The sequence below is a fragment of the Acinetobacter sp. 22512 genome, assembly GCF_052044755.1.
GTDB classification, from domain to species: Bacteria; Pseudomonadota; Gammaproteobacteria; order Pseudomonadales; family Moraxellaceae; genus Acinetobacter; species Acinetobacter pittii.
Window position 1 is genome coordinate 1 of sequence record NZ_JBQENP010000011.1, and the last position, 57671, is coordinate 57671.

At 40.4% G+C, this 57671-nt stretch carries 45 protein-coding genes (1 of these 45 running past the window's edge); 16 read left to right on the forward strand and 29 right to left on the reverse strand.

Annotated features, from left to right (window positions below):
- Together ACTJJG_RS12465 and ACTJJG_RS12470 are read left to right on the forward strand one after the other, a co-directional pair.
- A partial coding sequence (locus tag ACTJJG_RS12465) for a DUF637 domain-containing protein (protein WP_440608951.1) occupies positions 1-3570 on the forward strand: 3570 nt, incomplete at its 5' end.
- Between the two features lie 14 nt (positions 3571-3584).
- The gene (locus ACTJJG_RS12470; RefSeq protein ID WP_005077084.1) at positions 3585-4475 is read left to right on the forward strand and encodes a DUF6882 domain-containing protein; all 891 of its coding nucleotides are present in this window, start codon (positions 3585-3587) and stop codon (positions 4473-4475) included.
- A gap of 264 nt (positions 4476-4739) precedes the next feature.
- Here ACTJJG_RS12470 and ACTJJG_RS12475 read toward each other — a convergent pair whose 3' ends face one another.
- On the reverse strand, positions 4740-6200 hold the full coding sequence (locus ACTJJG_RS12475; RefSeq protein ID WP_372552819.1) for a coniferyl aldehyde dehydrogenase: 1461 nt from the start codon (positions 6198-6200) through the stop codon (positions 4740-4742).
- A 129-nt stretch (positions 6201-6329) separates the two neighbouring features.
- Between ACTJJG_RS12475 and ACTJJG_RS12480 the strand changes: the two genes are divergently transcribed.
- On the forward strand, positions 6330-7400 hold the full coding sequence (locus tag ACTJJG_RS12480) for an AraC family transcriptional regulator (protein ID WP_372552820.1): 1071 nt from the start codon (positions 6330-6332) through the stop codon (positions 7398-7400).
- A 15-nt stretch (positions 7401-7415) separates the two neighbouring features.
- Here the strand turns inward: ACTJJG_RS12480 and ACTJJG_RS12485 are convergent, their stop codons facing one another.
- From ACTJJG_RS12485 to ACTJJG_RS12495, 3 genes are all read right to left on the reverse strand, one after another.
- Positions 7416-8312, reverse strand: a complete 897-nt coding sequence (locus ACTJJG_RS12485) for a DMT family transporter (RefSeq protein WP_372552821.1) — start codon at positions 8310-8312, stop codon at positions 7416-7418.
- A gap of 125 nt (positions 8313-8437) precedes the next feature.
- The gene (garD, locus tag ACTJJG_RS12490) at positions 8438-9985 is read right to left on the reverse strand and encodes a galactarate dehydratase (RefSeq protein WP_032056780.1); all 1548 of its coding nucleotides are present in this window, start codon (positions 9983-9985) and stop codon (positions 8438-8440) included.
- Positions 9986-10055: 70 nt separating this feature from the next.
- Positions 10056-11414 carry an MFS transporter gene (locus tag ACTJJG_RS12495; RefSeq protein WP_000369460.1) on the reverse strand — a complete coding sequence of 453 codons (1359 nt, stop codon included), beginning with the start codon at positions 11412-11414 and terminating at the stop codon, positions 10056-10058.
- Positions 11415-11699: 285 nt separating this feature from the next.
- Here ACTJJG_RS12495 and gudD point away from each other — a divergent pair, with 285 nt between their 5' ends.
- The 4 genes from gudD to ACTJJG_RS12515 all read left to right on the forward strand — a co-directional run bounded on the left by gudD (position 11700) and on the right by ACTJJG_RS12515 (position 16784).
- On the forward strand, positions 11700-13034 hold the full coding sequence (gene gudD / locus ACTJJG_RS12500; protein WP_045126603.1) for a glucarate dehydratase: 1335 nt from the start codon (positions 11700-11702) through the stop codon (positions 13032-13034).
- Between the two features lie 266 nt (positions 13035-13300).
- Complete coding sequence (kdgD, locus tag ACTJJG_RS12505; protein WP_009387806.1) at positions 13301-14212, forward strand: 5-dehydro-4-deoxyglucarate dehydratase; 912 nt, start codon at positions 13301-13303, stop codon at positions 14210-14212.
- Between the two features lie 30 nt (positions 14213-14242).
- Positions 14243-15829, forward strand: a complete 1587-nt coding sequence (locus tag ACTJJG_RS12510; protein WP_440608952.1) for an aldehyde dehydrogenase (NADP(+)) — start codon at positions 14243-14245, stop codon at positions 15827-15829.
- A gap of 241 nt (positions 15830-16070) precedes the next feature.
- Entirely contained in the window at positions 16071-16784 is a 714-nt protein-coding gene (locus ACTJJG_RS12515; RefSeq protein WP_000092887.1) for a FadR/GntR family transcriptional regulator, read from the forward strand.
- 71 nt (positions 16785-16855) lie between these two features.
- Here the strand turns inward: ACTJJG_RS12515 and ACTJJG_RS12520 are convergent, their stop codons facing one another.
- The 8 genes from ACTJJG_RS12520 to ACTJJG_RS12555 form a co-directional block, all read right to left on the reverse strand.
- Positions 16856-18607, reverse strand: a complete 1752-nt coding sequence (locus tag ACTJJG_RS12520) for a tannase/feruloyl esterase family alpha/beta hydrolase (protein WP_032056776.1) — start codon at positions 18605-18607, stop codon at positions 16856-16858.
- A gap of 33 nt (positions 18608-18640) precedes the next feature.
- The gene (locus ACTJJG_RS12525) at positions 18641-19030 is read right to left on the reverse strand and encodes a PaaI family thioesterase (protein WP_032056775.1); all 390 of its coding nucleotides are present in this window, start codon (positions 19028-19030) and stop codon (positions 18641-18643) included.
- A 40-nt stretch (positions 19031-19070) separates the two neighbouring features.
- Complete coding sequence (locus ACTJJG_RS12530) at positions 19071-19607, reverse strand: DUF3237 domain-containing protein (RefSeq protein WP_032056774.1); 537 nt, start codon at positions 19605-19607, stop codon at positions 19071-19073.
- Positions 19608-19664: 57 nt separating this feature from the next.
- The gene (locus ACTJJG_RS12535; protein ID WP_069119530.1) at positions 19665-20915 is read right to left on the reverse strand and encodes an OprD family porin; all 1251 of its coding nucleotides are present in this window, start codon (positions 20913-20915) and stop codon (positions 19665-19667) included.
- A gap of 79 nt (positions 20916-20994) precedes the next feature.
- Positions 20995-22134 (reverse strand): acyl-CoA dehydrogenase family protein, encoded by a 1140-nt coding sequence (locus tag ACTJJG_RS12540; protein WP_069119531.1) that lies wholly within the window; start codon positions 22132-22134, stop codon positions 20995-20997.
- A 75-nt stretch (positions 22135-22209) separates the two neighbouring features.
- On the reverse strand, positions 22210-24096 hold the full coding sequence (locus tag ACTJJG_RS12545) for a feruloyl-CoA synthase (protein ID WP_171072108.1): 1887 nt from the start codon (positions 24094-24096) through the stop codon (positions 22210-22212).
- Positions 24097-24178: 82 nt separating this feature from the next.
- The gene (locus tag ACTJJG_RS12550) at positions 24179-25630 is read right to left on the reverse strand and encodes an aldehyde dehydrogenase (RefSeq protein WP_032056770.1); all 1452 of its coding nucleotides are present in this window, start codon (positions 25628-25630) and stop codon (positions 24179-24181) included.
- A 37-nt stretch (positions 25631-25667) separates the two neighbouring features.
- A complete protein-coding gene (locus ACTJJG_RS12555) occupies positions 25668-26507 on the reverse strand; it encodes a p-hydroxycinnamoyl CoA hydratase/lyase (protein WP_169538806.1) in 840 nt (279 codons plus the stop codon).
- A gap of 248 nt (positions 26508-26755) precedes the next feature.
- Between ACTJJG_RS12555 and mhpT the strand changes: the two genes are divergently transcribed.
- The 3 genes from mhpT to ACTJJG_RS12570 all read left to right on the forward strand — a co-directional run bounded on the left by mhpT (position 26756) and on the right by ACTJJG_RS12570 (position 29330).
- Complete coding sequence (mhpT, locus tag ACTJJG_RS12560; RefSeq protein WP_069119535.1) at positions 26756-27988, forward strand: 3-(3-hydroxy-phenyl)propionate transporter MhpT; 1233 nt, start codon at positions 26756-26758, stop codon at positions 27986-27988.
- 70 nt (positions 27989-28058) lie between these two features.
- The gene (locus tag ACTJJG_RS12565; protein ID WP_017386391.1) at positions 28059-28514 is read left to right on the forward strand and encodes a MarR family winged helix-turn-helix transcriptional regulator; all 456 of its coding nucleotides are present in this window, start codon (positions 28059-28061) and stop codon (positions 28512-28514) included.
- 123 nt (positions 28515-28637) lie between these two features.
- Complete coding sequence (locus ACTJJG_RS12570) at positions 28638-29330, forward strand: GntR family transcriptional regulator (protein WP_005802836.1); 693 nt, start codon at positions 28638-28640, stop codon at positions 29328-29330.
- Positions 29331-29373: 43 nt separating this feature from the next.
- On the opposite strand, the gene ACTJJG_RS12575 is transcribed toward ACTJJG_RS12570, so the two are convergent.
- From ACTJJG_RS12575 to ACTJJG_RS12595, 5 genes are all read right to left on the reverse strand, one after another.
- Positions 29374-30318 carry a PDR/VanB family oxidoreductase gene (locus tag ACTJJG_RS12575; RefSeq protein WP_032056769.1) on the reverse strand — a complete coding sequence of 315 codons (945 nt, stop codon included), beginning with the start codon at positions 30316-30318 and terminating at the stop codon, positions 29374-29376.
- A gap of 12 nt (positions 30319-30330) precedes the next feature.
- Entirely contained in the window at positions 30331-31407 is a 1077-nt protein-coding gene (locus ACTJJG_RS12580) for an aromatic ring-hydroxylating dioxygenase subunit alpha (protein ID WP_032056768.1), read from the reverse strand.
- A 234-nt stretch (positions 31408-31641) separates the two neighbouring features.
- Positions 31642-32829, reverse strand: coding sequence for an OprD family outer membrane porin (locus tag ACTJJG_RS12585; RefSeq protein WP_032056767.1), 1188 nt, complete (start codon positions 32827-32829; stop codon positions 31642-31644).
- 12 nt (positions 32830-32841) lie between these two features.
- Positions 32842-33795: a formylglycine-generating enzyme family protein gene (locus ACTJJG_RS12590; RefSeq protein WP_372552823.1), complete on the reverse strand. Its 954-nt coding sequence runs from the start codon at positions 33793-33795 to the stop codon at positions 32842-32844.
- 25 nt (positions 33796-33820) lie between these two features.
- Entirely contained in the window at positions 33821-35506 is a 1686-nt protein-coding gene (locus tag ACTJJG_RS12595) for an arylsulfatase (RefSeq protein WP_440608953.1), read from the reverse strand.
- A 375-nt stretch (positions 35507-35881) separates the two neighbouring features.
- On the opposite strand from ACTJJG_RS12595, the gene ACTJJG_RS12600 reads away from it, so the two are divergent.
- The 3 genes from ACTJJG_RS12600 to ACTJJG_RS12610 all read left to right on the forward strand — a co-directional run bounded on the left by ACTJJG_RS12600 (position 35882) and on the right by ACTJJG_RS12610 (position 40991).
- Positions 35882-37228, forward strand: coding sequence for an MFS transporter (locus ACTJJG_RS12600; RefSeq protein ID WP_032063668.1), 1347 nt, complete (start codon positions 35882-35884; stop codon positions 37226-37228).
- A 31-nt stretch (positions 37229-37259) separates the two neighbouring features.
- Positions 37260-38540 (forward strand): OprD family outer membrane porin, encoded by a 1281-nt coding sequence (locus ACTJJG_RS12605; RefSeq protein ID WP_032063666.1) that lies wholly within the window; start codon positions 37260-37262, stop codon positions 38538-38540.
- Positions 38541-38792: 252 nt separating this feature from the next.
- Positions 38793-40991, forward strand: coding sequence for an OsmC domain/YcaO domain-containing protein (locus tag ACTJJG_RS12610; RefSeq protein ID WP_032056762.1), 2199 nt, complete (start codon positions 38793-38795; stop codon positions 40989-40991).
- 64 nt (positions 40992-41055) lie between these two features.
- On the opposite strand, the gene ACTJJG_RS12615 is transcribed toward ACTJJG_RS12610, so the two are convergent.
- The 4 genes from ACTJJG_RS12615 to ACTJJG_RS12630 form a co-directional block, all read right to left on the reverse strand.
- Entirely contained in the window at positions 41056-42726 is a 1671-nt protein-coding gene (locus tag ACTJJG_RS12615; RefSeq protein WP_069119537.1) for a GMC family oxidoreductase, read from the reverse strand.
- Between the two features lie 27 nt (positions 42727-42753).
- On the reverse strand, positions 42754-43647 hold the full coding sequence (locus ACTJJG_RS12620; RefSeq protein WP_032056761.1) for an alpha/beta hydrolase: 894 nt from the start codon (positions 43645-43647) through the stop codon (positions 42754-42756).
- A 72-nt stretch (positions 43648-43719) separates the two neighbouring features.
- A complete protein-coding gene (locus tag ACTJJG_RS12625) occupies positions 43720-44574 on the reverse strand; it encodes an SDR family NAD(P)-dependent oxidoreductase (protein WP_068551130.1) in 855 nt (284 codons plus the stop codon).
- Between the two features lie 44 nt (positions 44575-44618).
- Complete coding sequence (locus tag ACTJJG_RS12630) at positions 44619-46106, reverse strand: flavin-containing monooxygenase (RefSeq protein ID WP_069119539.1); 1488 nt, start codon at positions 46104-46106, stop codon at positions 44619-44621.
- 135 nt (positions 46107-46241) lie between these two features.
- Between ACTJJG_RS12630 and ACTJJG_RS12635 the strand changes: the two genes are divergently transcribed.
- A complete protein-coding gene (locus tag ACTJJG_RS12635; RefSeq protein WP_081318519.1) occupies positions 46242-47255 on the forward strand; it encodes an AraC family transcriptional regulator in 1014 nt (337 codons plus the stop codon).
- 42 nt (positions 47256-47297) lie between these two features.
- On the opposite strand, the gene ttdB is transcribed toward ACTJJG_RS12635, so the two are convergent.
- Genes ttdB through ACTJJG_RS12650 form a run of 3 tightly spaced genes read right to left on the reverse strand, consistent with a single transcriptional unit; the run spans position 47298 to position 50150 of the window.
- On the reverse strand, positions 47298-47906 hold the full coding sequence (gene ttdB, locus ACTJJG_RS12640) for a L(+)-tartrate dehydratase subunit beta (protein WP_000722967.1): 609 nt from the start codon (positions 47904-47906) through the stop codon (positions 47298-47300).
- On the reverse strand, positions 47903-48802 hold the full coding sequence (gene ttdA / locus ACTJJG_RS12645) for a L(+)-tartrate dehydratase subunit alpha (protein WP_002163154.1): 900 nt from the start codon (positions 48800-48802) through the stop codon (positions 47903-47905). Before ttdA ends, ttdB begins: the two co-directional genes overlap by 4 nt.
- 49 nt (positions 48803-48851) lie before the next feature.
- Positions 48852-50150, reverse strand: a complete 1299-nt coding sequence (locus tag ACTJJG_RS12650) for an MFS transporter (RefSeq protein ID WP_069119543.1) — start codon at positions 50148-50150, stop codon at positions 48852-48854.
- A 238-nt stretch (positions 50151-50388) separates the two neighbouring features.
- On the opposite strand from ACTJJG_RS12650, the gene ACTJJG_RS12655 reads away from it, so the two are divergent.
- A complete protein-coding gene (locus ACTJJG_RS12655) occupies positions 50389-51309 on the forward strand; it encodes a LysR family transcriptional regulator (RefSeq protein ID WP_069119545.1) in 921 nt (306 codons plus the stop codon).
- A 59-nt stretch (positions 51310-51368) separates the two neighbouring features.
- On the opposite strand, the gene ACTJJG_RS12660 is transcribed toward ACTJJG_RS12655, so the two are convergent.
- The 4 genes from ACTJJG_RS12660 to ACTJJG_RS12675 all read right to left on the reverse strand — a co-directional run bounded on the left by ACTJJG_RS12660 (position 51369) and on the right by ACTJJG_RS12675 (position 55765).
- The gene (locus tag ACTJJG_RS12660) at positions 51369-52247 is read right to left on the reverse strand and encodes a class I SAM-dependent methyltransferase (protein ID WP_069119546.1); all 879 of its coding nucleotides are present in this window, start codon (positions 52245-52247) and stop codon (positions 51369-51371) included.
- Between the two features lie 113 nt (positions 52248-52360).
- A complete protein-coding gene (locus ACTJJG_RS12665; RefSeq protein WP_069119548.1) occupies positions 52361-53884 on the reverse strand; it encodes a flavin-containing monooxygenase in 1524 nt (507 codons plus the stop codon).
- A 22-nt stretch (positions 53885-53906) separates the two neighbouring features.
- Positions 53907-54740 carry an SDR family NAD(P)-dependent oxidoreductase gene (locus ACTJJG_RS12670; RefSeq protein WP_069119550.1) on the reverse strand — a complete coding sequence of 278 codons (834 nt, stop codon included), beginning with the start codon at positions 54738-54740 and terminating at the stop codon, positions 53907-53909.
- A gap of 65 nt (positions 54741-54805) precedes the next feature.
- Entirely contained in the window at positions 54806-55765 is a 960-nt protein-coding gene (locus ACTJJG_RS12675) for a metal-dependent hydrolase (protein WP_069119552.1), read from the reverse strand.
- A gap of 524 nt (positions 55766-56289) precedes the next feature.
- On the opposite strand from ACTJJG_RS12675, the gene ACTJJG_RS12680 reads away from it, so the two are divergent.
- Positions 56290-56910 (forward strand): TetR/AcrR family transcriptional regulator, encoded by a 621-nt coding sequence (locus tag ACTJJG_RS12680; RefSeq protein WP_002163161.1) that lies wholly within the window; start codon positions 56290-56292, stop codon positions 56908-56910.
- 76 nt (positions 56911-56986) lie between these two features.
- Here the strand turns inward: ACTJJG_RS12680 and ACTJJG_RS12685 are convergent, their stop codons facing one another.
- Positions 56987-57671, reverse strand: partial view of a pirin family protein gene (locus ACTJJG_RS12685; protein ID WP_069119554.1) — the 3' portion only. It continues 38 nt past the right edge of the window; 685 of the gene's 723 nt are visible here — the last part of the coding sequence; its start codon lies off the right edge, out of view; the stop codon is at positions 56987-56989.

Below are 57671 nucleotides of genomic sequence, written 5' to 3' on the forward strand. Positions count from 1 at the left end.
AATGGTGGTATCAATTTAGAGGGTGCTAAAGTTGATATTCAAGGTTCACAGTTAATAGCACAAAAAGATATTAAGATCGTTTCAAGTAAAGATGATGCGCTAATTGATGGAGTTAAAAATAATTTTTCTAGTTTACAAAAATTAAATTTAGCAAAAGATTATACTTTAAAAATAGAAGAAATGAATAAGGAACGTTTAAAGCTACAGTCACAAGATTATTTTAATGATTACTCTAATTTGGTGAAAAAATATCGCAATTATAATGATATGTTTCTTAAATATTGGGATTATGAACTTTTAGATCAAACCAAAAATAAAAATTCAGAAATATGGGTTAATGCATATAAAGAATATGAAAGAGATTTTAATGTATTTAAAGATAAGTATCCAATAAAAATAAATTATCCAGTTCCTGGGCAGCTTCCGTTCTTGCTTGGTGGAAATAATACTCCACTTGCTGTAGATTATGTTTTTGGTTTTAAATATGATAATGATTATATTAATGATGTCGAAAAAAATGAACTATTCTATAAGGAGAGTCTAAACGGATCTGAGCATGCTGAAACTAAGTTAACTTCAAAATCAGGAAATATAAATATTACTTCTGCTAAAGGTTTATCTATAAGTGGAGGAAATATTTCTGCTCAATTAGGACAAGTTAATTTAGAAGCAAGTGGTGTTTTAGCCGAACAGTATAAATCTTCAATTAGTAGTGGGGTTAATCAACCACCAAAATCATTAAATGCAAGTATTATTGTTGATGGTCATACAGATTTTTATGAGAAAGGTACTGAAAGTGAAGGGAATTATAGCTTCAGAACACTAGTCAGCCCTACCATTATTAATGGTGATAAAGGGGTTAACATAAGAACGGTGGGTAAAACCAAAGATGATAACTTGGTTTTACAAGCTACTGGTATTACTTCAAAAAATGGTGACGTAAAAATAGAATCAAATAAAAGTATTTTATTTGATGCAGCTATTGAGCAAAGCTATGATCTGACTACGACTACTGAAAAGAAAAAATCATGGGGTGGTTTAAAGAAAAAGTACATTACGACTGTTTCTGAAAATAATGACACAAATGCAGCTTCAGTTGATATTTCTGCAAAGAATATTTCTATTGAGACAAAGAAATTAGATCCATCTGTAGATGCTAAGACACCAGATAATAATATTGATATTTACTCTGGGCGCTTTACTGCCGAGGGCGGAACAATTTCGATTAAATCTGGCGGGAATCTTAACTTTTACACTGTGGAAGAATCTTCTAGCAGTACAGTAGATGTTACAAAGAAAACCTCATATTCTAAACTTATCTCACTTTTGGGCTCATCAAAAACTACTACTAATACAACACGAACACAGATTAGCGAATTACCTGCAAATTTAAAAGCAGATTATATTAATACGCAAGCGGTTGATAAGACGAAGCTTGTTGGAACAGAGTTTGAATATTTAAAAGGTGCAACGATTGAAACTGGAGGAACACTTGAATTAATAGCCGCTAAGACATCTATTACAGAGCTCTTAAAAAAAGAAAAAAGCTCATTAGCTTGGCAAGCGATGCAGGATAAAGGCTCAATTACTGAAACTGCTCAATTACCGAGTTTTAATGGACCAGTTTTACCTACCTTTAAAGCTGCAGGTGGTTTGAGTGTACAAGTTCCAATAAGTGAAAAAGACGTTAATAAGGTGGAGCTACGTGATGCGATTCTTGATTTATCTAAAAAACCAGGAAATGAATATTTAAAAGAATTAGTGAATCGAAAAGATGTAGATTGGCAAAAAGTTTTACTAACTCAAAAAGACTGGGACTATAAACAGCAAGGTCTTACAGCTGCTGGCGCTGCAATTATTGTGATTATTATAACGATTGTAACCATGGGTACAGGAACTGCTGCAGCGGCAGGAGCGGCTGGAGGAACAGCAGCAAGTGGGACTACAGTTGGTTTGGGCGCAAGTATGATTGGTTCAGCAGGCGTTACAACAGCAACAGTGGGAGGTGTAACCACAATTACAGGTGTTTCAACACTTGGTGCTATGGCAAATGCTGCTATTACAAGTTTAGCAACTCAAGCAGGTGTTAGCTTAATTAATAATGGCGGAGATATCGGTAAGACGCTTAAAGATTTAGGAAGTAAAGATTCAATTAAGAGTTTAGCAACATCTGTTGTTACAGCAGGAGTTTTAAGTAAAATTGCTTCAATTGATCAGATGAAAGCTTTGCAGGAAACTACTAAGTCTGGAGAATTCTTTACAAATTTATCAGGTAGAGTGGGACAAGCTTTAGTTAATTCTACTGTTAGTGCTAGTGTTGATACGGCAGTTAATGGAGGTAGTCTAAGTGAAAAATTAAGTGCAAGTCTTGTGGCAGGATTGAGTGTAGCATTACAAGGTTCTTTAGCTGGAGAAATTGGTGAAAATCTTGATCTTGGTAGTAAAGAACTTTCTGACCAAATTTTGCATAAACTAGCTCATGCTGCAGCTGGTTGTATTGCTAGTTCATTACAAGAAAAATGCGAAGCTGGAGCGATTGGGGCGGTAGTTGGGGAAATGGTTGCTGGATCGTTTGATATGGAACCTGAAAATGACGGAGATTATAGTCAAGCTCAGCTAAATAAAGTTAGAAATGTTGGCCAATTGATTTCGGGTGTAGTTGCTGCTTCAGCAGGATATGATGTAACTGTTGCTTCGCAATCCGCATCAACTGCTATAGAAAACAATTGGGGTAAAGTACTTTCATCTACTGGTAAAGCTGCCTATAAGATTTTTAAAAAAGCTACTGAATTACAAAAAGCTGGCAAGAACTTAAATGATACCAATGTTTGGAAGGATATTTTAAAAGATACTGCTACAGGTGAATATCAAGATATGTTGAATTCTTTTAAAACAGCATTTAGTGCTGGTTCAACTCCTCTTGAAAGAACTTGGGCATTAATTGATCTTGCAACTGGAATTGATAAAAAAGATGTCAAGATTGTTCAGGATCTTCTTAAAGATAGGAATACTATTGCGAAGCGTTTACCAAATATTAAAAACGGTCAATTTTTTGATGATAAAAAAATAGAGGAACTTGTAAATCGGGGGGATGTTAAAAAAATTCATCAAATAGATGTGGGAGCAAAAGGTGGCTGGGCTAAGCAAGCCAATGGGAAGCTTGAAGCAAATTCAGCTTATTTGTTACCTAATGGTGCTGCATACGTTACCGATAATAGCGGGAATGTTAAAGAGGTTACTGCCAATTTAAGAAATATTTTAATGGATCGAAATAATTATCAACAAAGTATTGCTGGTAAAAGTGGTATTTCAGGAGATCAAGGAGGGCATTTAATAGCTGCATCTCTTGGTGGTTCAGGGGATCGTATTAATTTAGTTCCTATGGCCAAAACATTAAATAACGGTAGTTGGAAAGCTATGGAAAGTGAGTTAGCAAATGCGGTTAAACTAGGCAAGGATGTAAATATGAAAGTTGCAGTAGGTTATCCCACTGGCAGTAGTAGACCTAATAAATTTATAGTAACTGCTACTATTAATGGAAAATCCACTAATTATCAATTTTCACAGTAATAGGGATTAAATGAATGTACAAATTATTAAGTTCCGATATAGAATTATTTAAAAAGCAATCTTTAATTTTTGTTAAAAATAGGCCATGGGATTCAATTGTTACAAAAATTGGCATGTTTATTCACTCTTCTAAGTTTGAGCAATTTATTGTTTTTGATGGAAATATAGATGAAACAGGGGATATATATGCAGATGGAGAAGATCCCTTTAATAGTATTTCTAGTAGTTTGTGTGATAGGGCTATTGAAATTCAGAAAGAGAATTATATAAGAACAAAAGAAATAATTTGGGGTATTACTTTTACTTTGCATTTTGATGGAGAAATAAAAGTTGAGTATAATCCAAGAATACCTGAATGGTATGAGGGTAATCCTACGATTGACCTTGAAGAAGAAATTAAAAAAGAAACCTTAACAGATAGTAATACTCAGTCGAATACATATCAAGATGGTGTCAAAAGCTTAAATATTCAATCTATTTATCTAGCATGTCGTAAAGAGTTAGAGCTAAAGACTTTAAAAGCATCAAATGATTGGGGTATGAATATTGTAGATGAGTGGGATATTGATCTTGTTATAGGGGGCATAACATTTAATATTGGTGATCGACAAGAGTTTTTTGAAATTAATGTGATAGGAACTTATGATGAGAGAAACCAAACATTTATGTGGGCATGGGAACATCCTTCTATTCCACAGGATCTGCAAGAAGTGGCTTTAATTGTTAAAAAGTACGGAGAACAATATGAAATTGCTGAGTTACAACAACAATTAGTTTATTGTAGTGAAGAAGAAGCATGGAACTTTACTGCTTTAGCAGCACATTTGGCAAAAGCTGATGGAGCATATCGAGGTAAAGTGAATGGTAATTGGATTTATATTGTTTTTAAAAATGACAGTCAATAAACTTTGATGATTAGTTGTAGACAATTATTTATTTAAATATAGATATTTTATTAGTATTAAAAAAAGCTTGGTAATCCAAGCTTTTTTTAATTATGTACCATTTTATTGACTACTGTAATAGGAACAGTATAGCTATTACTCATACTAGGTTTTGGTACTAAAAATTCTGAATTGGTCTATAAGTAATTGGGATATAACTCTATTGCATTAATCAATTCTATAATTAACCAAAAAGCCTCATTACGAGGCTTTCTTTTATATTCTTTATTTAATACTTGGATCGCCTTTTTTCAAGAAAAAGCGAATCGCTAATTTTTGTAGGAATGTTCCATAAGGAGGGTGGAAAAGCTGAGTTGGGAAGAACCGATGGCGAATAAAAACAGTTTTTGCATGTGAAAGTTCGCGGAAACCTTCTTCGCCATGATATGACCCCATACCTGAGTTGCCGATACCCCCGAAAGGAGCATCATGGTTAACTACATGCCAACCCCAGTCATTGATGGTTACACCGCCCGAATGAGTTTCACGTAAAATACGATCACGTTCTACTGAGCTATGTGTAAAGCAATAAAGGGCTAAAGGTCGTTCGTCCGATTTCACGTAGGTAATTGCATCATCTAAAGAATCATAAGCCACCACAGGTAAAATAGGGCCAAAGAGTTCTTCTTTCATAATGCGCATATCTGGCGTGCAATTCAGCACAATCTGTACAGGCATCCTACGACCTTGTTGATCAAAGCTATAAGTATCACAAGGAATAACGCGTGCACCTTTTGCTTGTGCATCGGTCAAAATATCTTGAATACGTTTTAAATGGCGGTCATTTACAATCGATGTGTAATTTTCATTGTCCGTGATGTTTTGACCAAACATTTTTATAAAGCTGGATTTCGCAGCTTCAACAAATTCATCAATACTTTCTTTTGGAACCAACGCATAGTCAGGCGCTACACAAATTTGACCGCTATTGGTTGCTTTACCATGCGTAATACGTTTTGCAGCATCGGCAAGCGGGTAGTTGCGGCTTACAATTGCAGGTGATTTACCGCCTAATTCGAGTGTCACAGGCGTTAGATTTTCAGCCGCCGCTCGCATGACGACCTTGCCAATGGCAGGAGAGCCAGTGAAGACAATATGGTTAAATGGCAAAGTGGTGAATCTTGCTGGGTCTGTAATTTCTTCACCAAATACGGCCACTTCATCTTCATTAAAGACTTCAGCCAGCATGCGTCGAAGCATTGCATTGGTATTCGGTGTAATTTCAGGCAGTTTAATCATGACTCGATTGCCCGCAGCTAATGCGGCAATGAGTGGGCCAAGAGCCAAATAAACTGGGAAATTCCAAGGTACAATGACACCAACCACGCCTTTAGGTTGGTATTGCACACTTAAACGGTTTGATAAAAATAAAAGCTCGGTACGGCGTTTGCTTGGGCGCATCCAGCGGCGTAAATGATGAATCGCATGATCAGCTTCCAACACAGAACCAAGCAAATCTAATAGCTTAGATTCATCAAGTGATCTTGAACTAAAATCAGAATTAATCGCAGCAGCTAAAGCATCTTGATAACGGATAATTTGTTTTTTAAGTTGATGCAGTTTTGTGCGACGTGCTTCAAGACTTGGATAGGGATCTGCCTCAAAATTGGCACGTTGTTTGGAAAAAATAAGTTCCATATGTTCAGTGGCAGAGCCACTATATTCTTTTAAGGTGGACTGTTCCATTATTATTCCTTCCATACTTTTGCTTATCATACTTTATGCTTGAAGCGTCGTATGGTCGATGTTAAATTGAGACAACAAGAGGTAGTTTAGTGCCATTATGCACGTCACTCTAGGGATGGTGTGAGTTAAATGCCTAAAAATCTTTATAAAAATGCAAATAGTGTTATTGAAGGAAATTATGATAATACATCCTTAGGTGCCAATACATATTTGCTGGGTTTGACCAGTTTATTTGATGAAATGGGTTTGCAAGGCCATTCAATATCAGATGTTTTATCTGGCACAAATATTTCGCCAGATGCGATGAATCAATCCTCTTTATATATTTCCCAAGTCCAAAAAATTCAGCTATTTCAAAATATTCAAAAGCTATCACATGATCCACTCATTGGTCTGCGCGCAGGGCAAAAGCAGCGATTGTCAGATTTTGGAGTGTATGGCTATGCGTTATATTCCTCACGTAATTTTAGACAAGCGGTAGAGCTTGGCATTCGACACATTAAGCTTGCAGGGCCTATTTTAAAGAAGTCTTTTTATATTCGAGATGATGTTGCCGTTTTTGAAGGGCAGGACATTATTGCACTTGGTAAGCTTCTGCCTTTGGTATGCGAGTTTTGGTTTAGCTCCATGCAAACCTTAATTGAACGAGTACTTGAAGGACCATTTCAAGCGAAGAAGCTTTTATTACCATACCCAGCGCCTGACTATGCAGAAGAATATGAAAAAGTGTTTCATTGTCCCGTTCAGTTTAATGCTGGGGTGATGCAATGGCATTTTGATTTAAAGTGGCTCGACGTACCTTGCCCAAATGCCAACCCGATTACTGCGGACATGTGTAAGTCGTTTTGTGAGCGGATGCTAGGCGCTGCTGAACTTGAAGAGCCTGAGTTGGTGAAAACGATTCGTTTAATACTATTGGATGGAACAGGGCTTTTTCCATCAGCTCAAGAAATGGCTGAACGCTTACATATATCAAAGCGGACTTTACATCGGCGTTTGGTAGGTTTTGATTTAACCTATCAAGAATTGTTAGATGAAACTCGGCGCCGTCTTGCCGATGAATATTTACGAGAGACAACTTTAACCATAGATGAAATTGCTGAGAGAATTGGCTTTTCAGATACTTCTAACTTTCGAAAAGCCTACCGTCACTGGACAGGCATTTCACCAAATGAGTATCGAATACAGTACCTAAATTAGATTAAGGTTTGTTTGTTATTTAAATCGAGAGAGTAATTTTTTCTGCAAAAATGGATTACAGAGCAAAATCGCAAATAAAATAATAAATATGCCGATAATGCTGAATAGATCAGGTAATTCATGCCAAAAAACAAATCCCCAAATTCCTGCAAAAATAATGGCAATGTAGTTCATTGGGCCAATTTGGCCAGCTGGGGCTAGGCTATAAGCATAAGACATAAAAAGTTGGCTTATATTTGCTAAAAGTCCTGCGGCAATGAGTAATGCTAGTTCATGCCAAGTGAAAATACGCCAATGCCAAAACATTGGAATAGAGGAAATTAAACTACCGAAAACACAGAAGTAAAAAACGATACGCTCAGGCGGCTCTGTATTGGTTAAAGCTCTTACGGTGACAAAGGCCATTGCTGATAAAAAGCATGCACCCAAGCCAATAAAAGATAATGCGTTAAATAGACCTTGATCGGGTTTAGCGACAAATAAAACTCCAATGAGCCCAATCACAGCGGCAAAAATCATCGATTTGGTAATTTTTTCTTTTAAGAAAAGCCATGCAATCAGTGGAATAAAGATAGGAGATGAATAACTAAAAACCATGGCATTTGAGAGTTTTAAGTTCGCAATGGCATAGAAAAAACCATACATGGCGGCTAGCCCGACAATACTTCGCCAAGTATGCATCCAGAGTTTATCGGTTTTAATAAAGTCTAAACCTTGTTTAAAGAGCATCGGAATGAAAATAAATAAACCTACTGCATTTCTAAAAAACACGACGGTCGCATTGTCTACCGTTTCTGAAGCAAAACGAATGCATACTCCCATAATGGAAAATAATAATGCCGATGTCATAAGACAAAGCAGCGCTTTTCCAAGTTGAGTTGAGGGGAGATTTGAAGCAGTCTGATTTTGCATAGAGAAATAGAGTTCTTAATTTTCGATGTTATTTTAGCAGCGATGTTAAGTTTTAGTGAAATGTGTCGTAATTAAGATGGGAAATGTGAAAAGATGAGGTGATATGCCTCATCTTTTAAACCTTATTAGGTCACGGGTGCAGGGTTAAATACAGCGAGTGAGTTATGAATACCCCAACGGTCCGACCACGTTTGTTTTTCGCCACTAGCCACTTGTAAAATCAGTTCAAAAAGTTCCCAGCCCACTTCTTCAATAGTTTTCTTTCCAATCGCAATATCGCCAGCACTGATATCAATCAGGTCATACCAACGGTTTGCAATATTGTTTCGGCTTGCCATTTTAATGACAGGTACGGCTGCCAGCCCGTAGGGTGTACCACGACCTGTGGTAAAGACTTGAACAGTAATACCAGATGCCATTTGCTGCGTACCACAGATAAAGTCACTCGAAGGGGTGGCCGCAAAAATTAACCCCTTTTTTGTCGGTCTTTGGCCCGGTGCGAGAACTTCTACAATCGGTGAGCGGCCTGATTTTGCAATTGATCCCATCGCTTTTTCTACAATGTTATTCAGTCCACCTTTTTTATTACCCGGTGTGGTATTGGCACTTCGGTCTACTTGGCCTGCTGCTAAATAGTCATCGTACCATTTCATTTCCCGAATTAGATCTTTGGCAACTTGTTCATTTGCTGCACGTGGAGTAAGTAGGTGAATACCATCGCGGACTTCCGTAACTTCAGAGAACATGACTGTACCGCCACATTGCACAATCAAGTCAGCTGCGAAACCAACGGCAGGGTTAGAGGTAACTCCCGAAAATGCATCACTCCCACCACATTGCATGCCTACAACTAAATTAGAAACTGGAACTTCTTCTCGAGTACGTTGATTAAGCTTTTCAAGGTGTTGTTCTGCCACGGTTAAAATATGATTCACCATACTTTCAAAACCGTTGTGGCGTTCATCTTGTAACTGAATAATATCTTCGTTTGCTAGGGGAATATATTTGTTTTCTTTAGGAATATTTAAAAGTCGTTCGGGTTGCATTTTTTCGCAGCCCAGACTCACCACCATAATTTCTCCACCAAAATTAGGGTTGAGTGCAAGGTTATGTATGGTACGAATAGGAACAATTGCAGCGGGTGCATCAATTGCCACACCACAGCCATATAAGTGATTTAATCCAACTACTCCATCTACATTTGAATATTTAGGAAGTAAATCACGTTCAATAATCTTAACGACATAATCGACAATACCCTCTACACAGTTAACACTGGTCGTGATACCTAAAATATTTTTTGTGCCGACGCTGCCATCCTTATTTTTATAACCTTTAAATGTATATCCGGTCAGTGGAGGAAGCTTGGGGGCGGGGCGAGTTGCTAACTCAAGATCATCTAGCTCAGGCGCCTCTGGCATTTGGGTAACAGCTTCATTCACCCAAGAACCTGCGGGTAAATCTTTGTTGGCATAGCCAATGATTTCGCCATAACGAACAATTGCTTCACCTTGCTTTAACGGCTCCAATAAAACCTTATGTCCTTGTGGTACTTCATCAACCAAGATGAGTTGGTATTCTTCAATATATGTCGAGGATGGTAAGCCACCGTCATTGACCACAATGGCTACATTATCGAGAGGACTGATTCTTATTAGGAGAGGCTTCAGCATGATCGTTCCTTGTATACATTTGAAGAGAGGCCATAACGCTTAATGTGTTTAAGCGTTATGGTGTAAAGGTTTAAGAAGTAGGTTTTAATTCGAAGCGCTGAATTTTACCGACAATAACGGTATAGCAAATGACAGCTGCGATGGCATGTATACCGACATAAGTTAATGCAAGGTTGAAAGAGCCTGTACTTGCCAAGATATAGCCGATCACAATTGGGGTCACGATTCCTGCCGTATTACCAAATGCATTCATCATTCCACCTGATAAACCAACCATTTCTTTTGGGGCAACGTCAGACATCACTGCCCAGCCTAAAGAGCCGATTCCTTTACCGAAGAATGATAAGGACATAAAGAATACAATTGCTGCTTGAGAATCTACGTAATTACATAAAATAATTGAAGTTGAAACCAAGAAGCCGACTACGATAGGGAGCTTTCTCGAAAAGCTTAAGCTGTAATTCATTCGAATTAATTTATCTGAAATTAAGCCACCTAAAATTCCGCCTACAAAGCCACAGAGTGCTGGTGCAACCGCCGCAAAACCCGCTTCTAAAATGCTGAGATGTCTTTCTTTGACAAGGTAAACAGGGAACCAAGTCAAGAAAAAATAGGTCAGTGTATTTACACAATATTGGCCAATAAAAATACCGAGCATCATACGTGAAGCAAGAAGTTGTTTAACTTTACTCCAAGTAATTTTCTCTTTTTTAGCGTTTTGGCTGTTTTCGCCCATATCGAGTAAAGCACCTTCTGAAGCAATGTATTTTACTTCTTCAGGATTGACTGTTGGATGATTGGTCGGGCTATAAATGACCTTGAGCCAGATAAAGGAAAGAATGATTCCTAAACCACCCATGACCCAGAAAATAGACTGCCAGTGGACGGTTGCAACAAGCCAGCCCATGAGGGGAGCGAAAAGTACGGTCGAGAAATAAGAGGATGAGTTAAAAATGGCAGCGGCAGTTCCACGTTCTTTGGTTGGAAACCATGCAGCAGCAATTTTACTGTTACCCGGAAAAGCAGGTGACTCAGACAGACCGACTAAAAATCTGAGTATAAAGAGTGAAGTAATGATGGTCGCAGTATCACCTAAAATGTCGGTAAAACCGATTAAAACAGTGAACAAAGACCATAAAAACAGGCTCCAGAAATATACACGGCGAGCACCAAACTTATCGAGTAGCCAGCCGCCTGGAATTTGACCAATCACATAGGCCCATGCAAAGGCCGAGAAAATATATCCCATAGTGACTGAGTCAATTCCCAGTTCATGAGACATTGGCGTTGCTGCCATTGAGAGAGTTGCACGATCACCGTAATTAAAAGCCGTGACCAAAAAAATCATCGCAAGAATGTAGTAGCGAGTTTTTGTATGTTTGGCTCTTTGCTGAGTCACTACAGCAATATTTGTTTGCAGATTATCCATATACAAACTCTTTTTAATAATCGACCTATTTGCATATCCGTGAAATAGGTGACGTCATGTCAAATTCATCGATAGAATAGATGATAAAACGGAATTTTGTATCTACTCTATAGTCCTAGTTCTAAAACCGCGTCTTTAGATGTATGACATCATATGATTAAAAATATTATTTTGGCAAGTAGGGTCAAAAAATAATTTTTATGCGGGTTTATATTGACAAGTTGTCTGATGTCTTATAAGTTTTGGTAATGAAAAAATAGTATCAGAATGCCAAGGAGTATTTTAATGGCGACCTCTACACCTATCGTTAAATCAATTCGAGCAATTCCTGTTGCTGGACATGACAGCATGCTGCTCAATTTGAGTGGTGCTCATGGACCTTATTTCACTCGTAATATACTTATTATCGAAGATAATTCTGGAAATATTGGTGTAGGTGAAATTCCGGGTGGAGAAAAAATTTTAGCGACGTTAAATGATGCTAAAGCCTTGGTAGAAGGGCAACCGATTGGCGAATATAAAAATCTACTTAAAAAAATTCAGCAAACTTTTGCTGATCGTGATAGTGGTGGCCGAGGCAATCAAACCTTTGATTTACGCATCACAATTCATGTTGTAACGGCTTATGAGTCAGCATTACTTGATTTGCTTGGCAAGCATTTAAATGTGAATGTCGCAAGCTTACTAGGTGAAGGCCAGCAACGTAGTGAAGTTGAAGTTTTAGGATATTTATTCTTTATCGGTGACCGAAAACAGACTTCATTAGACTATGCGACTACACCTCAGCATAACCATGACTGGTATAAAGTCCGTCATGAAAAAGCGTTAACACCCGAGGCAGTACAGCGTTTAGCAGAAGCATCTTATGACCGTTATGGTTTTAAAGACTTTAAATTAAAAGGTGGTGTATTACAGGGCGAGCAAGAAGCCGAAGCTGTTACAGCTATCGCGCGCCGTTTTCCAGAAGCGCGTGTAACGCTTGATCCAAACGGAGCATGGTTTTTAGATGAAGCAATTGCTTTGGGTAAACATTTAAAAGGTGTGCTGGCCTATGCGGAAGACCCGTGTGGTGCAGAACAAGGTTATTCAAGCCGTGAAATTATGGCCGAGTTTAAACGTGCAACAGGTTTACCCACTGCGACCAATATGATTGCTACGGACTGGCGTGAAATGTCGCATAGTATCCAATTGCAAGCTGTTGATATTCCTTTGGCTGATCCACATTTTTGGACATTGGAAGGTTCGGTTCGAGTTTCACAGCTCTGCAATATGTATAACTTAACGTGGGGTTCGCATTCTAATAATCACTTTGATATTTCACTTGCCATGTTTACCCATGTTGCTGCCGCTGCGGTAGGTAAGGTAACGGCAATTGATACGCACTGGATTTGGCAAGAAGGTACAGATCAGCTCACTAAAGCACCGCTTGAAATTAAAGACGGTAAAATTCAGGTGCCAACAGCACCGGGACTTGGGGTTGAGCTGGACTGGGATAGAATTAATCAAGCCCATGAACTGTATAAATTAAAAGGTTTAGGGGCTCGTAATGATGCCGATGCGATGCAATTTTTAATACCAAATTGGTCATTTAATAATAAAAAGCCGTGTTTGGTTCGTTAATGTTTTACCGATATCTTTGAAAAATTCGCTTTTTGAGTTTTCTTAATGCTTTGCTGTCCATATGGGCAGCTTTTTTTATGTCTAACGATTAGTCCTAATATTGAGAGTTTTTAAAGATGTTTTATAAAACAATAGGTTAAATTATTTTAGATAATGAACTTTGATCTTTTTAAAAAATTTAATTTTTCAGAGGAAAAATATATTGATTAAAATAAAATTTATGATGTAAGATGTCTGACAACATAAACATGTATGGATATTTTCTAATGGATGCTCTTGAGTTAAAAAACATTGTTTCTGATGGCCTTCTTTCTTTTCCGGTTACTGACTTTGACCAAAATGGGGACTTTAACAAATCTTCTTATGCAAAACGTCTTGAATGGTTAGCGCCTTATGGTGCAAGTGCATTATTTGCTGCGGGTGGTACAGGCGAGTTTTTCTCGTTAACTGGAAGTGAATACTCTGACGTGATTAAAACAGCTGTCGATACTTGTAAAGGTAGTGTACCGATTATTGCTGGGGCAGGTGGTCCGACACGTCAGGCGATTGAACAGGCAAAAGAAGCAGAGCGCTTAGGTGCACACGGTATTTTGTTAATGCCGCATTACCTAACTGAAGCAAGCCAAGAAGGTTTGATCGAACACGTTAAGCAAGTATGTAACTCAGTAGACTTTGGTGTAATTTTTTATAACCGTAGCGTTTCAAGATTAAATCTCGATTCAATCCAAAAGTTAGCCGAGATGTGCCCGAACTTAATCGGCTTTAAAGACAGCTCTGGTCAAATCGATATGATGACGGCAGTGACTCAGACTATGGGTGACCGTTTGTCGTATTTAGGTGGTTTACCAACAGCAGAAGTTTTTGCAGCGCCATATAAAGCCTTAGGTTGCCCAGTTTATTCATCAGCTGTATTTAACTTTATTCCAAAGACTGCAATGGAGTTTTATAACGCGCTTCGCAGTGATGACTTTGAAACAACCAATCGTTTGATTAAAGATTTCTTCTTGCCACTGATTAAAATTCGCGACCGTAAATCAGGTTATGCAGTAAGCATGATTAAAGCAGGTGCCAAAATTGTTGGGCATGATGCAGGTCCAGTGCGTCCGCCATTAAGTGATTTAACTCAAGCAGACTATGAAGATTTGGCTGCGCTCATTGCGACACTTGGTCCGCAATAATTCTAACTGTTTAGGTATTGGAGCTTTAAAATGAGTAAAAATAACGGTCGGCAGTTTATTAATGGTCAACGTGTTGCTGCAAATGCGCCAGCCCTAGAAAGTATAGCTGCAAAAGACTATCAGCCAACAGGTTATGTATTTAGTCAGGCGACCCTTGAAGAAGTGGATCAAGCTGCTCAAGCTGCACATAACGCTTTTTTAGTTTATAGCCAAACTTCTCAAGAGCAACGAGCCTCTTTTCTTGAAGAAATTGCTCGCCAAATTGAAGCATTAGGTGCGAACCTGCAAGAAGTCGCTTCACTTGAAACAGGCTTACCACTTGCTCGTCTTCAAGGAGAAACAGGCCGTGTTACTGGTCAGCTTCGACTGTTTGCTGAACTTTTACGCCGTGGCGATTTTTATGGTGCTCGTATTGATGTGGCATTACCAGAACGTAAGCCCTTGCCGCGTGTCGATTTGCGTCAATATAAAGTTGGGGTAGGACCGGTTGCTGTGTTTGGCGCGAGTAATTTCCCACTTGCATTTTCAACAGCTGGCGGTGATACCGTAGCTGCTTTAGCAGCAGGGTGTCCGGTTGTCTTTAAAGCACACTCTGGTCATATGGCAACTGCTGAGCTTGTTGCAGAAGCCATTGAACAAGCAATCGAAGTTTGCGATATGCCTAAAGGCACATTCAATATGATTTTTGGTGGCCGTATTGGCGCAAACTTGGTAGAACATCCACTGATTCAGGCAGCTGGTTTTACGGGTTCTCTTGAAGGCGGAATGGCACTTTATAACCTTGCGCAGAGCCGTACTCAGCCAATTCCATTCTTTGCTGAAATGTCGAGTGTGAACCCTGTAGTGGTTTTATCTCAAGCGCTGAATTCTCGTGGTGAACAAATCGCACAAGATACGGTTGCCTCATTTAATATGGGATGTGGCCAGTTCTGTACAAAACCAGGGTTAATTTTAGGCGTACAAGGTCCTGAATTTGACAGTTTCGTAGCAGCTTTAGCTGAAAGCACGCAAAAAGCTGTGCCTCAGGTCATGTTGAATGAAGGAACTTTAAAAAGCTACCGTCAAGGTATTGATGCTCTAAACAGCGAAGCTGGTTTTGAAGTTATTGCGACAGGACAAGAGGCCGAGCTAGTTTCTCAAGCAAAAGCACATCTGTTTAAAGCGGATCAATCTGTTTTATTGTCAGGCAACCCAAAACTACAACATGAAGTTTTCGGGCCAATGTCGATTGTGATTGGCGTAGAGGATGAAGCGACTTTGTTAAAAGGGATCGGGGCTTTAGGTGGACAGCTTACGGCAACGATTATTGGTGATGAAAATGAGTTGTCCAAAGCAGGCGAACTTCTTCATTTGCTAACCGGTAAAGCTGGCCGTGTATTGTTTAACGGTTTCCCGACAGGAGTTGAAGTGTCTGATGCAATGGTGCATGGTGGTCCTTTCCCTGCAACGAGTGATGCACGCGGAACTTCGGTGGGTACGGGAGCGATTGAGCGTTTCTTGCGTCCGGTATGTTTCCAAAATACACCACAAGTTTTATTACCCGATGCATTAAAAGATAGTAATCCACTACAGATTACTCGTCTGGTCAATGGGCAATTAACTCAGGCTCAAATTTAAAAGTTGTGCAGCTCAATCAACGCTATTGAGCTGCATATTTTTTAACTTATTCAACGCATTATTAAATATCAACAGAAGCATAAGTTGCTTACTTTTTAAATATGTGTGAGGGTTTGATAACAGAGATAAAATATTTTGATTTTAATAACTTAGAGGTATAAAAACCGAATATGACTATCGTCTAAGTTTATAGTAAAATGAATTTTCTAATTTTTTCAACATTTCATGAGTTCTTCAGATTATGTCTAGCGCAATTAAACCTAGATCAACAAAAAAACTAAGCCAGATTATTGTGGAACAACTGATCGAAAAAATTCAGTCTGGAGACTTCCAAGTCGGAGAGAAAATTCCGACCGAACTTGAATTAATTGAAACTTTTGAAGTAAGCCGTTCTGTTATTCGTGAAGCCATCACTGAGTTGCGTTCTTTAGGGTTTGTCGAGACTCGTCACGGGATTGGTACTTTTGTAAAAGAGCAGACGGTTGAACAGAATTTTTTGCTGTCTAATGCCAGTTTAGAAACCATTAACGATATTGTTTCTTTACTTGAGCTCCGAATTAGCCTTGAGTCAGAAGCTGTTTTTTTAGCCTCTGAGCGCCGTAAGCAAATCCACATCGATAAAATGAAAGCTGCGCTTGAAGACTTTGAACGTCATATTTCATCAGATGCAAATGATGGCACAGTAAAAGCTGATTATGATTTCCATATTGCCATTGCTGAAGCTTCTGAAAACCAATATTTCGTTGATTTTTTGAAGTATCTGGGTGAAAAAATTATTCCACGTGCACGTGTTAAATCTATTGAGCAAAGTCCTGAAAATCGCGAAGAATATTTAAAAGCGGTTCACCATGATCATGTCAATATTTATAACGCAATTGTCGATCAGGATGGTTTGTTGGCTAGACAAATGATGCGAGCTCATTTGTCTAAAAGTATTAAAAAGTTTAAGCAGTAAAGCTTGAGCTAAGATTAAGAAAAAAATAAAAAAGAGAGCCTGTTTAGCTCTCTTTTTTATTTTATAGGGTGTTATTTACAGCTAAAGTTTTCAGCTTTCTCACTATCACCTTGACCATTGTAACGGGCGATCAGTGGGTAAGGGCAAAGTGGACGGGTGCGGTCTGGTGCCCAGTCTTGTGGAAGCTCAGTATTTACTTGACCACTTGGGTTACCTGCGCCGCGTGCGGTCGCAATGATTTTGTCAGGTGCTTGTCCATATTCCACCCAGTTGACTAAAGCAGTCAGCGCATCAAATTGGTCGGTCGCAATACCATCACGGGTATGGTTCATACCCGGAACTCTAAAGAAACGTGCGAAGTCAGGTGCTGTACCTTTTGCATCATTTTTATAGTGTTGCAGCAGTTGATCGTACCAATTTTGAGTGTCATCTACAGAGAAAACGCCGTCTGCTGTGCCTTGTACCACAATCATTTTTCCACCGTGATTACGGAGTTTATCTAGATTGAGTTCATCAGGTGGCATCATGAATGACATCGAACTTTCTGTGTACACATCATTGGTTGCTGAGAGTTTTGGATAGTCGGTATCGAAGTTAAAATTAAAGGCAAATTGTCTAGAATTTTGAGTCACAGTTGGGTCTGGTGGAACCTGAAAAAGAATGCCGACTGCAACGGGGTCACGTGTTGTTCCCACCGAAGATTCGAATTTCCAGCTTGCCCAGTTACTGCCGACTAAACCGGGGTCGAAAGGCTGGGTTGCATAGAGCGCTTGTCCAGCCGAATTTATAGGACCACGGTAAATGTTGGCTAATACATCAATTTGTTCGGTACTTAAACAAGTACCATCTCTTGTGCTTGAGCAAACAGGTACATCTTTGTGAATATCAAAAGCCGTACGGCAAGCCTCAACATCTTGGACCAAGCCATCTGCAACACCGTCTAAAGCATCGCATCGATCTAAAATCGCTTTTGCTAAAACTTTACGCTCTGAAAGAGTTAGAGCAGTACTTAGATCATTTTCATCTGTTGCGACACGACGAAGCTGCTGTGCCGTGTAGAGTTGAGCTGCGGCTGCACGAGGTAGGTGAAAACCTGGTGTGCTTGCTAAAATTCCATCATATTGGTCGCCCAAACGGGTTGCGGCAATCATGGCATGACGCCCGCCGTTCGATGTACCGCCTGCATAGGAGCGGTCTGGTAATTTACCATAGGCGGCTTTAATTAGGTTTTTTGCCATAGGCGTGAGTTTGGTAATTGCACCATATCCATAGTTAATTCTGGCTTGAGGGTCTAAACCGAACATTGGATTTTGTGAGGCATTATGTCCGGCATCGGAAGAAATAACAGCAAAACCATCATGTAGAGCATTGGTGAGTGGTCCACCGCTACCAACCTGACCCGTTGCAGGAACTAAATTACCATCGGTTCCACCATTGCCTTGATAGAGAAAACGACCATTCCAGTCTATTGGTAAGCGCATTTCAAAACCAATTTGATAGGTTTGTCCATCGACTGGGCTTACCCGTTGATCCATATAACCTTTGACTAAACAATGAGCGCCAATCGGTTTGTTGGCTACAGTCAATGTGCCTGCTTCTTGAAGGGTAGCTGAGCTAATGACCGTATTGTTGTATTGAAATCCAAGTAAGTTCGTACAGCTTCCTGTCATTTTTACGCCCACAGCAGGAGACAGCTGCGGTGGTTTGGTTGTTGAGGGAACCGTTGTGTCATCATTATCACTTCCACAGCCTGTCAAAGCACCAAGCATGGCAAGTACTAAAGCGGAGTGGGTCAAAATTCGTTTATTGTTGGTGTAATTCATTTATTCATATCCTTATTGAATGAATGGTTGTAATTAATCTAAAACCAAAAAATTAGCTGTGCTTCGTGCGAGCATTTTGTTGTTTTGCCAAGCTTCACTTTCGAGATTCAGTACAGTTTTACCTTGTTTAATGAATCGGCATTTTGTAATGACTTCACCCACAGCACAGGGCCTTAAAAAATCCATCGTTAAGTTAATGGTGGTGGCTGGTTTATGGTCATTGGCGAGATATGCAAAAAGGCCCATTACATCATCAAGCATCGCGCAGATCATGCCGCCTTCAACAGTGCCGCGTGGATTGGTAAAGCTTTCTAGCGCTGTGTAGTGGATGGTGAGTTCAGTGTTTTTGTCATTCCAATGAATATTGTGTCCACCCAAATGATGATGGATAGGCGGTAAGTGTTCTAAAGTTTTTTGATCCATAATGAAGGGTCCATCCTTTTTGTAGGTGTTATAAAAATTATTATTTCAGCGTATAGGCATCATAAATAACCGCTTTGCCCAAACGCATTGCACTACCTACCGCAACGGTCTGGTTAAGCCATGAGTATTTAGGTGAGCTGGTTTCAAACTGCATGGTAATTTTGAAATAGTAATTTTTCGGGTCGACATCTTTGCCTTGAGCAAGCTGTTTTAGTGTTTCTGCCGAGCCATGTCGGTAACCTTTGGTTTGAAGATAAATGAGAGCACCGTCATCGGTTTCTAACAAATATCGCGTATCAATAATGGCCAGCCCTTTACTGTCGACAATTTGCCAATCTGCACCATTATTTAAAATGCGGCCCTTAAGTGATTTCCCTTCAAATATCCCACCTGTAATGGGAATAATTCGGCGTTTACCTGCGTCACTGGTTGTGCCTAATTCCCAAACAGGCGCATTTAAATCAACACTGAATTTTGCTAAAGGCTCAAGCTGAATGGATGGTGGGCTATATTGAGTTTCGGCATGAGACAGGGCAATCAGAATCATTCCACAGAGTAGTGTTACAACTTTCTTCATGATGAATTTCCCGAAATAAAAAGAGGTTCTATGTGCGACAGAACCTCTCGTTTTGAATTATTTAAATTTCCATGTGTAGTCGATGTTGAGACGGGTTTCGTTTACAGGTTTGATATTGGCTGTAGAGAGCATGTTGTTGTCATAAATGGCGTAGCGTGCGCGTAACCCTAGATTTTTTAACCAGCCACTTTGAACGGTGTAGCCTAAATCAAAGTCTGTTTCGCGTTCTTTTAGATTGGTTCCACCTAAGTTGGATGCATAAATATTGTGACCTGTGGTGTAACGAGTCATAAAACGTAAACCCGGTACATAATCTTTAAAGTCATATTCATAACGGAAGCTATAGGCTTTTTCTTTTGGGTTTAAAAACTCGCCCGGCCATGTATCAATAAGAAGTCCAGTTTCACCGCCAGTCAAATATGGAAAGGCGGTGTCACCATGATGTTGGAAGGTTCCAAAAATAAATTTATGGTTTTGATGTTTGAGTTCGAAATGCGCATGATAGAGGTCATTATCTACTAAGCCTGCTTTTGCTTGTCCATCATCGCGGCTGCGGTAGTAACGTAATTGAGAGCTAAAATTAGTGGTGTCATTAATTTTGTGTTGGTGTAAAGCACCGACCATGGTTTGGTTATAAAGATCATCAACATCCATGTAGAAAGCGGTGAGTTTGAGTGCAGGATTAAACTGATAGTTTCCACCTAAATAATAAAGCCCATCAGTTTCGGCACTTTTAAATCGTCCATTCACCCCAGAAATTTTAATTTTTTCATAGTTGGTCGAATCCCGATGATTCACTTTGTCGAGATAGGCTGCCTGTAAATCAAAATCTTTAATATCTTTGCTGGTTAGTGAAATTCCTCGATAAGTTTGAGGAAGTAGACGCGCGGGTGAAGCTACTAAAACAGGATTCATTGGCATGAGCGTACCGATGCGTAGCTCGGTCTGGCTCATTTTCGCTTTTGCTGTGATCCCAATCTCGCCATAAGAGTCAGCAGGTTCATTGGTACGCGTGTCTCTAGGTAAGTTTCCTGTACCTCCGTGTTTGGCATCGGCATCGAGTTTAAAACCTGCCGTTGCAAGCACATCCAGCCCGAAACCGACAGTCCCTTCGGTATAACCTGAATTGGCTTTAAGAATAAACCCTTGTGTCCAGTCCTTGGCAGCAGGGTAAGCGGATTGCTCTTGGTAGTCGCGGTCAAAATAGAAATTTCGTGTGGTGAGTTCTACTGAACTATTATCAATAAAACTGCCAGCCCACACTGAACCAGAGAGCATAAGGGTAGAGTACATCCATAATTTCGACATAGCATTTCTTCCTGAAATATCATTTTTTGTTTTCAACAAGGCATAGTTGTTGTGTGCCTTATTCGGTTTTTAAATCGAATTATTTTCCGAGCAGTTCTCGGGCCACGATTTCTTTCATAATTTCATTGGTTCCCCCATAAATTTTTTGTACTCGTGCATCCACAAAAAAACGTGAAATCGGATATTCCTGCATGTAACCGTAGCCACCAAAAAGCTGAAGTAATTGATCAATCACTTCACATTGAACATCGGTAATAAAGCATTTCAATGCGGCAACTTGAGTGACGCTTAACTGGTGTTGTTGATACAGCGCTGCACATTGATCTACAAAAGCTTGAGCGGCTTTTGCTTTGATTTGAGCGTTTGCCAGCACAAAGCGTGTGTTTTGCATTTGGCTTAAAGGTTGTCCGAAAGCTTTACGCTCCAGCACATAGTCTTTAGTAATTTCAATGGCGCCTAAAATTGACCCCAACGCCATCATGGAAATACTCAAACGTTCACGCGGTAACTCTTGCATTAAATAAGCAAAGCCTTGTCCTTCTTCACCTAAACGCTGAGTTGCAGGCACACAGACATCATCAAAAAATAGTTCGGCTGTATCTTGAGCATGTAGCCCGATTTTTTGTAATGAACGACCTTTTTTAACGCCGTCTAACGCAGCGTCGACTAAAAAAATCGAAATGCCTTTTGCTTTGGCTTGCGGATCGGTTTTTGCTACCAGAATGATCAGATCGGCATGCAAACCATTTGAGATAAACGTTTTTGAACCATTCACACGATAATGATCATTTTCTAAAATGGCTTGAGTGCGTATGGCCTGTAAGTCTGAACCAGCATTCGCTTCGGTCATGGCAATTGCAGTGACGACTTCACCTGTCACCATTTTCGGTAACCAATAACGTTTTTGCGCTTCAGTTCCAATATTTTGCAGGTAAGGAGAGACCAACTCATTTTGCCCACCAATGGCAACCGCCAAAGATGCAAAACCAGCTTGAGCAGTTTCTTGAACCAGCATGAGTGAGTAATGAACAGGAGCACCATAGCCGCCATATTCCTCGGGCACATCAACACACAAAAAGCCATTTTCCCCAAGACGAAGCCATAGATCACGTGGGATAAGGCCATCGTGTTCCCACTGTTCGTAATACGGGGCAACCTGTTCTTTTAAGAACCTGCGATAGCTGTCCCGGAATAGTTCAAATTCTGTATCGTGTGGCATGTTGAACCTTTTTTTAGGCAAAAGTGAGGCCAAGGCCCAAACCGAAGTTTGAGCTTCCTTTTTTATTTCAATTGCTTATTGCTTTAAGGTGGGTACCCGAATAATCAGTGGGTTTTCGGCCTGTTTTTGATAAAGCTCATCAATTAAAGCGGCACGACGTTTCGTAATACTGCTTTGATTGAGATTGCCTTTATCGGTTACTTCACCGGCATCTAACTGAGGTGGTTCGGTCATTAAATAAAGCATTGAGACTGTATTTGAACTGCCAGTCGCATCTTTATTAAAGGTCGTTAAAAATTGGCGGAACCATTGCTGGACTTTAGGATGCTGTAATATCTCTGTTGCAGAATGATCACCAAGCTTAAGACCTGCATATTGAGCACAAGCTTCTAATTTTGGAAAAATCAGAAAACCAACAGCATTCAGGTTTGAACCAGTAATACAAACATCTTGAATCAGTAAATTACCTTGAATGAGCACTTTGTTGCGTAATGTGCCGACATTCACAAAAGTACCTGTGTTGAGTTTAAAGTCTTCGGCAATTCGTCCGTCGTACATCAGACCTTTAGTTGGATCATTGATGTCGACTAAACGCACAGCATCACCCGTATGGAAAAAGCCTTCATCGTCAAAAACAGTGCTTTGCTGGTCTGCCTTTAGACGCCAATAGCCTTTCATGACGTGTTTGCCACGAACGCAAAACTCAAGTTTGTCACCACATGGAACTAGCTTAATTTCGCATCCCGGAGCAGGGTAACCAATAAAACCAGCCATCACGCGTGGACCAGTGGTAAAAGCACAAGAGGGAGCAGTTTCGGTCATGCCCAATCCGCTCATGATGCGGATTTTTTCTCCGCAATGTTGCTGAGCAATTTTATCGAGTCTGTTCCAGCCCGCTTCTGAGAGCGCAGCACCTGCAAAGAATAAAATTTTAACTTTGGCAAAAAAGCGGTCTCTTAATTCTTCATCTTTTTCTAAAGCTTCGGTGAGTTCTTCCCAACCTTTTGGCACATTTAAATAAACGGTTGGAGAAATTTCTTTGAGATTACGAATGGTTTCATCAAATTTTCCTGCAATGGGTTTGCCATCATCAATGTAAATGGTACCGCCGTTATAGAGTGCGATGCCGACATTGTGACTGCCGCCAAATGTGTGGTGCCAAGACAGCCAGTCGAGTAGGACAGGCGGCGTTTCTTCAAACTCAGGGAAAGTCTGCAATAACATTTGCTGATTAACACACAACATTAAATGTGTGGTCGGTACAGCTTTAGGTAATTTGGTTGAACCTGACGTAAATAAGAACTTGGCAATTTGGTTTTCATCAAGGGTTTGATAAAACTCTTGGACATTTGAAACAGGCGTATCTAAAAGCGATTGAAAAGATGTGCAGATCTGATCGCCCACAATGCCTTTATTGGTCACCACTTCAATATCAGGCGTAATACATGCCTGAATCGCTTTGGCAAAAGCTTGTCCATCGCTGGCATAGACCATACCAGGTGTAAGCACTTCAAACACATGTTTGAGTTTGCCAAAGTCTTGAGAAATCAGAGAGTAGGCAGGGGAAATAGCTGAGAAAGGTACACCCGCCAACATGGCAGCCATAGACAGTGTTAAATGTTCGAGATCATTACCACTTAAAATGACCAGAGGTCTTTCTTGGCTTAAATTACGATCATGCAAAGCTTGAGCAATGTGCCATGCACGTTGTAAAACTTCTGCATAACTCAGTTTGACCCATTCACCTTGAGCATTGCGTTTTGCTGCAAAAATATGGTCTGGTTTAGTTTGTGCAAAATGAATTAAACGATCTGTCAGTTTTTGTGGATACGGTTTTAATTGCTCTTTTGGGCTGATATAGAGCGTGTCATCTTTATGGTGATAATGAATATCATGTTGCCCTAATTTTACGAACCGTTCGCGGTCTTGTGATTGAGTGGCATTCATTTGCATTTCTTTCACTCCATGGAAAGCGCATCACTGCGCTTTATTTTTTTGCATCATGCAATTTTTATTTAATATGTCGGTATTCGCATTAGCCTGACTAAATCGGGTAATGACGTGATTGGGTTTGAATGGTAATCCAGCGTAGTTCGGTAAATTCGGCAACAGAGACTTTACTACCAAAACGTCCGTAACCACTCGATTTTGTTCCGCCAAATGGCATTTGAGCTTCGTCATGTACGGTTGCGCCGTTAATATGACAAATACCCGAATCAATCTGTTTAGCGACTTCTAATGCCTGCGAAATATTCTGGCTAAACACTGCCGAAGACAGACCAAACTCGCTGTCATTTGCCAGTGCTACGCCTTCTTCAATGCTTGAAAAACGTTGAACTGTGCATACAGGTCCAAATGATTCTTCGCGGTAAAGCAGCATGTCAGGTTTAATATTGAGCACCAGTGTCGGTTGCATGGTGGTATCTTCAATATGAATACCTAAAGGTAAGTCAGCACCTTTGTTTTGGGCATCTTCCAGCAAATGCTGAATACGGTTTGCAGCACGGCGACTTTCTAAAACACCGAGTACATTATCTTTTGAGGTTGGATTACCTGCCTGAATAGAGCGAGTTTTCTCAATCAGCTTTTCAATAAACTGGTCGGCAATTTTGTCTTGAACCAAAACACGTTCGGTCGACATACATATTTGCCCTTGATTAAAGAATGCTCCAAAAGCAACTGCATTTACGGCTTCATTAATGTCAGCTTCATTTAAAACCACAACAGGGGCTTTACCACCGAGTTCGAGTAAAACAGGTTTTAAATATTTGGCAGCAGTCTCGGCAATAATTTTTCCGACTTTGGTTGAACCCGTAAAATTAATACGCTTCACGGCTGGGTGAGACACTAAACGCTCCACGATTTGTGGTGCATCTTCAGCGGCATGCGTAATTACATTCACCACACCTTCGCCAAGACCTGCTTCATGTAACACTTCACCAATTAAACGATGTGTTGCTGGGCAGGCTTCCGATGCTTTTAATACAACGGTGTTGCCACAAGCCAAAGGCATAGCAAGCGCACGTGTTGCCAAAATGACAGGGGCGTTCCAAGGTGCAATGCCTACAATCACACCACAAGGAACCCGCACACCCATTGCAAGATTGCCCGGCACATCTGACGGAATCAGACTTCCGTCAATTTGTGTGGTCATGGCTGCGGCTTCACGTAACATGTTGGCAGCAAGATGAACGTTAAACCCATACCATGTTGCAGTTGAACCTGTTTCTTGCATTCCAGTTTCAATGAATTGCTCGGTTTTTTGGTCCATTAAATCGGCTGCTTTTAATAAGCGTAAGCGACGTTCGGTAGGCGAGAGTTTCGACCATACTTTAAAAGCTTGTTGTGCCGATTCGATTGCACGGTCAACATCTTCCAGTGTTGCGGCAGCAGCTTTACTGGCCACTGATCCATCAATTGGGCTAATACGCTCAAAAGTTGCCTGATTTGATGCATCAACAGATCGACCGTGAATAAGTAACTGTACATTTTGCATGGGTTGTGTCCTTACATTGCCATTAAAGTATCAAAAGTTAACCAGTGCGTTTATAACTCTGTAAACCCGGTTTAATTGATTTTTCATCTAAAAATTGTTTCAAACCTTCTTGGCGGCCATTTTCTGTATCGCGGTGGATACATTGATCAAGTTTGGCATATAAGTAGTCTTCGTTTTGGTCCCATGTCAGTTCACGGCAACGCTTAAAGCCATTTTTAGCGGTACGAAGAACTACAGGGTTTTTCTCAAGTAGGCAATTTGCAAGTTCAGTCACTTCTGCTTTTAATTGGGCAAGCGGTACGCTTTTATTCACAAGGCCCATGGTTTCAGCTTCTTTACCACTAAAGGTTTTACCCGTCATGATGTAATACAAAGATGCACGGTGACCTACGGTATCTGCCATTGCTTTGCTTACAAGGTTGCCCGGTGGGATGCCCCAGTTAATCTCAGATAAACCGAAAGTTGCTTCATCTGCTGCAATTGCTAGGTCACAAGCCACTAAAGGTGAGAAACCGCCTCCAAAGCACCAGCCGTTGACCATAGCAATGGTTGGTTTTGAATACATACGAAGAAGTTGCCACTGCCAGCGACAAGAGTCACGGCGAATACGTTCTTGGAAAATTTCAGGCTGAGTGTCGACTTCACGGAAATATTCCTTCAAATCCATGCCTGCTGTCCAAGAGTCACCAGCACCCGTCAAAACTAAAACACGCGCATCTTGATCAAGCTCAAGAGTTTCGAGCACATCAATCATTTCACGATTGAGTGTTGGGCTCATGGCATTTTTCTTTTCTGGGCGGTTTAGTGTTACCCATGCAATTCCATCTTCAACTTTGACATCTACTGTTTCCCAGCGGTTTTCATAACTCATCTTCATACTCCTTGAATGATTTTTAGCTGTTCTGGGATTTAATCTAATATCAGTTAAACTTACATTCAAGTCTTTTTTATAAAATTTCATAAATATTTTTTAATTAATTGTATTTTAAATACTAATTATTTTTTAAATTAATTTAATATAAAAATATGTTGATTTTTTAGTAAGTTTAACTGATATTTTTGGTGTGTTTAAACAACAATACACAAAGGGCTAAATGGAACGACTAGTCAATAAAGGACAACACAATGGAAAAAATATCAGGACAGCCTTCAAAGGCAAAAATCACGTTGCTACTGTGCTTTGCCATAGCAATTTTTGAAGGGTTTGATCTTCAATCAATGGGGGTAGCCGCTCCACGAATGCGGGCTGAGTTTATGTTGGACAATGCCCAGATGGCGTGGGCGTTTAGTGCTGCAATTTTAGGGACGTTACCAGGTGCAATATTAGGCGGTCGGTTTGCTGATATTGTCGGGCGTAAGAAAATTCTGATTTTTAGTATTTTACTTTTTGGAATTATGTCTTTGCTAACGGCTTATGCTGCTAACTTTAGTTTGCTATTGCTCATTCGTTTTTGTACAGGTTTAGGAATGGGTGGGGCATTACCAATGATGATTACACTTGCCTCTGAAGCTGTACCTGACCAGCACAAAGGCACCGCAGTGAGCATTATGTATAGCGGCATTCCTTTTGGCGGATTACTCACTTCTGTGGTTGCTATGTCGTTGGCAGGCGATGCAGAGTGGCGTCATATTTTCTATATTGGTGGGATTGCACCTATTTTACTCATTCCACTGATTATGCGCTTTTTACCAGAGTCAAATGACTACCTGCAACGAAAAGTTCAAGCGCAAAAAACGACACCATTCTTGGAAGTTTTATTTGCGAAAGAGCGTCGTATGTCAACCATTCAGCTTTGGATAAGCTTTTTCTGTACGCTCGTTGTACTTTATTTCTTGTTGAACTGGTTACCGTTGCTGATGGGTGCGCAAGGCCTATCAAAACTACAGGCAAACTATGTACAGATGGGCTACAACGTTGGCGGAATTTTAGGTTCAATCTTAATGGGTGTATTGCTTGATAAATTACGCATGAGCTTTGTGATTAAATTAATTTATCTCGGCATTTTATTCTCACTGTGCTGTTTAGCAATTTCTCCGACAGTGGCTTTACTTGCACTTTCGGCAGTGGGTTGTGGCCTATTCATTGTGGGAGGACAATCGGCGCTGTATGGTCTGGCTGCTATGTATTATCCAACTGAAATGCGTGGAACAGGTGTAGGTTCAGCAGTTGCAATTGGCCGTATTGGTTCGTTTGCAGGGCCTTTAATGGCAGGGTTTTTACTCTCGCTTGGACAAAGCTCGACTATCGTGATTGGTTCAAGCATTCCAGTGATTTTAATTGCAGCGATCTCTGCATTACTTCTTGTCAAAAAACCTAAACAGCCTGTACATTTAGTACAAAGCTCAGGTGCTCGCTAAGTTTTAACGAAAGTATGGGGTTAGGACCTCATACTTTCACTACAGATTTTCTTATGATGAATGAAAGGTTATGGTACGTTCGAATTTAGTTCCAAAAAAAGTAGAAGATGAGCCTAAGTTAAGTTACATGATTGCTCGTGTTGACCGAATTATTAGTAAACATTTAACAGAACATTTAAAAGAGCTTGAAATTACCTTACCGCAATTTACTGCACTTTCTGTTTTAGCTTCAAAAAGTAATTTATCCAATGCCAAGCTTGCTGAGCGCTCTTTCATAAAGCCGCAATCTGCCAACAAAATTTTGCAAGATTTACTGGTGAATGGCTGGATTGAGAAAAAACCTGACCCAACACATGGCCGCCGTATTTTAATTACACTGACAGACAGTGGTATTGATAAGCTAAATAAATGTAATGAAGTGGTTTTGAAAGTTGAAGAAAAAATGCTTGAAGGCATTGATATAAACTTGGCTTATTTAATCCGTAATAACCTCGATATTATGGTCAATAATCTTAAAAATCTTTAATTGAATGTGGTTTGTAAATTAATTTTTTAAAATCTACAGAAATGCTTAAGCACTGATTCACACAGAAAATTTATTTCATTTTGCAAATGAACTTGCTAGCATCGAAGTGACGTTTTTGGTGATGTGTGGCAGCGAATGTCTTCAGGACAACAAGTTTTACTTAAACTAAGAAAAATGATTATTTCAGGGGAACTTGAGGGCGGTGCCAGAATTGCCGAAATTCCGACTGCCGAGTTACTTGGCGTTTCAAGGCAGCCTGTTCGTATTGCCTTTAGGTTGCTCGAGCAAGAAGGCCTCCTCATTAAAAACCCAACTCGTGGTTACACGGTTCGTGAAATTTCAGAACAACTGGTTCATGATGCGCTTGAAGTACGCGGTGTGCTAGAAGGCTTGGCTGCGAAAACTTTGGCAGAACAAGGCTTAAGCGAAGAGCAGAAAAAGACGCTGCAACATTGTATTCAAGAAACTGAAAAACTTTTTAATGAAACAGACGAGTTTGGCGATGCTGAACTGGAACGTTATCACCATTTTAATGTCATTTTTCATGACACGATTATTGAGGGTGCACAAAACGTCGCTCTCATCCAAGCCTTAGCAAAAAATAATCAATTGCCGATGGCTTCTGCTCAAGCTATTACCTATGACCAGAATCAAGCGTTGTCGGAATATCGCCGTTTGCACTATGCACATTTGCAGCATTGTTCGATTTTCGATGCGTTGGTACATCGTCAGGCAGGGCGCGCTGAAACCTTAATGCGTGAACACAGTAGTGTGGTGATTTTGGGTGAAACGCTAAGAAATGTTCTCAGCGCTTAAGGTGAAAGAAGTTCCTTTATTTCTGAATAAAGGAACTTGGGTATTAAAGCTCAATCACAAGATGTTTAGTTTTTGCACGAGAACAGCAGGGCGTAAACTGGTCATTCAATGCATGTTCCTCATCGGTCATAAACATATCTCGATGATCTGGAGTGCCTTCTACTACACGGGTAATGCACGTACCACAAATACCTTGTTCACACGAAACAGGAATATCAAAACCATTTGCAATTAATGCTTCTGTTGCTGTCTGCTCTGGTAATACTTCAATTCGGCGGCCCGTACCTTTCACTTCAATGGTAAAAGCTTCATCGTTGGACGTATCTATCTTTTGAGCAACAAAATGCTCTTGATGTAACTGTTCGCTATGCCAATCTGCTTGTTCGGCCGAGCTCATGACAAACTGCATAAACCCTGTAGGTCCACATACATATAAGTGTTTATCAGGTGAAGATTGGCCCAAAGCCTCTGCCATATTACATTCGGTGTCTGGTTGGTCTTGAATGTGAAAATGAACTTGCTCACCAAAGTGCTCGGTTAAATTGCCATAGAAGGCAATCATTTCATGACTACGAACAAAGTAGTGTAATTCAAAAGGAATATTGGCCGACTTAAGCCGATATGCCATCGACAAAATAGGGGTAATACCGATACCACCCGCAAATAAAACCGCTTGTTTGGTTTGAGGATGAATTTCAAATAAATTACGCGGCTCACCAATTTTTAAATGATCGCCTTCACGATATTCGGTGTGGATGCAACGTGAGCCACCGCGTGAATTGGCATCATGTAAAACGCCAATCACATAACGATGCTTTTCAGTGCAGCAGTTTGAAAGTGAATATTGACGGGTGAGGCCGTTTTTTAGGTGCACATCAATATGCGCACCTGCTTCAAAACTCGGTAGCTCTGTACCATTTGCTGCAACCAATTCAAACGCACGAATGGTCGGGGTAAGCTGGTGAATTTTTTGAATGATAACGTCCATGTTCATGCTCCTTTAAATAATCCGAATGTTTGGAAACTTCTGTGCGGACGTTTCAGGAGGTGTTTTATTTTCTTCGGCAAGTAGTCGGTCAATGACCTTACGGGACTGGACACCGCCTGCGTCGATGTTGAGCATTAGTAACTTGCGATGTGGGTTGTTTAAAATATTTTGTTGTTGTTGCTCCAGCATTTCTAAATCTTCAGTAAAGATTTTGCCTTGACCTTCACGAATTTGATCGGTGAGTTCAGCATTGTCTGGCTGGAAGTTACGTGCCATTCCCCAGAAATACCAGTGAGAGGTTTCAGTTTCTGGTGTAATAAAATCAACCACAATTGAGGAAACTTTTTTGTCACTTGGTGCGTGATAACCACCATGTCCGGCATGCGCTACACCCACTTCAATATGAACATTACTTGGTGCAAAGAAGTGACAACGTTGCCAACGGTCAACTGGTACATCGTCTGCCAAGTGATTACCGCGAAGGGCCATTTGCCAAAATGGAGGTGCGATCACATTTTCCATATAGCGTTCGGTAATCACATGATCACCGTCAACTTTAGTGACTGGCAGGGCTTCATCAATTTCTTTTTGTCCAATACTGCTGGAGTGAACATAGGTTTCGTGTGTTAAATCCATCAGATTATCGACCATCAAGCGATAGTCACACTGAATGTGAAACAGGCCTCCGCCATAGCTCCATTCAGGATGATCTGCCCATTCTAAAGTTGGCAGTTTTGCTTCATCTGCTAAAGCTTTCTCGCCTGGCCATATCCAAATAAAACCGAACTTTTCGACAACTGCATATGATTTGTTGCAAGGGAAACCGTTTACACGTTGGGCTGGCATTGAAACGGTCTTTCCGTCACAGCCCATTACTAAGCCATGATATCCACACACAAGGTTTCCATCTTCTACATAGCCAAGTGAAAGTGGGGCACCGCGATGGGGACAAAAATCTTCAACGGCTGCAACTTGATTTTCTTTGCCACGGTAAAAAACAATTTTTTCACCACAGATGGTGCGACCTAATGGTTTGTCTTGGATTTCTTCTGGACGGCAGGCAACATACCAAGCATTTTTAATAAACATTGTGACGACTCCTTATCACTTATTGGATCCAATTTATAACAAACAAAAATATTGGTCAATTGATAAGCAGTATATTTTTTAAAAAATATTGATCTTTTTATTTGATTGTTTTGTAGATTTTTAATTGCTATTAAAGACTTTTGTATTTACTTTGAATTTTAGAGGCTAAATTTTTATTCATATTAATTTGGATCCATAATGACTGTGGTTAAGCCATTATGGGAGTGTGGAAATTTAGAAATTAACCGTGTAGTGAAGCATCATGCGCTGTTCATCCAGACTTTTGCCATGTTTGGTGTCGTAGTTAATATTTAAGAAAAGAAACTTAAGATTTTTAATCCAAGCATTGAGATCATACTGAATCAACACATCACTTTCTTGTTCAAAGTCATTTTGATTCATTGTTTGAAATGAATCGCCATAAATATATTTGTAGGTCACTTTTAGACCCTTGATATAGTCTTTAAAGTCATACGAGGCAACGAAATGATAAGATTTTTCATCTGCTTTGGTAAACGCGCCTAAGGTCCAGTTCACCATGTGCGGGATGGGCATATTGTCGAGTTTTGGAATACCATCTTTGCCAAAGTTTTCTTGATAGCCAATTCCAGTTGTAAAGTTTCCATGTTTAATGAAATGCATGGCCCCTACAGATGTATTGTCATATTCGCCAAGCTTTGATTTGCCGACATCGTCGTGGCGAAACACACGTAATTTTGTGGTGTGCTGCTTCGTCCATTGATAATCAAAAGCAAAGTAACTTTGATTGATGAGATCTGTTAAGTAACCATTATAAAATTTCCAATGATATCTAGGTGTTTTGCCGTCCCATTGAAAGAAATAGAGCCCGTCAGATTCATGTTTTGATATGGCGAGTTTGTGGTAGTCCTCCTCATTTTTTGGTGAATAACGGTTAATCAAACCCAGCTCGAAATTTTGTTGCGGTGTCTTATATTTTAATTCTAAGCCTTTATAGTTCACGCGTAATTGATGTGTATCCACTTGTGGCGTAAGTGGTGAATCGGGAGTGATTTCACCTACATTCATGCGAAAGTTTTGATATTCAACTCCAGCACCTAAGCCATATTTAACTTGGTCTTGTGCTTGTTTCTTGGTGTTAGGGTCAAAGGGTATGACCATATCATTGGTGTGTTGGTCGCTACTTAGACGATAAGCATATTGAATGCTTGGATTGAGGTGTAGTTGAACCTCATTCAGTTTGGTTGACCAGTTGCCACGATAGATCAGACCTTGGCTCAAGCTATGAGTATCGGGGCTGGTCCCATTTTCATATTGTCTGTCGAAGTTGAATGTTTTTAGTGTGAGTGTATTTTGAAAATTAACATCGACTGCACTATGAGCTAAACAGCAGGCAAGGGTCGTCCCTGAGAAGAAAATCCCATAAATAAAAATATGCTTCATTTTTAAATCCGTTTAAAAGCGTTTTACTGTTCTAAATCCGACATGGCTGGTGGCAAGGTCGAGTTCTTGTGGATGCCTCGCGGCAGCACGATAACGCGCGCAATAGTTGGTTGCGCATAAATAAGATCCACCTTTAATCATATATTGCAAAATCTGTTCGTGACTTTGCCGATATTTCGATGGATCTCCCATATGATGGTCTCGTGGTCCTGTATAGGGTGTTTGCGTCCATTCCCATACATTGCCAATCAGGTCATACAAACCAAAGGGGTTTTTACTAAAACAACCCACAGGGGCAATATCCTTAAAACCATCTTCCTGAACATTTTTATATGGAAATTCTCCTTGCCAGAAATTGGCTACAATATGACCTTCGTGGGTCGGGCCAATATCGGAATTTTGTTGAAAACCTTTGGCTGCATATTCCCACTCAAGCTCAGTCGGTAAGTCATGACCTAGCCAGTTTGCATAAGCGTAGGCATCATTCCATGTCACCATACGGACAGGCTCATGAGGTGCGGGTTGTTTAGGGTTGTTTGGGCCCCATGGATGTTTCCAATTGGCCCCTTTTTCAAATTTCCACCATTGTAATTCTTCAACTGGATGATCTGGTTGTACAAACATAGCTGCGCCGCCTTGCTTCTCTGCATCGGTGACATAACCCGTTTGTTTAACAAACTCTTGAAATTGAGCATTGGTGACTTCAGTTGCATCAATTAAAAAAGCGGGAACGGAAGTTGCCTGTAAATTTAATGGGCGTTCATCTTCATAACCTTGTGTGGTGCCTAAAACAATTTTTCCTTGCGGAAGCTTGACCATGCCTGCTTCTTTATTGTTAGGCCATCCCGAAGGAAGGCCTGAATAAGAAGTACATTTAGCTTTAGTGCCTAGGTCGGGCAAGGTGGTCTGTTCTAGTTGAGGTGTGGTTTTTTGGCACGCACAAAGTAAGAGAAACGATGAAAGCATCATGATCTGTTTCATCTGGTTTTCTCTACTTTTTGTTGTATTGCTCAAAATCCACAACACCATTTTCATCGGCATATCTTAAATATTTATCATTTAAGACTTTGACGATCTCAGGATGGGCTGCATAAACATTATGTTGCTCATTAAAATCTGTTTTTAAATTGTAGAGTTCCCAGCCATGGCTCTTAAATTTAGAAGGTGAGTTTTCAACAAGTTTCCATTCGTCAGTTTTAGCGTAGCGGCTGCCATGCAGTTCTTTAAAGTCATAATAATTAACAGGACGAATACGGGCAGTATTATCTTTAAACGCAGGGATCAGACTAAAACCAGATGGTTTAATTTTGGTGCTTGAAGTTGGATAAACCTGATTATTTTGAATACCAGCTAGCTCCATCACAGTTGGGAATATATCTCTGACTGTCGCAAAGTTATTGTTAATTCCATGTTGTTTAGAAATCTGAACAGGTGATTTAACAATAAATGGGACTCGTACTCCGCCTTCTGAAGCAGCTGACTTCCAGTGGGTAAATGGTGTGCTGCTCACTTCGGCCCAGCGTGGTCCCATATAAACATATGAGCTGGCGTTGCCTATATTTTCATAGCGATTGTCGGCATCACCCATTGGGAAATTATGATCACCACCTTCAGCGCCGTTATCTGACATAAACACAATCAAAGTATTGTCATATAAATGATGCTTTTTAAGATATTGAATGACATCACCCACGCGGTCGTCTAACTGGGTAACCATGCCCGCATAAACTTCCATTTTACGTGCTTCGTATTTGCGCTCTTGGGGGGGGAGTTCATTCCAGCTTTTGGTGCCTAAAGCTTGGTTGCCACGCTCGACTGGGTATTCTGCGTTTGCGGGAATTAATCCTAATTGCTTTTGTCTAAGAAAGCGTTGTTTGCGAATCGCATCATAGCCTTGATCGTATTTACCTTTATATAAGTCTCTATAATGAGCGGGTGCTTGTAGCGGCCAGTGTGGAGCGGTATAGGCTAGGTAGGCAAAAAATGGTTTTTGCGCTTTATTTTTGTCTAAGTACTCAAAAGCTTTTTGTGTAAAAAAGTCGGTCGAGTAGTAGCTGTCTGGCAATGTGACCTTTTGACCATTTTCTGTGTATTGAGTATTGCGCGGATAGTTTTTAGGTTGGTCTTTAAAGTGTAAATCGAAGCCATCGAGCAGAGCAAAAGATTGATCAAAACCACGGGCTTTAGGGTTTTGGTCGGGAGCATAGCCTAAGTGCCATTTACCAACCATGAAGGTGTAATAATCTTTTGTCTTCAAAATCTCTGCGAGTGTGTAAGCATTTTGCGTTAAGTGTCCTGAATAGCCATCAATTTTGAGTAGTGCACGCGGGCTATCGGCTCCAACCAATTTTTCTTGTCGTTTTGATGTTTCATACATGGCACCTAAACCTACCAAGTGGTTATCTGCACCTGTCATAAGCTGTGCACGAGTAGGTGAACACATTGATGAAGCATGAAAATTAAAAAGCATTTTTCCTTGCTTTAACAAACTATCAATATGAGGAGTTTTAATTTCGCCACCATAAGCACCAATATCTGAAAATCCAAGATCATCGGCCAAAATAATCATGATATTAGGTGATTGTTGATTTTTTGGAGGTGCTGCTTGCGTTGTGTAAAACAATTGGCTGGCAAAAAAAAGTCCCAATGTAAGCTGGCTTGCTCTTTTGAGTTTCATAACAACAATCCTTTGATGTTTTAAAAATGCATCTTGCATTTCCTGGAAATAAACTGAGCTTTTTTTTTGGCTAAAAAATGCTCTGGAATCGATCATAATAGATTTTTTAATATGGATCCATAAAAATATTCAAGCATTCTAATTTTATGTTTTTAATAATTTTATACTTATATAATTTATGTGTTTATATACTTTTTAATAATCCGTTTATAATTTTAGTTGATTTTTTGGATCCAAATATTCAGTATAGAAAAAGAGCAGGATGCTCAAAAAACAAATATTCCTCTAGGTCATTATGGATACGGATGTGCATAACCACCCAATCGCTCATATCAGCAATGTCGTGTGTATGTCTTATCCAAGGGAGATACACAAATGGAAAGAGACGTTCTAAGTGAGATCAATCAAAACAATATGAGCCGCTATCAATGGTTCGTCATTTTGATCTGTATTTGTCTCAATATTATTGATGGCTTTGACGTGATGGTAATGGCATTTACTGCTCCATCCGTGTCAGCAGAATGGTCACTTTCAGGCGCACAAATTGGCTTGTTGTTAAGTGCTGGCCTTTTTGGAATGGCTGCCGGTTCAATTTTTCTCGCGCCTTTAGCCGATAAAATCGGTCGCCGTTTACTCATCTTAGTTTGTCTTGTAATTGCAGGTCTTAGCATGCTGGGCTGTGCTTTTGTACAAAGCCACGGCATGTTAGCTGCACTTCGGTTTATTACTGGAATTGGGGTGGGGGGCATCCTTGCGAGTAGTAATGTATTGGCAAGTGAATATGCCAATGCTCGCTGGCGCAGTCTTGCTGTTAGTTTAATGTCTACTGGTTATGGAATTGGCGCGACACTTGGCGGGGTACTATCACTGGCATTGATTGAGCATTTGGGTTGGCGCTCAATCTTTTTAGCAGGAGGGGTTACTACTATTGCAATGCTGCTAATCAGCGGATGGTTATTACCTGAATCTTTAGATTACTTACTCGCGAAACGACCAAAACAGGCACTAGAACGTATTAATGCAACTGTAAATCGTATGGGTCTTAATCAACTATCAGTTATGCCGCGTTATGAAAAAATCAGCACGCAAAATGGCAGTGAACTGGGCAAATTATTTGCTGGACAACTTGGATTTCAAACGCTTTGTTTGTGGTTTGCATTCTTTTTAGTGATGTTTGGCTTTTACTTTGTCATGAGCTGGACACCAAAAATTCTAATTTCAATGGGAATGTCACCAGAGCAAGGCGTAAGTACCGGTATTTTAATTAGTATTGGTGGGATTTTCGGGGCAGCCATTATTGGTTTATTGGCATCACGTATGAAAATCTTCTATGCCTTAAGCCTGTTTTTAGGACTAACCTCGGCATGTGTTTTCCTATTTGTCGCTGTCTCATCTCAAGTCAGCATTGCACTCATGGTGGGGTTATTACTTGGCACACTCATTAATGGCTGTGTGGCAGGTTTATATTCTATTTCTCCAACAATTTATGATGCTGAAATCCGTAGTCGCGGCGTGGGCTATGCAATTGGTTTTGGACGAATTGGGGCAATTTTATCGCCAACGGTTGCAGGCATCTTCCTGGATAAAGGTATAGCACCCGCAACGCTTTATGCCTATTACGGTGTGGTGTTTATTTTGGCTATTTTCCTCATTTTAAGTTTGGGTAGTGCTTTTTACCGAAGTAAGAAAGAGCAGAACTATTCGCTTAAAACAGCACCTTAATCCATTAAAAATTAAATAGTTGAGATAAAAAATGAAGAAGACGCCATTGTGGGTGGGGGTATGCTTGTGCCCATTATTTAGTCAAGTTGTGCATGCTGAATTTCTTGCAGACAGCAAAGCTGAGCTAACACTACGTAATTTTTACTTTGACCGAGACTATAAAAAAGATCCCTATCCTTATACAGCAGCCAGAGATTGGGCGCAGGGTTTAATTTTTAAAGGACAGTCTGGCTATACTGAGGGTACGGTTGGGTTTGGTGTTGATGTACTGGCAATGGCAGGTTTTAACCTGTTGGGAAGCCGTGCTGATGACTATGCGCGTAGTGGCTTATTACCAGTGAATACCGATAACTCGCGTGATGATTATTATGGAAAAATAGGCATTACAGGAAAGGCTAAATTTAGGAAAAATGAACTTTTTGTGGGGGACTTAGTTCCACAATTGCCGACCATTTTTTCATCGCCAGCGCGTTTGTTCCCTCAGACTTACCGTGGTATCCGTTTTGTTTCAAATGAAATTCCAAATCTTCAACTCGAAGGCTTTTATGTCGATGAAGTACGTCAACGTGATTCAATTCGTTATACCGATGTGGGAACAGACAATATCAACCATCGTTTTGACAAAGCGGCAACTACTGATTCTTTTTATACATTAGGTGGAAGCTATCAGTTAAAGGATTATCGTCTACGGGCTTACCATGCTGAACTCAAAGACATTTACCAGCAACAATTTTTAGGTTTTAACGGCAAACAACCTTTAAATGATCAACTTAATTTTTTAAGCGACGTGCGTTTTTTTAATAGTGAGGAAACGGGAAGCAAAAAAATAGGAGAGGTCGATAACCGCCATATTAGTGGCTTATTTGGTTTGAACTATCAAAATCATACGATTTCTTTGGGCTACATGCAGTCGTTTGGCTCGACTGGTTTACCATTTTTGTCGGGAACCGAAAGTCCGGTTGCGCTTGATTTTATGAGTTCGGACTATTCAAATAAAGACGAAAAAGTCTATTCGATTCGTTATGAATATGACTTTAAAAATGCGCGGGTAGGTGATGTTTCATTAAACGGACTGCGCTTTATGACTCGCTATGCAAAAGGTGAAGACATTGATTTACTGCAATATGGCGATCAGCGTTTTAAAGAGGAGTCGATGGAATTTGATTTAGGCTATAAAATTCCTGAAGGTAAGCTAAAAGGTTTGGGAATGCGAGCTCGTTTTTCTCACTATCGCAACGATATGCCTACCAATATGACCTTTCACTCGACAAATGAAACGCGGTTGAATGTTGACTATACCTTTAAATTTTAACGTTCAATATTTAACTAAATTCAAGACCAGTTAAAACATTGTGAGCAGCAATGTTTTAACTTTAGTTATCAACTTCACAAAATCCCTCTATAATACCGCCAATCTTATTAAAGCCAATTGAGTCGTTCATTAAACACATGGCTTTAATCTCTCATTTTTTTAAGTCAATTTCTTCGCTGTGATTCGGCTTATTTTTCAATATTTAGAATTTTATGTGTCTGTGCTGACACATAAAAATATTTAGGTGCCAGCATGGAAATCAAGGTTAATTATCTCGACAATCTTCGACAGGAAGCTAAGTTCGATGACTTTACGGTAATTGCCGATCAACCAATTCGCTACAAGGGTGACGGTTCGGCACCGGGCCCATTTGACTATTTTTTAGCATCGTCAGCATTGTGTGCAGCGTACTTTGTAAAAGTGTATTGTGCAGCTCGAGATATCCCAACCGATAACATTCGTTTATCGCAAAATAATATTGTTGATCCTGAAAACCGTTATAAGCAAACCTTTAAAATTCAAATTGAATTACCAGCCGATATTTCAGAGAAAGATCGCCAAGGGATTTTACGTTCGATTGACCGTTGTACTGTTAAAAAAGTGATTCAAACTGGTCCTGAATTTATTATTGAAGAAGTGGAAAGCATCGATGCAGATGCACAAGCATTGTTATTGCCAAGTCTAACTTCAGAAAGCCATACCTATATTCAAGGTAAAGACCTGCCATTAGAAGAAACCATTGCCAATATGTCTGCCATTTTGGCAAATTTGGGCATGAAGATTGAAATCGCATCTTGGCGTAATATCGTGCCGAATGTATGGTCATTACACATTCGTGATGCACAATCTCCGATGTGCTTTACCAATGGTAAAGGTGCAACTAAAGAAAGTGCTTTGGCATCTGCATTGGGCGAGTTTATTGAGCGTTTAAACTGTAACTTCTTCTATAACGACCAGTTCTGGGGTGAAGATATTGCGAATGCTGAATTTGTGCATTATCCAGATGAAAAATGGTTTAAACCGGGTCCAAATGGTGAATTACCTAAAGAAATCTTAGATGAATATTGTCTTGAGATTTACAACCCAGATGATGAGTTACTGGGCACGCATTTATATGACACCAACTCAGGCAACGTAGAGCGTGGCATTTGCTCGCTACCTTTTGTGCGCCAGTCTGATGGTGAAGTTGTCTATTTCCCATCAAATTTAATTGAAAACTTGTACTTAAGTAATGGTATGAGTGCGGGTAATACTTTGGCAGAAGCCCAAGTTCAATGCTTATCAGAAATTTTTGAACGTGCTGTTAAACGTGAAATTTTAGAAGGTGAAATCGCACTTCCAGATGTTCCTGAAGACGTATTAGCAAAATATCCAAGTATTGTTGCTGGTATTAAAGGTCTAGAAGAGCAAGGCTTCCCTGTATTAGTTAAAGATGCATCATTAGGCGGTCAGTTCCCTGTAATGTGTGTGACTTTAATGAACCCGCGCACGGGTGGGGTGTTTGCATCTTTCGGTGCGCATCCAAGTTTTGAAGTTGCGTTAGAACGTAGTCTGACTGAATTACTTCAAGGCCGTAGTTTCGAAGGCTTAAATGATTTACCTCAACCGACTTTCCAAAGTAATGCAGTGACCGAACCGAATAACTTTGTTGAGCACTTTATTGATTCAAGCGGTTTGGTATCTTGGCGCTTCTTTAGCTCTAAATCTGACTATGACTTTGTTGAATGGGATTTTTCTGGCGAAGGCGAAGAGTCGAACGCAGAAGAAGCTGCAACATTGTTCGGCATTCTCGAAGAGATGGGCAAAGAAGTATATATGGCAGTCTATGAGCATTTAGGTGCGACTGCTTGCCGTATTTTAGTACCAGATTATTCAGAAATTTATCTTGTTGAAGATTTGATTTGGGATAATACCAATAAAGCACTTTCATTCCGTGAAGATATTCTAAATCTACATCGTTTGGATGATGAACAGCTTGAGGCATTAGTTGAGCGTTTAGAAGAATGCGAGCTAGACGATTACACTGAAATCACCACGCTGATTGGCATTGAATTTGATGACAATACAGTTTGGGGACAGCTCACCATTTTAGAACTGAAATTGCTAATTTATGTGGCTTTACAACAGTTTGAAGAAGCAAAAGAGCTTGTAGAAACTTACTTGCAATACAACACCAACACCGTTGAGCGTGGCTTGTTCTATCAGTGCATGAACGTGGTGCTTGAAGTGATGTTAGATGAAGAACTAGAGCTTGAAGACTACCTTACGAATTTCCGCCGTATGTTTGGTGACACACGAATGGACGCGGTATTAGGTTCTGTCGATGGTAGCGTTCGTTTCTATGGTTTAACACCAACAAGCATGAAACTAGAAGGGCTTGATCGCCATTTACGTCTGATCGAGAGCTATAAAAAATTGCATGCAGCTCGCGCTAAAGCCGTAGCGATGTAATTTAAAAAGCGAAATAAAAAAGCCTATTTTTAAATAGGCTTTTTTTATAAAACGACTCGCTAGTTTAAGCAGAAGCTTTGGTGGTCTCTATGGTTTCTGCATCTACTCTATGATCTTGCTGCTCATCCAAAGTATGTTTAGCCGGAATATAAGACATTGCGCGTTCTGCAAGTGCTGTAATGGTAAGACTTGGGTTAACGCCCAAATTGGCACCTAACATTGAACCATCCACAACGTATAAGTTTTTATAGTTAAAGACACGGTTTTGTCCATCTACCACGCCACGCTCTGGACTTGAAGCAATTGCACAACCACCCATACAGTGGGCTGTAAAAGGTACGTTAAACAAAATTTCGGTAATGGTCGTCATTGGGTGACCATTAAACATTTTGGCAACTTTTTCGGTAAAAGCATTGGCCTGTGGAATATACACAGGTAGTTTTTTACCTTCGCTCGATAACACCTTGCCAAAAGGCCAGAACCAATTACGTTTCAAGCGCATGTTGATGGAGGCATCTGCTGTTTGCATCACCAAGAAAATTAAAGTCTGACGTGCAAAACTGACCGGATTACTCATGCGAAGAAAAATAAATGGATGGCAAATGAGTGCCCATAACCAAAAGAAGATACGTGTCCAACCCGGTTTACCTTTCGCCATATAAGTACACATAAGACCCATGGCATCTGAACCAGTTTGGTAACGTGTTGCTTCAATGTGGGTCTCATGGTCAATGTAAATACTTGAACCAATGGCCACACCTTTACTCATGTCGACATCTTTACCAAAAAAACGAACACCTAAAATTGACTCAGCATTAGTACGAACCCGATTGCCCAAATCATCAGAAACATTTGGCAGAGAACCAGACTGTTTTAAACGGAATAACATCTCTTGCGTACCCAAAGAAGATGCAGAGAAAATCACATTTCGAACACACCATGTACGGCGTTGTTTGTTAAACCATGAGCTTGAACATTCAGTCGTAACTTCATAGCCATCGCTGCCATCGGCTTTACCATTAAGTGGTTTAACATCAACAACTTTGGTTTCTTCGTAAACCTTGGCACCATTTTTTTCGGCAAAGTACAAATAGTTTTTATCTAAGGTATTTTTTGCGTTGTGTTTACAACCTGTCATACAACCGCCACATGCGGTACAGGTTCCGCGGTCTGGACCTTCGCCGTTAAAATATGGGTCAGGGTAGGTCTTGCCGCCTTGTTCACCTTCGGGTGGAAAGAAAGTGGCAACACGAGTGGGTTTAAATGTATGACCAACACCGACTGCTTCACCCATTTTTTTTAGCATATGATCGGCAGGACCGAAAATTTTATTATCAGTCACCCCAAGCATGCGTTCTGCTTCAGCATAGTGCTGTGGCATTTCATTTTTCCAGTCCGCTGCATCTGCCCACGTGCCTTCATCCCAAATATGTTCAGGTGGAACCAGTAAGGTATTGGCATAGGTGATTGAACCGCCACCTACAGCATTACCGCAAATAATGGTGACATGGCGAAAAAAACGCATGTTGAAATAACCAAAAAGTTTCATGCCCGGACGCCAAATCCAGCGACGGGTATTCCAGTTATTTTTAGCAAAATCTTTAGCTTCCCAGCGTCGTCCCATTTCCATTACAGCAACAGAGTAGCCTTTTTCGGTTAGACGGCAGGCAGAAACACTACCACCAAAGCCTGAACCAATAATGAGGTAATCATAGTCATAATTGTTTGTTGTCATGCCGAGGACTCCTCTCTGGCGATATTTTTATATTGACTGTGTATGTTTATCAATGAATTGCCCAATGCGCTCAATCGAGTCATTAGATTCGTTTAGTATACCCGCGTGAAACTGAAAAACATGCCCGACTCGGTCATAAACCTTCAAGTTCGTCGGAATACCATACTTTTCGGTTTGTTCAGCGAGACGTTTTGCATCGTCCAATAAGACTTCTTCGGTACCGACATGAATTAGAATAGGAGGTAGACCAGTTAAGTCAGCATAGAGTGGGGAACAGATTGGATCGGTTAGCGATTTTTGTCCGCAATAGTTTTTTGCACACCAAGCTAACCAGTCCTCTGATAGCATCGCATCTTGAGCAGCATGAGTTTTCATCGTGCTTCCAGAGAGGCTTAAGTCAACCCAAGGTGAAAGTAAAACTAATGCCGCTGGTAACGGTAACCCTACATTTCGTATTACAATTGCAGTACTTAAACTCAGTCCACCGCCCGCAGAATCGCCAGCAATCACGAGTTTTTTCGGGTTTTGTCCTTGGGCAAGTAAAGCTTTATAGACTGCAACGACATCTTCAATAGCAGCAGGGCTTGGGTGCTCAGGGGCTAGGCGATATTCAGGTAACCAGACTTGTGCTTGAGCTGCATGTCCGATTTGCGCCGCAAGTTTGGTGTGACTTTTTGAGCTACCCACCACATAGCCTCCGCCATGTAAATACAAGATGCCGACGCCTGATTGAGTCGTTTTGGGCTGAATATGGACTGTCGGTACTTGAGCGATGGTTTGCTTTTTTGTTTTATAGCCACGTGGCCCAAGCACAATTGCACTGGCTGCATCGCTACAAAAACGTTGTAGCTTTAGTGGTGTTTTAGGGGATAAAGCTGGACGTAGTGTGGTACGAATAGTCCATGCAAGAAGCTGCTTCATAATAAGGACTCATACTAAGCATTTAATGTCAGTCAGCATCTCTTAAAATGAAGAGTATGCTGACCACTATTTTTATTTTGCTGATTTGTTGAGTAGGCGAGTTTGCAAGGCAGTGGCAGTTGCAAAAATCTTTTGGTAGCCTTGTGGCAGAATACGTTGAATCATATCAACGGCTTTCGCATCGGCTCCAATAAGTAAACGGCGACGATCTTTACGAACAGCTTCTAAAATTTGTTGAGCGGCATCATCAGCAGGGGTGCGAAGTAATTTATCGAAAGCATCCTGACTTTTTAAAGGATCCATTCCTAAAGACTGGACGCTATTATTCATGCGGGCAGCTTTGGCAATATTGGTACGAATACCACCCGGATGCACACAGGTCGCACTCACTCCAGCATTTTGCATATCAAGTTCTTGGCGCAATGATTCAGTAAAGCCACGAACGGCAAATTTACTAGCGTTATAAGCACTTTGAGTTGGTTGAGCTGTTAAGCCGAACATACTAGAAATATTAATAATATGCCCGTCACCACTTTGTTTTAAGTAAGGTAAAAACTCTTTGGTTCCATAAACTACGCCCCAAAAATTAATACCAATCAGCCATTCAAGGTCTTCGTAGCTCACACCTTCAGCCGTACTACCAATTGCGACACCAGCGTTATTAAAAATCAGGTTAACTTGGCCATGTTCATCTACTACTGCCTTTGCCCAAGTTGCAACTTCATCACGCTTAGCCACATCAACTTTTTGAGTGGTGACTTTGACAGAATAGGGTGCCAACAGCTCGACTGTTTTCGCTAATCCAGCTTCACTGATATCGGAAAGTGCCAGATGGCAACCTTGTTTTGCGAGTGCAATGGCAAGTGCTTGTCCAATACCAGAACCCGCACCTGTCACAGCTGCGACTTTATTTTTAAAAGACTTCATAAAATTCTCCGTTTATTTTTCTCATTTCCTATGGTGAAGCTTGTTTAAGAAATAGCCGAAACCTGTGTGTAGTTTTCAATATCGAAGCGACGAGTACGTTGTCGATATTCAAGAGTAAAACCTGGCCAGTTATTGGTATTTTTGCCATCCGCAGTTTGATACCAACTAGTACAACCTTGTGCCCAGACAGTTTTTTTCATTTTTTCTTGAATGCTTTGATTAAACTCATGTTGAACTTCTGCACGAACATTGGTGAACAGAAGTTTGTTTTGTAGGGTGGTCTGGATGGCATCTAAAATATAATTCACTTGGCTTTCAATCATATACACAATTGAGTTGTGCCCAAGATTGGTATTTGGACCATAGAGCATAAAGAAATTTGGAAAGCCGCTAACAGTTAAACCGAGATAAGCTTCTGCACCATCTTTCCATGTGTCTTTTAAGGTGCGGCCATCAAGACCTGTAATCTGCATTGGCGCCATAAATTCTGTTGCGGCAAAGCCCGTACCATAAATAATGGTATCGACTTCACGCAGATTTCCTTCCGTATCTAAAATGCCATTTTCAGTAATTTTTTGAATGCCCGTATTAATCACATCGACATGAGGCTGGGTCAGTGTTTCATACCAATGGTTAGAGATTAAAATACGTTTACAACCAATTGGGTAATCCGGCATTAGGCGGTGGCGTAACTTCCCATCTTTAACGACTTTACGGATGTGGCGCTGGAATAAATATTCCACCAAAGGCATTTCATTGAGTGAGGTTGTAAAGGCCAGCAAACGAATTTCATGGTGTCCATATTGCAAAGCACGGTCTAGACTTTGCAAAACTGGCAGTTTGCGGAAAGCTTTTTTCTCTAAAGGTTGATAAACCCGATCTGGTTTAGGAATCACGTAGGGTGCCGAGCGTTGATAAACATCGAGATGAGCAACCTGTTTTGCAATTTCAGGTACAAACTGAATTGCGCTTGCACCTGTACCGATCACTGCAACACGTTTGCCAGTTAAGTCATAGTCATGATCCCAACGTGCTGAGTGAAATGCCTTACCTTTGAAGTTTTCAATGCCTTTAAGTTTTGGATAAGCAGGACGGTTAAGTTGGCCTACCGCGCCCACTAAAAATTCAGCTTCAAACTGTTCGCCAGTCGTGCTTTGAATGTGCCATACACCTTGCAGCGCATCAAATTCGGCACTGGCTATTTCAGTGTTAAATTGAACATGTGGACGAATGTCATATTTATCCGCACAGTGGCGTAAATATTGATAAATCTCTTGAGATGTCCCGTAGCGATTTTTCCAGCCTAGCTCTTGTTCAAAAGAAAAAGAATACAGATGAGAAGGCACATCACAAGCAGCGCCCGGATAAGTATTGTCACGCCAGACACCACCTACATCAGCAGCTTTTTCAAAGAGCGTAAATTGTTCAAAACCTGCTTGTTTGAGACGAATGGCAAGTCCTAGACCACCGAAACCAGTACCTATAATAGCGATACGTACATTTTTATTTGAATTAGACGACGAATTAAACATGGGCTGCTCTAAATCCTTAAAAACAGTGAGCGAAAAAATCGCAATTTCCTGTATGCAGAATAGACGTTTATTAACTTGATTTAGAGGATGGATGAGGACAAAATATTGTGATTCGAGGACATTCTGAGCAATACAGTGAAGTATGCATGGGCTTTTGAACGCAGTGTACATAGTGTTCGATTAATGGCTGATTTTGCAGTGGAATCAGGCATTTCTTATCAGACGATTTTGCAAGGGACAGGGCTTAGCCAACAACAATTACTCGACCCTAATATGGTAGTGACAGGCCATCAGGAATTACAGCTGATTCATAACTTGGTTGAGCAACTAGGAGGCAGACCGACATTAGGCTTAGAAGTGGGCACACGCTATCATTTCACCACATTTGGGCCATTAGGTATGGCTCTGATGAGTAGCGCCAGCATTCGTGAAGCACTAGATTTGGCATTGACCTATTTTACATTAACCTTTGCTTTTACCCGCTTTGATGTGTCGGATACACCGCAAGGAATCCGTATCGAAATTGATGAGCAAGATATTCCATCTTCAGTGCGTCAATTCATTATTGAACGCGATGCCGCTGCGCTTATTACGGTACAGCGAGATTTGGTACAGGATAACTTTTGCCAGTATTTGGCTTTTTCTTTCCAACTCAAAGGTGATGCCGAGCCTTATCAGAACTTATTTGGTGTGATGCCAGAATTTGGTGTAGCTAAAAGCTTTGTAATTCTTGACCCGCAAAAAGTAGATCAAAAGCTACTTATGGCAAATGATTTGGTGCTACATACAGCCGAAGAACAGTGCCGTCAAATATTAGAAAAACGCCAATCACAAAATAAATTTACAACCTTAGTGCAACAGCAACTTATGAATGTGCGAGGGGAAATGCCTTCTATGGAAATAGTCGCTGACCGATTGCATTTAAATATGCGGACCCTACGCCGTCACTTGGCATTAGAGGGAATGACTTTTATTCAGATACGTGAAGAAGTCAGGCAAGTTCTAGCTGAGCAGTATTTGGCATTACCAAAAGCTTCGGTTGAGCAAATTGCCGAGTGGTTAGGTTATGCCGAACCTGCCAGTTTTATTCATGCTTATAAAAGATGGCATGGGAAAACACCTCATGCCATGCGTTTAGTACAAAAATAAAAAATGAAAGGCGCTTTTGCTTTCCTTTCATTAAGGAGCGGTTTATTTAATAAAGCTTAGTTGCTTACTGATTTTTTCTAAAATCGGGGCTTTCTTGGCCTGAAATTCAACTTTGTTTTGTTGAATCAGGTTGTTGCCTTTGGTGTCGATAGAAATAATGAGCGGACCAAATTCTCTCACACGGTTAATCCAAAGGGTTTCTGGCATACCTAGGTCTTGCCATTCAGCGCCTTCAATCTCTTCAACTAAGGTTGCTGCGAGAACTGCGCACCCACCTGGGAAAATGGCATGAACGGCAATATTTTCCTGACATCCAGCAGCTGTTTCTGGTCCCATGCCACCTTTACCCACAATAAGCTTTACGCCAGTTTGCTTGATAAATTCCCGTTCGAATTTTTCCATTCTCATACTGGTTGTTGGACCAATCGAAACCATTTCGAAGTCGTTTTCACCTTTCTTACGCACAATAGGGCCAGCGTGAAAAATCGCTCCGCCTTCAAGGTTAACTGGTAGTTCTCGACCTTGTTCGATCAGTCTGCGATGGGCAACATCGCGACAAGTCACTAAACGGCCAGTCAAATAAACCACATCACCGACTTTAAGGTCTAAAAGATCTTCATCTTTGATTGGCGTTGTCAGAATTTTTTTCATAGTACAACTCCTTCATGAGACAAGATTTCATACGACATATCTGGGTTAATCTTAATTTTGCCACGGCGATGTGCCCAGCAACCTGTATTTACGGCAACCCCAATGGTTGATGGGTGGCGCGCAGAAGATTCAATATTGACTCCCATCACACTGTTATTGCCTGTTAGTCCCTGAGGACCAATACCAATTTCATTAAGACCTTGTTCTAACAGTTGCTCCATCAAGGCAGCGCGTGGGTTATCACTTGTTGAGTCAACCGGACGCATAATCGCGAGCTTAGAAAGGCGAGCTGCTGTTTCAACTGAAGTCGATACGCCAACACCAACCAGTAAAGGTGGGCAGGCATTAACACCGCGTTCGGTAATAACATCCATCACAAATTCAGCAACGCCTTCGTAGCCTTGACCTGGCATTAAAACTTTTGCCGCACCCGGTAAGGTACAACCGCCACCAGCCATATAGACATCAATGGTACAAGTGTCGAGTTCAGGCACAATACGCCAGTCTAACCATGGAATTTGAGTGCCTGTATTCGTGCCTGTATTTTTTTCATCAAAGGTTTCCACAGCGTTGTGACGTAAAGGACCTATACGAGTTGCCTCAGCAGTTGCTTCGCTCAAAATATCTTGAAGTTCACCAAGCAAAGGGAAGTTAGCACCTGCTTCAACAAAATATTGAATAACACCCGTGTCTTGGCAGCTTGGGCGGTTGAGTTTATCCGCAGCTTGCTGATTTTCTTCCATCGAGTCATAAACTGATTTAGCCAATGGATTGGTTTCTAAAGTACGCAGTTCAATTAACTTGCTTTTCACATCTTTAGGTAGGCGTTTTCCAATATAAGCCGTAAATTTGGCCATGGTGTCCGTAAGGGACTGGACTGCAATATCTTTGTCCATGTTGTGCTCCTTGAAGAAACTTGTTCAGATCTAATTGGTGTAAAAAGGGTTATTGGGTTGCTTTGGCAGCGTTTACTTTCACTTTTTGGGAGAAGCTCAGCACTAGTGTCAGTAAGGTCGAGATAATGAGTAGTCCGGCAACAAAATAGAGTCCACCTGTGAAATCTCCAGTTTGATCTTTAATCCAGCCGATCATGGCAGGGCCTGCAAACCCACCTAAATTTCCGATTGAGTTAATAGTGGCAATGCCTGCCGCTGCGGCTGATCCTGACAAGAACATGGTTGGCATGCTCCATAGCGGTGGCTTGGCACAGCTAATACCGACATTCACAATGGTAAGTGCTGCAATTAATCCAATGACATTGTGTGTGCCTGCTGCAATTGCGAGACCAACCGCTGCGGTTAAACACGCGAGAGCAACATGCCATGTACGTTCATTGGTGCGGTCAGAGTGTCGAGACCATAAAACCATGGCAATGACAGAAATGATTGGAGGAATAGCATTTAAAAGCCCCACAGTCATAGACGTCACGCCAAGCTGTTTAATAATTTGTGGCGCCCAGATGCCGAGTGTATAAAGCCCAGCCGACGTTCCGAAATAAATCAATGCAAGAGCAAGTACTCGTGGGTTGGCAAGACCGCGAAGAATGCTGTGATGCTGAGGTGCATTTTTTCCTACATCTTCTTCCTTCATGGTTTTTACAAGCCATTCGCGTTCATCCTGTTTTAACCAAGTAGCTTGTTCAGGGCGGTCAGTCATATATTTAAAAACCACAACGCCTAAGATGAGTGCTGGTATAGCTTCAATAATGAACATCCACTGCCAGCCAGCGAGACCCCAAATTCCATGCATTTCAAGTAACGCGGCAGAGATTGGTGAACCAACTGCTGTGGCAATTGGGGCGGCTGCCATAAATAAAGCAATCACACCAGCGCGATGTCGTGCAGGAAACCAGTAAGTTAAGTACAGAATAATGCCGGGAAAGAAGCCAGCCTCGGCAACACCGAGTAAAAATCGCATAACGTAAAAGCTGGTTGAGCTTTCTACAAAGGCCATACCGGCTGCAATCAAACCCCATGTCACCATGACTCGAGCAATCCAGATACGGGCACCGACTTTATGCAAAATAATGTTGGATGGGACTTCAAATAAGAAATAGCCCAAAAAGAAAATTCCGGCACCAAAACCGAGAACCGAGGCTGTAAAGCCTAAGTCTTCTTTCATGGTGAGTGCGGCAAAACCAATATTGACGCGGTCGATATAGGCTATAAGGTATAACAACATAATAAACGGTACGATTCTCCAAGTAATTCGACGTAACGTTCGCTTTTCAATATCCATTTCCATGTCATGACTCCATATTCATGACTACCAATCCTGATTGGTAGTTTTCGCTTTCTTTACCGCTATTGATTCGGCTAGATGGCTTTTTCCCGTTGATCCACAGCATTCCTTCTGTGGACATTGTTATGCTCTTAAATAAGAGATGGCTTATGTCGGGAAACATTGAAATGGATGTTAAACCCTTTAAAAAACTGATGAATCGATATAAAGTTAAATCACTATTGCAAAAAACTTAATAATCATGAACGCAGATACGGAATTAGCTTTCTTTTGTTTATTGGTTAAACAAGGAAGTCTTGTCGCGACGGCACGAGAGTTAAACTTGACCCCACCTGCGGTTTCTAGACGTTTAACTCAACTTGAAGAGCGTTTAGGTGTAAGGCTTTTAAATAGAACAACACGCCGAATTAGTTTAACCAGTGAAGGTGAGGTCTACTTTGAAAATGCGGTTCGTATTTTAAAAGAGATTGATGAAATGGAGCGTTTGGTTTCAAGTAGTCGGGCAGCACCCAAAGGGATATTGCGTGTGAATGCTCCTTTAGGCTTTGGTCGTTCTTATATTGCGCCAGCGATTTCTACATTTGCCAAAATCTATCCTGATGTCGATGTCCAACTGCATTTAACAGACCGCCCGATTAATCTGCCAGATGAAGCCATTGATGTATCAATCCGCTTTGGCGAAATACCTGATTCACGTCTAATTGCAAAAAAATTGGCAGCCAACCGCCGTTTATTATGTGCATCACCTGGCTATTTAAAAACAGCAGGGCAACCACTCACTCCTCATGATTTAACGCAGCATCAGTGTATTGTGATTCGGCAAAATGATTCAGCTTATGGGAATTGGCGGTTAAGTCATGGCAAACAAGTTGAAACCGTTAAAGTTCATGGGCAACTGAGTACCAATGATGGTGCAGTCGCATTAAATTGGGCCTTAGAAGGCTATGGTATTTTGATGCGAGCAGAGTGGGACGTAGCAAAATATTTAAGAAGTGGTAGATTAGTTCAAGTGCTAGCGGACTATGAAACACCACCTGCAGATGTCTATGCGGTCTATTTAGAGAGACTGAATCTGTCGCCAAAAGTTGCGCATTTTTTAGATCATTTACGCCAATTTTTAAATCAGCATGTCGATGGGCCAGAGCCGCGTTCAAGCTGGTAATGGTGCTATTAATCTTGATTATAAAAAAGCCAACTTAAAGTCTAAGTTGGCTTTCAATATTATTTTCTATTTAAACGCAAATGCAATAACCGTGTTGCTGAGGTGTGGCGAATTTCATCAATTCGTGCATTAAAATATCGTTCAGTAATGGCTTCACCTGATAAGTCTTCGACCACTTCAAATCCCATCTGCTCCACTGCATGATGTAAATCTATTGGTTTAAATTGACCTAATAAAGGCTCTTTCAGCAAATGGGTAAATTGTGCAACGCCCATACTTCCAAGTCGCTCAATACCGTTTAATTCCTGAAAATCGGTCGAATAGTCGAGTACCACTTCGCTACCGTTTGCAGCAAATTCAGCAATACTTTTTAAAGTTTGCAAGGTCGTTTGCGGGTTTAAATAGTGCGTTGTGCCTAACCATGAAAAAAATGCAGGAGCAGATGAATCATAGATACTTCTGATCAGAGCTTCCGAAATAGACTCTTTTTCAAAGTTAATCGCGACAAACTCAACGGTAGTAGGAATATTTCCTAACTTTTTTAGCTTGGCTTGTTTGGCCGTTTGAGTATCAGGATGATCAACTTCAAAAATTTTCAAAGTAGGGTAATGGTGTGATTCACGTAGTGCAAAAGAGTCTAGGCCAGCACCCACTAATACATATTGTTGAGTATTTTGTTGAACTGCCTGAGCAAGTAAATCTTCGGCATAACGAGAGCGTCCGACCACTTGTCCAGTAAGTAAACCTAAAGTGCGGTTTAAAACCGCAGAATTCATCACTTTAACAATCAGTGAATTAGAGAGAAGTTTTTTCCAGCCTTTACTGGTCAGCTCAAAAGCATAAGGATCTGAAAATACAGGGTTCTGTGTATTTTGAAAATGATTGGCTCGTAAGGCAGCAGCAGCTTCAGCAGTACGACTTGATTGTCCTTCTTTCATCTTTATCCTGTTTTTTTATTTCTTGAAGATATTCAACGAAGAAGGCAGTGTATTTCATGGAAACCTAAAATACACTGCCTATTTCTTACAACGGATTTGATCGAAAATACAAATTAGTGAGTTTTTGTCGTTTGATACGTCACTTCATAATCTTTCAAATCTACTTTTTTCAAACGTTGTTTAAGTTTTTTCAATGACCAAGGCCATGCAGCAAAGTTACGACCGTTGGCATCAAGATAATAACTCTTACATCCGCCGCTATTAAATACCGTTGTTTGTAAGTGCTTTTGTACTAAATCATTATGCTTTTTAATCACATCAGATTTAACATTTAACTTGCTAATTCCTTTGTTTTTAATTTTCAATAAGCCATCTACGATATAGTCGAGCTGTGCCTCTGCTAGACCAATGAAAGAATCATAAACCAGTACGTTAGGTCCTAAAATTAAAAATGCATTTGGTACATTTTCAATGTTGGTTCCTAAATAAGCCTCTGGTGAACTATCTTTCCAAATATCTTGTAAACATTGACCTTTTTCATTGTGGACACGTTTACCAATTGGTGGATGAGATACTTCAAAGCCTGTACCCCAAATAATCACATCAACTTCGTGGCGTTCACCATTGGCAGCAACCACTGTGTTGCCTTCAACTTTCACTAAACCATGAGGAATGAGTGTGGTGTTCGGTGCTTGTAGTGCAGGGTAGTAGTTGTTAGCGAATAAAATACGTTTACAACCAATGTCAAAGTTCGGCGTTACGTTTTTACGTAGCACTGGGTCATTAATTTGCAATTTAAGTAATTGCTTACCCAATACATTTACTGGTTTTAGCGCAAGAGGGTTACGTAAACCAAAGTTAATTGCATTCAGTGTTAACGCGACACTTTTACGCCAGCTCGCCTGAATCGCCGGATATTTAGCAATCACTGATTTACTAAATTCGCTCAAGTCTGTATCTGGTTTTGGTAATACCCAAGGTGCTGTACGTTGGAATACAAAAAGTTCTTTCGCTTTTGGTTGAATTTGTGGCACAAACTGAATAGCAGATGCACCAGTACCAATCACGGCAATGCGTTTACCTGTCAAATCATAATCATGGTTCCATTTTGCTGAATGGAACATTTCGCCTTTAAATGTTTCTAAGCCTTCAAGACGTGGAATTTGAGCCTCGGTAATTGGACCTGTGGCAAAAATAACAGTTTTAGATAAATATTGACCAGTAGTGGTATCAAGCACCCACACATGACGTGAGTCATCCCATGCTGCGTTAAGCAGTTCGCTATTAAACTCGATTTTAGAGGTAACATTAAATTCGTTACTTACATCTTCCAGATAACTTAAGATTTCTGGTTGGCGTGCAAATAAATGGCTCCATTTTGCACTTGGTGCAAATGAGTAAGAATAAAGAGCAGAAGGTACATCACACCCACAACCTGGATAGGTGTTCTCACGCCATGTTCCACCCACGCGACCAGCTTTTTCAATAATCTTATAGTTGGTATAACCAACTTGATCTAGGCGAATGGCAGCAGCGATCCCTGAAATGCCCGCACCCACAATAAAAGTATCGAAAATATGGGTTGGTGATTTGACAGCTTTTTTTGCTGATGCATTTGTTTTCATTTGCGCAGTCATATGTGTACTACCTATAAATTTTTTATTTAAATAATTTGTACGATGTGCCAAGGAACTTGTTATACAAGCTTGGAGATGCACGTTTCATGAGCCAGAATAACTTTGCATCAATTTGAGGAATGGTATACAACTCATCCTGATCAAGGCGATTAAGCGTTAATCTTGCAACATCATCACTTGTGGTCAGCGCATAGTTCATCAGTGCATGGTCTGCCAGCTTTGAATAGCGTCCGGGAATTCGACCATTTTTAATGATATTGGTAGGTACCAGCGTCGGGCAGAGCACGTTCACCTTAATGTTAAACTTACGCAGTTCGGCAGAAAGCGTTTCTGAAAGCGCACGCACACCCGCTTTAGTCACGTTATAAGCAGTCATTTCTGGGGCAGCCGTGTAAGATGCCGCAGATGCCACATTAATAATCGCGCCGTAACCTAACTTTTTAAACTTGGGAACAAATGCATGGCAACCGTGAATAACACCCCAAAGGTTAATATTCATGACCCAGTTCCAGTCTTCTAGACTGAGTTCGTCAAATTTACCGCCTAAACCTACTCCAGCATTATTAATGACAAGAGTCACAGGGTGCCCAAGTAAGATTTCAGCAGTTTCAGCGAGATGGTTAACTTGTTCAGCATTACCCACATCACAGCGCATAGCAAAAGCTTTTGCACCTTCTTGTTCAAGAAGTTTTACTGTTTCTTCAGCTGCTTCGAGATTAATATCTGCACAGACTACGCTGCCACCACGTTTCGCAAGTTCAATTGCAAAACTTCGACCAATTCCACTGCCTGCACCCGTCACTACGGCATAAGCTTTTTGGCTTGGTTTAACTTTCTTTTTGCCAAATAAAATCATGATTCATCCATAAATAGCTTGAAGAGATACCAGCTATCTATTTGATAGCTGGAAATGCAGGACGATTAAGACATGCGTACTGGTGGGGTAAATTCTTTAACAAAGTAAGGAGCAATTGCGCCGCCTTCGGTCAGCAATTTCTTTTTGTAATACTCAAGATATTCAGTTGTATCATGATCATTTGGATGAAAGTCTGGGCGTAAGTAGTCAAGAATTTGACCAATCGTACTGCCGAAAACTCCGTCTTTTGGACCAAAAATTAAGCCTACACCGCGACGAGCATCTTTCCAGAATTTCAAAGTCAGTATCTCTTGTGGCTTTCTTAACACAGGCACAAATAATGTAGTCGCAGGGATTAAACCTAAAATGGTAAATAGCGCGAGGAAGAAACCAGACGCACGTAGTGCATAACTACCATTTAAAAGTTGATAGACATCGTAGGCAATATCTTTATGCTCAGACTCTTCAAGCATATGCCACATCCACAATGCACGGCTTTTTTCATCATCTGAATAATAGAAATTCTTTTCATGCTTCATCATGTATTCAGCAAGTACCGCAGTAAAATGCTCAATACCCGCCATCATTGATAATTTGAGTGGCTGTGGAAACTTTAAGAAAACATACTTAAAGAAGTTTGAGCCAAGAAAACGATACAGCGCGACAGGATATTCAGCATCTTGAAGGGCATCGTTATATTCATTGTGCAATTTAGAATGAATTGCTTCTTGGCCAATCAACGACGTTACTCGCTGCTTTAATATTGGATCTTTGATAAATTCACGGTGATGGCGAGCGGTTTCAATAACCAGATCTTCACCGTAAGTTAAAAACACCGAAAGTGTGGCAAAAAACAAAGTAGCAAATTGATTGTCCATATAGAATCTGACATCAATTTCTTTACCATCAAAACCAATATTTAAATGTCTGATTGGAATTGAACTTTTGCTAGCAAAATCTGGTAGCTCAATTTCACGCTGAAATTTAAGCTTGTTGAATGATTTTTTAACTGCGGTCGAGATCATGGCGACACCCTGAGGCAAAGTAGTGGTGCATTTTGATGAAAATCAATAAACTCAATGATCAACAAAGCACTGTAAAATTCCATTTTCAAAAACAGATGATTTTCTGCATTGACTACGGTGTTGTTGCTCCGTTATTTGTTTGATTATTTGGCTGAATAACGGAAGAAGAACCGAGGCAGACAAGAGCTGCTGAATGACTCTTCTTTAATTTTTTCATATTAATCTGACATTATGTTCGGATTCAATTCGGGTAAATTTTTAAATATATAAAAGTATTTTATAGACATTTCTTGTAATAATTTTTCTAAATAAATTGATTTTATCTTTTTGAAAAATAATAAATTAAATTTATTTCTAATCTCTGGAAATAATGAATTAAAACATCAATTGATTGATAAATTGAGATCTATTTTTCTCAGTTTTTTCACTTAAGTTTGACAACTATTCGGATTTTGTTTTTTTATTTCTACCGAGTTAGATTACATGCTAATCTGACTTTATGTTCGGATTATTAATTAGATCGTATGACTACGCGTAAACCACGTCAAACTCGAGCTAAAGTCACTGTCGACACGATTATTGAAGCAGGTTTTATTGCCGTGGCACTTCATGGACCGAGTGGAACCACGACACGTCATATTGCAGAAATTGCAGGAGTGAGTGTCGGGTCTTTATACGAATATTTTAAAAATAAAGAAGAAATTTATGATGCGATGAATCACTTTTTTGTTCGCGAAATTCTGGACATGATTACAGAGCTTACACCGACAATTTTACAGTTGGAGTTAGAGCCTGTCATCGAAATGATTTTTTATACTTTTAGTGATTTATTAAAGAAAAATAACGACCGCTATTTGACTGTTTTGCGTTATGCAGGAGAATTGCAGTACGACAAATACATTCCCAAAATTGAACAGGCTTTAATGGAAGTCATCATGAAATATATGATGCATAATCCAAAATACCTAAAAATCAATAATTTGCCTGTAATTACCTATATCTGTATTAATAGTGGAATTTTTAATGTCGCACGGCATCTTATTTTGCCCAACCCTTATATTAGTTTTGATGAAATGGTGCAGGGGCTAACTACTATGATTATGAGCTATATCAATACAGAGATGGCACGTTCAGAAGAGCACTGAGAAGAGTTAGAATTTTTATAAGTCCAAGTAACGATAAAAAGCCCTCACATAAAGTTTATGTGAGGGTTTAATTGTATTATGGCATGGTTGGAACTTCTTCAGGACGCATATCGAAAATCAAAATTTCGGCATGATCACCATTGGTAAACGATAAGCTTCCACCGTCACGAATACGTGCTGCGTCGCCAGTATTAAAAGTTTTACCATTTACATCAACACGACCTTTAGCAACGTGTAGGTACACATAACGACCATCAGGAATCACAAAGTCAGCAGTTTCTTCACCATCAAAAAGACCTGAGTAAATATTAATGTCTTGTTTGATCGATAAAGTTTTCTCGCCACCTTTTGGTGAGATGATCAAATGCAATTTACCGCGTTTGTCTGCTTCATCAATATGAACTTGTTGATAGCCAGGTTCTGTATTCACTTCATTTGGAACAACCCAAATTTGCAAGAAATGAACGCCTTCTTGAGCTGAGTGGTTAAATTCACTATGAGCAACACCACGACCTGCACTCATCAGCTGAATGTCACCCGGCACAATCACAGAGCCTGTACCCATCGAATCTTTATGCTCTAATGCACCTTCAAGTACATAGGAAATAATTTCCATATTACGGTGAGGGTGAGTACCAAAGCCTTTAGATGGAGCAACGTTATCATCATTAATTACAAGTAGATCCGAAAAACCAACTTGTTTAGGGTCCCAATAGTTAGCAAATGAAAAGCTATGTTTTGATTTTAACCAACCATGATGT

Bases quoted from the DNA above. Each gene is read 5' to 3' on its own strand.
- gudD (WP_045126603.1), top strand. From the start codon at position 11,700: ATGGCGACCTCTACACCTATCGTTAAATCAATTCGAGCAATTCCTGTT.
- ACTJJG_RS12470 (WP_005077084.1), top strand. From the start codon at position 3,585: ATGTACAAATTATTAAGTTCCGATATAGAATTATTTAAAAAGCAATCT.
- ACTJJG_RS12515 (WP_000092887.1), top strand. From the start codon at position 16,071: ATGTCTAGCGCAATTAAACCTAGATCAACAAAAAAACTAAGCCAGATT.
- ACTJJG_RS12675 (WP_069119552.1), bottom strand. From the start codon at position 55,765: ATGATCTCGACCGCAGTTAAAAAATCATTCAACAAGCTTAAATTTCAG.
- ACTJJG_RS12670 (WP_069119550.1), bottom strand. From the start codon at position 54,740: ATGATTTTATTTGGCAAAAAGAAAGTTAAACCAAGCCAAAAAGCTTAT.
- ACTJJG_RS12660 (WP_069119546.1), bottom strand. From the start codon at position 52,247: ATGAAAGAAGGACAATCAAGTCGTACTGCTGAAGCTGCTGCTGCCTTA.
- ACTJJG_RS12630 (WP_069119539.1), bottom strand. From the start codon at position 46,106: ATGTTTAATTCGTCGTCTAATTCAAATAAAAATGTACGTATCGCTATT.
- ttdA (WP_002163154.1), bottom strand. From the start codon at position 48,802: ATGGACAAAGATATTGCAGTCCAGTCCCTTACGGACACCATGGCCAAA.
- ACTJJG_RS12590 (WP_372552823.1), bottom strand. From the start codon at position 33,795: ATGCTTTCATCGTTTCTCTTACTTTGTGCGTGCCAAAAAACCACACCT.
- ACTJJG_RS12605 (WP_032063666.1), top strand. From the start codon at position 37,260: ATGAAGAAGACGCCATTGTGGGTGGGGGTATGCTTGTGCCCATTATTT.
- ACTJJG_RS12665 (WP_069119548.1), bottom strand. From the start codon at position 53,884: ATGACTGCGCAAATGAAAACAAATGCATCAGCAAAAAAAGCTGTCAAA.
- ACTJJG_RS12595 (WP_440608953.1), bottom strand. From the start codon at position 35,506: ATGAAACTCAAAAGAGCAAGCCAGCTTACATTGGGACTTTTTTTTGCC.
- ACTJJG_RS12680 (WP_002163161.1), top strand. From the start codon at position 56,290: ATGACTACGCGTAAACCACGTCAAACTCGAGCTAAAGTCACTGTCGAC.
- ACTJJG_RS12550 (WP_032056770.1), bottom strand. From the start codon at position 25,630: ATGCAAAATGTACAGTTACTTATTCACGGTCGATCTGTTGATGCATCA.
- ACTJJG_RS12495 (WP_000369460.1), bottom strand. From the start codon at position 11,414: ATGGATAATCTGCAAACAAATATTGCTGTAGTGACTCAGCAAAGAGCC.
- ACTJJG_RS12565 (WP_017386391.1), top strand. From the start codon at position 28,059: ATGGTACGTTCGAATTTAGTTCCAAAAAAAGTAGAAGATGAGCCTAAG.
- ACTJJG_RS12575 (WP_032056769.1), bottom strand. From the start codon at position 30,318: ATGGACGTTATCATTCAAAAAATTCACCAGCTTACCCCGACCATTCGT.
- kdgD (WP_009387806.1), top strand. From the start codon at position 13,301: ATGGATGCTCTTGAGTTAAAAAACATTGTTTCTGATGGCCTTCTTTCT.
- ACTJJG_RS12585 (WP_032056767.1), bottom strand. From the start codon at position 32,829: ATGAAGCATATTTTTATTTATGGGATTTTCTTCTCAGGGACGACCCTT.
- ACTJJG_RS12510 (WP_440608952.1), top strand. From the start codon at position 14,243: ATGAGTAAAAATAACGGTCGGCAGTTTATTAATGGTCAACGTGTTGCT.
- ACTJJG_RS12485 (WP_372552821.1), bottom strand. From the start codon at position 8,312: ATGCAAAATCAGACTGCTTCAAATCTCCCCTCAACTCAACTTGGAAAA.
- ACTJJG_RS12580 (WP_032056768.1), bottom strand. From the start codon at position 31,407: ATGTTTATTAAAAATGCTTGGTATGTTGCCTGCCGTCCAGAAGAAATC.
- ACTJJG_RS12610 (WP_032056762.1), top strand. From the start codon at position 38,793: ATGGAAATCAAGGTTAATTATCTCGACAATCTTCGACAGGAAGCTAAG.
- mhpT (WP_069119535.1), top strand. From the start codon at position 26,756: ATGGAAAAAATATCAGGACAGCCTTCAAAGGCAAAAATCACGTTGCTA.
- ACTJJG_RS12625 (WP_068551130.1), bottom strand. From the start codon at position 44,574: ATGAAGTCTTTTAAAAATAAAGTCGCAGCTGTGACAGGTGCGGGTTCT.
- ACTJJG_RS12480 (WP_372552820.1), top strand. From the start codon at position 6,330: ATGCCTAAAAATCTTTATAAAAATGCAAATAGTGTTATTGAAGGAAAT.
- garD (WP_032056780.1), bottom strand. From the start codon at position 9,985: ATGCTGAAGCCTCTCCTAATAAGAATCAGTCCTCTCGATAATGTAGCC.
- ttdB (WP_000722967.1), bottom strand. From the start codon at position 47,906: ATGAAAAAAATTCTGACAACGCCAATCAAAGATGAAGATCTTTTAGAC.
- ACTJJG_RS12520 (WP_032056776.1), bottom strand. From the start codon at position 18,607: ATGAATTACACCAACAATAAACGAATTTTGACCCACTCCGCTTTAGTA.
- ACTJJG_RS12655 (WP_069119545.1), top strand. From the start codon at position 50,389: ATGAACGCAGATACGGAATTAGCTTTCTTTTGTTTATTGGTTAAACAA.
- ACTJJG_RS12535 (WP_069119530.1), bottom strand. From the start codon at position 20,915: ATGTCGAAATTATGGATGTACTCTACCCTTATGCTCTCTGGTTCAGTG.
- ACTJJG_RS12525 (WP_032056775.1), bottom strand. From the start codon at position 19,030: ATGGATCAAAAAACTTTAGAACACTTACCGCCTATCCATCATCATTTG.
- ACTJJG_RS12530 (WP_032056774.1), bottom strand. From the start codon at position 19,607: ATGAAGAAAGTTGTAACACTACTCTGTGGAATGATTCTGATTGCCCTG.
- ACTJJG_RS12600 (WP_032063668.1), top strand. From the start codon at position 35,882: ATGGAAAGAGACGTTCTAAGTGAGATCAATCAAAACAATATGAGCCGC.
- ACTJJG_RS12555 (WP_169538806.1), bottom strand. From the start codon at position 26,507: ATGAAGATGAGTTATGAAAACCGCTGGGAAACAGTAGATGTCAAAGTT.
- ACTJJG_RS12620 (WP_032056761.1), bottom strand. From the start codon at position 43,647: ATGAAGCAGCTTCTTGCATGGACTATTCGTACCACACTACGTCCAGCT.
- ACTJJG_RS12615 (WP_069119537.1), bottom strand. From the start codon at position 42,726: ATGACAACAAACAATTATGACTATGATTACCTCATTATTGGTTCAGGC.
- ACTJJG_RS12650 (WP_069119543.1), bottom strand. From the start codon at position 50,150: ATGGAAATGGATATTGAAAAGCGAACGTTACGTCGAATTACTTGGAGA.
- ACTJJG_RS12540 (WP_069119531.1), bottom strand. From the start codon at position 22,134: ATGCCACACGATACAGAATTTGAACTATTCCGGGACAGCTATCGCAGG.
- ACTJJG_RS12475 (WP_372552819.1), bottom strand. From the start codon at position 6,200: ATGGAACAGTCCACCTTAAAAGAATATAGTGGCTCTGCCACTGAACAT.